The organism is Heliorestis acidaminivorans, from assembly GCF_008933955.1.
Classification (GTDB): domain Bacteria; phylum Bacillota; class Desulfitobacteriia; order Heliobacteriales; family Heliobacteriaceae; genus Heliorestis; species Heliorestis acidaminivorans.
In genome coordinates this window covers 461,373-519,043 of record NZ_WBXO01000001.1, presented here as the reverse complement: position 1 = coordinate 519,043, position 57,671 = coordinate 461,373, and the positions used below count along the sequence as shown (strand labels likewise).

Annotated in this window: 56 protein-coding genes and 1 riboswitch (2 of these 57 cut by a window edge); of the genes, 45 read left to right on the top strand and 11 right to left on the bottom strand. The window is 41.6% G+C overall.

Annotated elements, in window-relative coordinates; all coding sequences use genetic code 11:
- The 13 genes from F9B85_RS02515 to F9B85_RS02455 form a co-directional block, all read left to right on the top strand.
- Positions 1-971 carry the 3' portion of a CoB--CoM heterodisulfide reductase iron-sulfur subunit A family protein gene (locus F9B85_RS02515; RefSeq protein ID WP_151618133.1) on the top strand. Its footprint begins 1,012 nt before the window's first position, so the window shows 971 of its 1,983 coding nt (coding positions 1,013-1,983); its start codon lies beyond the left edge, outside the window; its stop codon occupies positions 969-971.
- The gene (locus F9B85_RS02510; RefSeq protein ID WP_151618131.1) at positions 959-1,408 is read left to right on the top strand and encodes a hydrogenase iron-sulfur subunit; all 450 of its coding nucleotides are present in this window, start codon (positions 959-961) and stop codon (positions 1,406-1,408) included. Before F9B85_RS02515 ends, F9B85_RS02510 begins: the two co-directional genes overlap by 13 nt.
- The gene (locus F9B85_RS02505; RefSeq protein ID WP_151618129.1) at positions 1,405-2,349 is read left to right on the top strand and encodes a 4Fe-4S dicluster domain-containing protein; all 945 of its coding nucleotides are present in this window, start codon (positions 1,405-1,407) and stop codon (positions 2,347-2,349) included. Before F9B85_RS02510 ends, F9B85_RS02505 begins: the two co-directional genes overlap by 4 nt.
- Positions 2,350-2,406: 57 nt before the next feature.
- On the top strand, positions 2,407-3,417 hold the full coding sequence (locus F9B85_RS02500; protein ID WP_151618127.1) for a 4Fe-4S dicluster domain-containing protein: 1,011 nt from the start codon (positions 2,407-2,409) through the stop codon (positions 3,415-3,417).
- On the top strand, positions 3,410-4,294 hold the full coding sequence (locus F9B85_RS02495) for an FAD/NAD(P)-binding protein (RefSeq protein WP_151618125.1): 885 nt from the start codon (positions 3,410-3,412) through the stop codon (positions 4,292-4,294). The genes F9B85_RS02500 and F9B85_RS02495 overlap by 8 nt, the downstream gene beginning before the upstream one ends.
- Positions 4,295-4,456: 162 nt before the next feature.
- On the top strand, positions 4,457-4,822 hold the full coding sequence (locus F9B85_RS02490) for a response regulator transcription factor (RefSeq protein ID WP_151618123.1): 366 nt from the start codon (positions 4,457-4,459) through the stop codon (positions 4,820-4,822).
- A 4-nt stretch (positions 4,823-4,826) separates the two neighbouring features.
- Positions 4,827-5,462: a chemotaxis protein CheC gene (locus F9B85_RS02485; RefSeq protein WP_151618121.1), complete on the top strand. Its 636-nt coding sequence runs from the start codon at positions 4,827-4,829 to the stop codon at positions 5,460-5,462.
- Complete coding sequence (locus F9B85_RS02480; protein ID WP_151618119.1) at positions 5,455-7,059, top strand: ATP-binding protein; 1,605 nt, start codon at positions 5,455-5,457, stop codon at positions 7,057-7,059. The genes F9B85_RS02485 and F9B85_RS02480 overlap by 8 nt, the downstream gene beginning before the upstream one ends.
- A 6-nt stretch (positions 7,060-7,065) precedes the next feature.
- Positions 7,066-8,424 carry a CheR family methyltransferase gene (locus F9B85_RS02475; protein WP_151618117.1) on the top strand — a complete coding sequence of 453 codons (1,359 nt, stop codon included), beginning with the start codon at positions 7,066-7,068 and terminating at the stop codon, positions 8,422-8,424.
- A 3-nt stretch (positions 8,425-8,427) separates the two neighbouring features.
- Positions 8,428-9,432 (top strand): chemotaxis protein CheW, encoded by a 1,005-nt coding sequence (locus tag F9B85_RS02470; RefSeq protein ID WP_151618116.1) that lies wholly within the window; start codon positions 8,428-8,430, stop codon positions 9,430-9,432.
- 166 nt (positions 9,433-9,598) lie between these two features.
- Positions 9,599-10,918, top strand: a complete 1,320-nt coding sequence (locus tag F9B85_RS02465) for a methyl-accepting chemotaxis protein (RefSeq protein ID WP_170270110.1) — start codon at positions 9,599-9,601, stop codon at positions 10,916-10,918.
- Between the two features lie 16 nt (positions 10,919-10,934).
- Entirely contained in the window at positions 10,935-13,049 is a 2,115-nt protein-coding gene (locus F9B85_RS02460) for a hybrid sensor histidine kinase/response regulator (protein ID WP_151618112.1), read from the top strand.
- Positions 13,050-13,075: 26 nt separating this feature from the next.
- Positions 13,076-13,663, top strand: a complete 588-nt coding sequence (locus F9B85_RS02455) for a CheB methylesterase domain-containing protein (RefSeq protein WP_170270108.1) — start codon at positions 13,076-13,078, stop codon at positions 13,661-13,663.
- Positions 13,664-13,690: 27 nt separating this feature from the next.
- Here F9B85_RS02455 and thiH read toward each other — a convergent pair whose 3' ends face one another.
- From thiH to F9B85_RS02435, 4 genes are all read right to left on the bottom strand, one after another.
- Complete coding sequence (gene thiH, locus F9B85_RS02450) at positions 13,691-14,797, bottom strand: 2-iminoacetate synthase ThiH (RefSeq protein ID WP_151618108.1); 1,107 nt, start codon at positions 14,795-14,797, stop codon at positions 13,691-13,693.
- A 24-nt stretch (positions 14,798-14,821) separates the two neighbouring features.
- Positions 14,822-15,589: a thiazole synthase gene (locus tag F9B85_RS02445; RefSeq protein WP_151618106.1), complete on the bottom strand. Its 768-nt coding sequence runs from the start codon at positions 15,587-15,589 to the stop codon at positions 14,822-14,824.
- A 2-nt stretch (positions 15,590-15,591) separates the two neighbouring features.
- Positions 15,592-15,792, bottom strand: a complete 201-nt coding sequence (thiS, locus tag F9B85_RS02440) for a sulfur carrier protein ThiS (RefSeq protein WP_151618104.1) — start codon at positions 15,790-15,792, stop codon at positions 15,592-15,594.
- Between the two features lie 65 nt (positions 15,793-15,857).
- A riboswitch (TPP riboswitch) is annotated at positions 15,858-15,966 on the bottom strand.
- A 93-nt stretch (positions 15,967-16,059) separates the two neighbouring features.
- Positions 16,060-16,365 carry a hypothetical protein gene (locus F9B85_RS02435; RefSeq protein ID WP_151618102.1) on the bottom strand — a complete coding sequence of 102 codons (306 nt, stop codon included), beginning with the start codon at positions 16,363-16,365 and terminating at the stop codon, positions 16,060-16,062.
- Positions 16,366-16,492: 127 nt separating this feature from the next.
- On the opposite strand from F9B85_RS02435, the gene F9B85_RS02430 reads away from it, so the two are divergent.
- Together F9B85_RS02430 and F9B85_RS02425 are read left to right on the top strand one after the other, a co-directional pair.
- Positions 16,493-17,473 carry an ATP-binding cassette domain-containing protein gene (locus F9B85_RS02430; protein WP_151618100.1) on the top strand — a complete coding sequence of 327 codons (981 nt, stop codon included), beginning with the start codon at positions 16,493-16,495 and terminating at the stop codon, positions 17,471-17,473.
- Between the two features lie 85 nt (positions 17,474-17,558).
- Positions 17,559-18,356, top strand: coding sequence for an ABC transporter permease (locus F9B85_RS02425; RefSeq protein ID WP_243138040.1), 798 nt, complete (start codon positions 17,559-17,561; stop codon positions 18,354-18,356).
- Between the two features lie 224 nt (positions 18,357-18,580).
- Here the strand turns inward: F9B85_RS02425 and F9B85_RS02420 are convergent, their stop codons facing one another.
- The 4 genes from F9B85_RS02420 to F9B85_RS02405 all read right to left on the bottom strand — a co-directional run bounded on the left by F9B85_RS02420 (position 18,581) and on the right by F9B85_RS02405 (position 23,618).
- Positions 18,581-19,963, bottom strand: a complete 1,383-nt coding sequence (locus F9B85_RS02420; RefSeq protein ID WP_151618098.1) for a Ger(x)C family spore germination protein — start codon at positions 19,961-19,963, stop codon at positions 18,581-18,583.
- Positions 19,960-21,087 carry a GerAB/ArcD/ProY family transporter gene (locus tag F9B85_RS02415; RefSeq protein ID WP_151618096.1) on the bottom strand — a complete coding sequence of 376 codons (1,128 nt, stop codon included), beginning with the start codon at positions 21,085-21,087 and terminating at the stop codon, positions 19,960-19,962. The genes F9B85_RS02420 and F9B85_RS02415 overlap by 4 nt, the downstream gene beginning before the upstream one ends.
- A gap of 16 nt (positions 21,088-21,103) precedes the next feature.
- Positions 21,104-22,828 carry a spore germination protein gene (locus tag F9B85_RS02410; protein ID WP_170270106.1) on the bottom strand — a complete coding sequence of 575 codons (1,725 nt, stop codon included), beginning with the start codon at positions 22,826-22,828 and terminating at the stop codon, positions 21,104-21,106.
- Positions 22,829-22,973: 145 nt separating this feature from the next.
- Positions 22,974-23,618: a superoxide dismutase gene (locus tag F9B85_RS02405; RefSeq protein ID WP_151618093.1), complete on the bottom strand. Its 645-nt coding sequence runs from the start codon at positions 23,616-23,618 to the stop codon at positions 22,974-22,976.
- A 184-nt stretch (positions 23,619-23,802) separates the two neighbouring features.
- Between F9B85_RS02405 and F9B85_RS02400 the strand changes: the two genes are divergently transcribed.
- Complete coding sequence (locus tag F9B85_RS02400; protein WP_151618092.1) at positions 23,803-24,267, top strand: HAD family hydrolase; 465 nt, start codon at positions 23,803-23,805, stop codon at positions 24,265-24,267.
- A 43-nt stretch (positions 24,268-24,310) separates the two neighbouring features.
- On the opposite strand, the gene serC is transcribed toward F9B85_RS02400, so the two are convergent.
- The 3 genes from serC to F9B85_RS02385 form a co-directional block, all read right to left on the bottom strand.
- The gene (gene serC, locus F9B85_RS02395) at positions 24,311-25,399 is read right to left on the bottom strand and encodes a 3-phosphoserine/phosphohydroxythreonine transaminase (RefSeq protein WP_151618090.1); all 1,089 of its coding nucleotides are present in this window, start codon (positions 25,397-25,399) and stop codon (positions 24,311-24,313) included.
- 307 nt (positions 25,400-25,706) lie between these two features.
- A complete protein-coding gene (locus tag F9B85_RS02390; protein WP_151618089.1) occupies positions 25,707-26,444 on the bottom strand; it encodes a hypothetical protein in 738 nt (245 codons plus the stop codon).
- Positions 26,445-26,551: 107 nt separating this feature from the next.
- Positions 26,552-27,169, bottom strand: a complete 618-nt coding sequence (locus F9B85_RS02385; protein ID WP_151618087.1) for a nitroreductase family protein — start codon at positions 27,167-27,169, stop codon at positions 26,552-26,554.
- Between the two features lie 207 nt (positions 27,170-27,376).
- On the opposite strand from F9B85_RS02385, the gene F9B85_RS02380 reads away from it, so the two are divergent.
- The 29 genes from F9B85_RS02380 to F9B85_RS02240 all read left to right on the top strand — a co-directional run.
- Positions 27,377-28,138: a histidinol-phosphatase HisJ family protein gene (locus F9B85_RS02380; protein ID WP_151618085.1), complete on the top strand. Its 762-nt coding sequence runs from the start codon at positions 27,377-27,379 to the stop codon at positions 28,136-28,138.
- A gap of 54 nt (positions 28,139-28,192) precedes the next feature.
- Positions 28,193-29,011 carry a M55 family metallopeptidase gene (locus F9B85_RS02375; protein ID WP_170270104.1) on the top strand — a complete coding sequence of 273 codons (819 nt, stop codon included), beginning with the start codon at positions 28,193-28,195 and terminating at the stop codon, positions 29,009-29,011.
- Between the two features lie 36 nt (positions 29,012-29,047).
- Positions 29,048-29,839, top strand: a complete 792-nt coding sequence (gene bshB1 / locus F9B85_RS02370) for a bacillithiol biosynthesis deacetylase BshB1 (RefSeq protein WP_170270103.1) — start codon at positions 29,048-29,050, stop codon at positions 29,837-29,839.
- A gap of 7 nt (positions 29,840-29,846) precedes the next feature.
- On the top strand, positions 29,847-30,974 hold the full coding sequence (gene bshA, locus F9B85_RS02365; protein WP_151618080.1) for an N-acetyl-alpha-D-glucosaminyl L-malate synthase BshA: 1,128 nt from the start codon (positions 29,847-29,849) through the stop codon (positions 30,972-30,974).
- 71 nt (positions 30,975-31,045) lie between these two features.
- Entirely contained in the window at positions 31,046-31,153 is a 108-nt protein-coding gene (locus F9B85_RS02360) for an RCKP-type rubredoxin-like domain-containing protein (RefSeq protein ID WP_151618078.1), read from the top strand.
- Between the two features lie 117 nt (positions 31,154-31,270).
- Positions 31,271-32,392, top strand: a complete 1,122-nt coding sequence (locus tag F9B85_RS02355; protein WP_151618076.1) for a DUF362 domain-containing protein — start codon at positions 31,271-31,273, stop codon at positions 32,390-32,392.
- 81 nt (positions 32,393-32,473) lie between these two features.
- A complete protein-coding gene (locus F9B85_RS02350; protein WP_151618074.1) occupies positions 32,474-32,875 on the top strand; it encodes a Fur family transcriptional regulator in 402 nt (133 codons plus the stop codon).
- A gap of 136 nt (positions 32,876-33,011) precedes the next feature.
- On the top strand, positions 33,012-33,530 hold the full coding sequence (locus F9B85_RS02345) for a DUF4912 domain-containing protein (RefSeq protein WP_170270100.1): 519 nt from the start codon (positions 33,012-33,014) through the stop codon (positions 33,528-33,530).
- On the top strand, positions 33,520-35,154 hold the full coding sequence (locus tag F9B85_RS02340) for a glycoside hydrolase family 57 protein (protein WP_151618071.1): 1,635 nt from the start codon (positions 33,520-33,522) through the stop codon (positions 35,152-35,154). Before F9B85_RS02345 ends, F9B85_RS02340 begins: the two co-directional genes overlap by 11 nt.
- 13 nt (positions 35,155-35,167) lie before the next feature.
- Positions 35,168-36,394 (top strand): glycosyltransferase family 4 protein, encoded by a 1,227-nt coding sequence (locus F9B85_RS02335; protein ID WP_151618069.1) that lies wholly within the window; start codon positions 35,168-35,170, stop codon positions 36,392-36,394.
- Positions 36,395-36,533: 139 nt separating this feature from the next.
- Positions 36,534-37,676, top strand: coding sequence for a M28 family metallopeptidase (locus tag F9B85_RS02330; protein ID WP_151618067.1), 1,143 nt, complete (start codon positions 36,534-36,536; stop codon positions 37,674-37,676).
- 5 nt (positions 37,677-37,681) lie between these two features.
- Positions 37,682-38,701 carry a ThiF family adenylyltransferase gene (locus F9B85_RS02325; protein ID WP_151618065.1) on the top strand — a complete coding sequence of 340 codons (1,020 nt, stop codon included), beginning with the start codon at positions 37,682-37,684 and terminating at the stop codon, positions 38,699-38,701.
- A gap of 20 nt (positions 38,702-38,721) precedes the next feature.
- Entirely contained in the window at positions 38,722-39,273 is a 552-nt protein-coding gene (locus F9B85_RS02320) for a UbiX family flavin prenyltransferase (RefSeq protein ID WP_207707017.1), read from the top strand.
- Between the two features lie 163 nt (positions 39,274-39,436).
- Entirely contained in the window at positions 39,437-39,868 is a 432-nt protein-coding gene (mraZ, locus tag F9B85_RS02315; RefSeq protein ID WP_151618063.1) for a division/cell wall cluster transcriptional repressor MraZ, read from the top strand.
- A 62-nt stretch (positions 39,869-39,930) separates the two neighbouring features.
- A complete protein-coding gene (rsmH, locus tag F9B85_RS02310) occupies positions 39,931-40,869 on the top strand; it encodes a 16S rRNA (cytosine(1402)-N(4))-methyltransferase RsmH (RefSeq protein ID WP_151618061.1) in 939 nt (312 codons plus the stop codon).
- 47 nt (positions 40,870-40,916) lie between these two features.
- Positions 40,917-41,456, top strand: coding sequence for an FtsB/FtsL family cell division protein (locus tag F9B85_RS02305; protein WP_151618059.1), 540 nt, complete (start codon positions 40,917-40,919; stop codon positions 41,454-41,456).
- Between the two features lie 107 nt (positions 41,457-41,563).
- Positions 41,564-43,732 (top strand): stage V sporulation protein D, encoded by a 2,169-nt coding sequence (locus tag F9B85_RS02300; protein WP_243138039.1) that lies wholly within the window; start codon positions 41,564-41,566, stop codon positions 43,730-43,732.
- Between the two features lie 57 nt (positions 43,733-43,789).
- A complete protein-coding gene (locus F9B85_RS02295) occupies positions 43,790-45,334 on the top strand; it encodes a UDP-N-acetylmuramoyl-L-alanyl-D-glutamate--2,6-diaminopimelate ligase (RefSeq protein ID WP_243138038.1) in 1,545 nt (514 codons plus the stop codon).
- Complete coding sequence (locus tag F9B85_RS02290) at positions 45,321-46,805, top strand: UDP-N-acetylmuramoyl-tripeptide--D-alanyl-D-alanine ligase (RefSeq protein ID WP_151618055.1); 1,485 nt, start codon at positions 45,321-45,323, stop codon at positions 46,803-46,805. Before F9B85_RS02295 ends, F9B85_RS02290 begins: the two co-directional genes overlap by 14 nt.
- A gap of 21 nt (positions 46,806-46,826) precedes the next feature.
- Positions 46,827-47,792 (top strand): phospho-N-acetylmuramoyl-pentapeptide-transferase, encoded by a 966-nt coding sequence (gene mraY / locus F9B85_RS02285; RefSeq protein WP_151618053.1) that lies wholly within the window; start codon positions 46,827-46,829, stop codon positions 47,790-47,792.
- A 26-nt stretch (positions 47,793-47,818) separates the two neighbouring features.
- Positions 47,819-49,201 (top strand): UDP-N-acetylmuramoyl-L-alanine--D-glutamate ligase, encoded by a 1,383-nt coding sequence (murD, locus tag F9B85_RS02280; protein WP_243138037.1) that lies wholly within the window; start codon positions 47,819-47,821, stop codon positions 49,199-49,201.
- Positions 49,202-49,283: 82 nt separating this feature from the next.
- Entirely contained in the window at positions 49,284-50,384 is a 1,101-nt protein-coding gene (gene ftsW / locus F9B85_RS02275) for a putative lipid II flippase FtsW (RefSeq protein WP_151618051.1), read from the top strand.
- Between the two features lie 41 nt (positions 50,385-50,425).
- A complete protein-coding gene (gene murG, locus F9B85_RS02270) occupies positions 50,426-51,547 on the top strand; it encodes an undecaprenyldiphospho-muramoylpentapeptide beta-N-acetylglucosaminyltransferase (protein ID WP_151618049.1) in 1,122 nt (373 codons plus the stop codon).
- A 169-nt stretch (positions 51,548-51,716) separates the two neighbouring features.
- A complete protein-coding gene (gene murC, locus F9B85_RS02265) occupies positions 51,717-53,111 on the top strand; it encodes a UDP-N-acetylmuramate--L-alanine ligase (protein ID WP_243138036.1) in 1,395 nt (464 codons plus the stop codon).
- A 10-nt stretch (positions 53,112-53,121) separates the two neighbouring features.
- Positions 53,122-54,054 carry a UDP-N-acetylmuramate dehydrogenase gene (gene murB, locus F9B85_RS02260; protein WP_151618047.1) on the top strand — a complete coding sequence of 311 codons (933 nt, stop codon included), beginning with the start codon at positions 53,122-53,124 and terminating at the stop codon, positions 54,052-54,054.
- Positions 54,055-55,341 (top strand): UDP-N-acetylglucosamine 1-carboxyvinyltransferase, encoded by a 1,287-nt coding sequence (gene murA, locus F9B85_RS02255; RefSeq protein WP_151618045.1) that lies wholly within the window; start codon positions 54,055-54,057, stop codon positions 55,339-55,341.
- 142 nt (positions 55,342-55,483) lie between these two features.
- Positions 55,484-56,269: a cell division protein FtsQ/DivIB gene (locus F9B85_RS02250; protein WP_151618043.1), complete on the top strand. Its 786-nt coding sequence runs from the start codon at positions 55,484-55,486 to the stop codon at positions 56,267-56,269.
- 94 nt (positions 56,270-56,363) lie between these two features.
- Entirely contained in the window at positions 56,364-57,524 is a 1,161-nt protein-coding gene (gene ftsZ / locus F9B85_RS02245) for a cell division protein FtsZ (RefSeq protein WP_151618041.1), read from the top strand.
- 138 nt (positions 57,525-57,662) lie between these two features.
- Positions 57,663-57,671: the 5' end (the start) of a sigma-E processing peptidase SpoIIGA gene (locus F9B85_RS02240; RefSeq protein ID WP_151618039.1), read on the top strand. 846 nt of this gene lie beyond the right edge of the window; 9 of the gene's 855 nt are visible here — the first part of the coding sequence; it begins with the start codon at positions 57,663-57,665; the stop codon falls past the right edge of the window.

Below are 57,671 nucleotides of genomic sequence, written 5' to 3'. Positions count from 1 at the left end.
CTAAATACGAAGAATACGGCGCTGGTCGTTATCCTGATGTAATCACAGGCCTTCATTTAGAGCGCCTGATGAACGCCTCAGGCCCCACAGCCGGTAAGATAAAAAGACCTTCTGACGGTAAAGTTCCAGAAAAGATTGTTTTCATCAAATGTGTAGGCTCTCGAGATGAAGCAAAAGGTCGTCCTTACTGCTCTAAAGCATGTTGTATGTATGTAGCCAAGCATGCCACGTTGATAAAAGAGAAAATGCCTCAATCAAAATCTTATATTTTCTATATGGACGTGAGAACAGGTGGTAAGAGCTACGAAGAATTCTATAAGCGGACACAGGAGCAATATGATGGCCAGTATATTCGCGGTCGCGTATCGAAGATATTCCAAGTAGGCGACAAGCTTATTGTTCGAGGAGAAGACTCCTTAATCGGACGGCCTGTAGAGATAGAAGCTGATCTAGTTGTTTTAGCCGCTGGCATGGAACCTCGTGCTGACGCCGTTGCCTTAGCGCGTACTCTTGGTATTTCCTACGATCAACATGGTTGGTATACGGAAGCACATCCTAAGCTACAACCTATTGAAACCCATACTGCCGGTATCTATTTAGCTGGTGTTTGCCAGGGGCCGAAAGACATTCCCGAATCAGTAGCGCAGGCTTCTGCCGCCGCAGTAAAAGCTACAGGTCTTTTATCCAAAGGAGAATTAACTTCCGAAGCGATGATAGCGGAATGTAACGAAGCAGTATGTGCAGGGTGCGGACTTTGCATATCTGTCTGTCCTTATAAAGCTATTGAGAAGAAAAAAGTTAGTGAACGTGTTCATGGGCAAATGAAGGAGCGCGTCGTAGCAGTAGTCAATCCTGGTCTTTGTCAGGGCTGTGGTGCTTGTACAGTTAACTGTCCCTCTAGCGCAATGAATATCAACGGCTTTACGAACGAACAAATCTTGGCGGAGGTGGATGCGCTGTGTCAACGGTAGAAGATAAGAAGCAAACCGCTCAGGATTGGGAGCCTAACATTGTAGGTTTTGCCTGCAACTGGTGTACCTATGCAGGTGCCGACCTTGCCGGTCTGTCACGAATGCAATATCCACCTAATGTCAAACTAATTCGCGTTCCCTGCTCTGGTCGTACTAATCCTCAATTCGTATTAAGAGCTTTTCAAAAAGGTGCCGATGCTGTACTAGTAGCTGGTTGTCACCCTGGTGATTGTCACTACTCAACAGGTAATTATTTTACCCGTCGTCGTTACTTGCTTATGCAGAGGCTTCTTGAATATATGGGTATCGATCCAAGACGTTTTCAAGCTCGTTGGATCTCAGGCTCTGAAGCACCTAAATTCCGTGATGTAGTGACCCAAATGTCAGAAGAAGTAAAAGCTCTTGGACCGAACAAAAAGTTGAGGGAGGAGCTATGAACAGTTTAATCAAAGAAATGCAAGCACTGGCTCAAGAACTCCTAGCTTCAGGTGAAGTAAAGGGTGTTTTTGGTTGGACCAAAGGCAGTCGCTGGTACCTTACACCCCCTCTCTTTATACAAAAAGCAGAAGATGCTATTAAGCTTCATTACGATGAATTTGCTATCAACAATCTCACCAGTTTGCTTTTGGACTATCGCAACAGTGATGACAAGATTGCCATCTTCGTCAAAGGTTGTGATAGCCGAGGAATCTTACGTCTGATACAAGATAAACAAGTCAATCCAGAAAAAGTACTTGTTATTGGTTTACCTTGTCCTGGGATGGTTGACAAAGAAGCTGTAAAAGATCAACGCCATGTCCACGATCTTCCGTTGCTTCGCAAATGCCAAGAATGTCGCTACCCTAATCCTGTACTAGCAGACCGGACGCTTGGTGATGTGCAAGTGACGAAAGAGCCAGGTGTACCGATAGGCATAACAGCAGAAAGAGCGATCCAAAAAGGCGTAGGAAGCAAAGGCAAAGAACGTTACCAAGAAGTAAAAGAAATAGAAGCGCTCAGTGCTGATGAGAAGTATGCTTTTTGGCAAAAGCAACATGAGAAGTGCCTCCGTTGCTATGCCTGTCGAAATATATGCCCAGCCTGTAACTGTCGCGAATGTATTTTTGAATCAGACAAAAAAGGTTGGGTCAACAAAGCGGCAACAACAACAGATAATGCATTTTTTGGAATCACAAGAGCTATGCATGTAGCCGGACGTTGTGTTGACTGTGGCGAATGTGAACGGGTTTGCCCTGCCGGTATTCCCATCATGAAAATTAATCGTAAGATTATGCAAGATATTGATGAACTTTTTGGCACTTACGATGCTGGTACAGACCTTGAAGAGGCCGGCCCTCTAAATCACTTCAAACTAGACGATCCAGAAGAATTTCTGTAGGAATGGGAGACAGGCCAAAGCGTTCATATTCGAAAAAGTAAGGCAGGTGATTCCGTCTTGAAAGCCTTTCCCAAAGCAAAACTACAAGAAGTACTGAAGACTTTAGCAAGCAAAGGGACTCTCTATGTACCGGCTCTTGTCGATGAAACTCATCGCTATTACCCTTATAGAGCTGATATCCAAGTGTCTTTAGAGCAAAACAGCGCTATCAGCCCCAAAGAAATTTTCTTTCCTTCTACGGAAAAAATATACAACTTTACCGCCTACGGAATCGATGGTGATTATGAAGAAATATTACCAGACCGTACAGCTTGCGTTCTTTTTGGCGTACGTTCTTGTGATATGCAAGCCATACTTTGCATGGACGATGTCTTTTTGACCAGAGGATATATAGACGAATACTATGCAACTCGACGAGAAGGTGCAACCATCGTTGCACTCGGTTGTAGCAAGGCTGGTGCTGATTGCTTTTGCTCTTCTATGGGACTTAACCCTGTAGAACATGAAGGTGCTGATGCCCAACTTTATGATCTTGGTGACTACTACGGTATCCAAGGGCGGACTGAAAAAGGTGAAAAAGTAGTTGAAGCCCTTGCCGTAGCTGGCTTGTTGAGTGAATCTTCCGCTGAAGTCTTAGTACCAGAAGAATTTGTACTGCAAGTTGACAGTGAAGGTATTGCCGAGAAATTGCAAGCTATGTTTGAGCATTCCTTGTGGGATCAATTGTGGCGCAAATGTATCAACTGTGGCACTTGCACCTATCTCTGCCCCACATGTCACTGTTTTGACATTTCAGAGAAAAAGAAAAACCAACACTGTGGTGTTAAGATTAAGTGTTGGGATTCCTGTATGTTTAACGAATACGCTATGATGGCTGGAGGACACAACCCTCGCCCTAGCAAGAAAGAAAAAGTTCGTCAACGTTTTATGCATAAACTACGCTATTTCCCAGAACGATATGGAAAATATCAATGTACGGGTTGCGGGCGCTGTATCGCCAAGTGTCCCGTGAACCTGGAGATCACTGATGTGATCAATCAGGTGAGGGAGGCGAAAGTTAATGGTTAAGGATAACGCAACTCCGGAGAACTTGGCCAAAGCAACAACAGAAGAAATCAAAAGAATCAATCCTCTCATACCAATGAAAGCTAAAGTTACCAAAATTATCGAAGAAACACCAGACGTAAAAACTTTCTATATATCCAAAGAAGAAAACGGTCAAATGGTAGTACCTTTTCATACAGCTCCAGGACAACTAGCCATGTTATCTCTGCCTGGCGTAGGTGAAGCCATGTTTTCCGCCACCGATGCTCCTGATCACTTACAATTATCGATCAAAAAAGTAGGAACTCTTACTGATGAACTACACGAAATTGTACCAGGACAGACGGTAGGAATTCGTGGCCCCTATGGTAACGGTTTTCCTATGGACCAGATTAAAGGCAAAAATGTGCTTTTTATCGCCGGTGGCATCGGGTTGGCGCCAGTTCGTACAGCAGTACGTTACTGTGTTGATCATCGCGATGATTTTGCAAAGCTTCACCTTGTCTATGGATCACGTTCACCAGCGGACCTAGTTTTCCAATACGATCTTTTCGAAACTTGGCCTGCTGTTCGAGATTTTCAAGTATCTGTGACGGTCGATCGAGGTGATGATAATTGGAAGGGTAATGTAGGCTTTGTCCCAGCTTTTTTGGAAGAGCTAAAGCCTAACCCAGATAATACAGTCTGTATTATCTGTGGTCCTCCTATTATGATTAAGTTCACGTTAGGCATTCTCGACAAGCTAGGCTTTACAGCAGAGAACGTAATTACAACGTTAGAGATGCGCATGAAATGTGGTATAGGCAAATGTGGACGCTGTAACATCGGTAGTTGTTATATTTGTCTCGACGGACCTGTCTTTACCTTGGCAGAGATGAAAAAAATGCCTAATGAATATTAACGAATAGAGTACCTTATCTAGAAGCCCCTCAACGAGAGGGGCCTTTTTTATTTAAACAAACAAAAAAATAACAACATAAATAGACAAGAGAAGGAACTAGGCTATTAAAAGAAGAATCATTAATATATTAATAAAGATAGGTCCATAAGCGAGGTAAGAGCTATGAAGATATTAATTGTTGATGACTCTCAAGTATATAGAACGCAACTTGTTCGATTTCTGAAAGAGTTATTGCCAGAAGCTGAATATATAACAGCTGGTGATGGTGTGGAAGGCTATTATACTTATTTGCGAGAAAGTCCTGATTTTGTTTTACTGGATTTGCTTATGCCAGGGATGACAGGTCAAGAAGTATTGAAAAAGATCAAAGAAGAAGACCCTTATCAACCAGTTATTATTTTAACAGCCGATGTTCAGAAGTTTGTAAAAGATGAAGTCATGGCCCTCGGTGCTCTTACCTTTTTACAAAAACCGATTACAAGAGAAAAAATTGCTGAGGTAGTGAAGATTATAAAGGGAGTTGCGTGAACCTATGCTTAACCCTCTTCAACAAGATGCGCTTAAAGAGTATATGAATGTTGTTATTGGGCAGGCAGGTCAAGTTCTTTCAGAGATGGTGAATCAGAAGGTTTACCTCGAAGTACCTGATGTGCAATTGTTACAAACACGCGATAGATTTATCTTACAAGAGCTAGTGGCCTCTATCTTAAAAGGTCATGTCGTCTCCTCATCCTTACGCTTTGGTGTAGAATGTAGTGGTCGTGCCAGACTGCTTTTTCCTGTAGAAAAAGGCAAAAAGCTCGTCAACCTTATGATTGGTGATGAAGAATTTTCCGATCATAGCACTAACGAAGCTGGTTTTTCTGATACTGACACAGATGCCATGAAAGAAATAGGCAACGTATTACTAAATGTGATAATCGGTAGCCTTGGCAATTTGTTAAGTACAAGAATAGAATATTCATTGCCAGAGATTGAATTTTTATTTGTTGAGGGTGTACGTCAAGATCCTTTTTTTCATCCAGGACACTATACACTCGTGCTTCGCAATACCTTTGTAGTCGGTGAAGAACGTATCGAAGGCGCTATCTTTGTAATGTTACAAATGGATTCTGCTACAAGGCTAATTGAGAAGATTGACGAAATGCTGGTGGACATCTATGAATGAATTACTGCTGCAAATCGTAAGCCAGGTTAATGTAGGAGTTCTTATTCTAGATAAAAGCTATAGAATTGCTATCTGGAATCAATGGCTTACCAATCTAACAGGCCGTAGAGAAGAAGAAGTACTTGGAGAAAAACTTATCGATCTCTATCCACGCTTTCAAAAGCCTATCTTCAGTTCTATCTTTGAAAATGCTTTTGAAGCTGGCCAGAATCGCTTTTTCTCTGGTGCTTTTCATCGTTACTTTATCGACCCCGTTGATGATCTAGCCAAAAAGTATGTTCGTCAAAATATGCTAGTACAGCCTTTACAGATAAACTCAGAAAAGTTTATTATGATTCAAATATTTGATATTACGCGACAACAATATCGTGTTGATGAGTTAAAAGTTTTGATTAGAGAGCTAAAAATTGCCAAAGAAGAATTGGAAGTTTCTAGAGAGATGGCTATCGTAGCTAATAAAGCCAAGTCTGAATTTTTAGCTAATATGTCTCATGAGATTCGTACTCCCATGAATGCAATCATGGGCTTTATTGATCTTACCTTAGAGACTGATCTCGATGCTGAGCAGAAAAACTATCAGATTATGGTAAGAGAAGCGGCGCACTCTTTAATGAATTTACTTGAAGAGATTCTTGATATCTCCAAGATAGAGTCCGGTCAGTTTTCCTTAGAACAAAAGCCTTTCGAGCTTACGTCTATAATAAAATCAGCTTTCGATCTCTTGTCTCTCAAAGCAAAAGATAAAGGATTGTCACAACGATTAACTATAGCACCACCTATAAGAGATCAGCTTATAGGTGACAGCAAAAGACTTAAGCAAATACTTATAAATATACTTAGCAACTCTATAAAATTTACCCCCAAAGGTGAAATTTCTTTGCTTGTAGAACAAGTAGAGGAAACAGAAGAATCGGTACAGTTACTTTTCAAGATTAGTGACACAGGCATAGGAATTGCTCCTAAAGATCAACCATGGGTCTTTGAGAAATTCTATCAAGTAGATGGTGCTTTAAATCGTTCTTATAGTGGCAGTGGTTTAGGATTAGCTATTGTAAAGCAACTGATTGAAACAATGGGTGGAAGAATCTGGTTACATTCCACAGTCGGCCAAGGGACCTCCTTCTTCTGCCAGTTACCCTTTAAGAAAGATAAAACGACAACATGTCATTCAATACAAGAAGTAATAAAACAAGAACACGTCAAAGACCATACTTTTCAAGCAAAAATATTACTTGTTGATGATGATCCCTTTAATCGCAAAATTGTAGGGGCTTGGTTGAAGAAATGGAATTATGATTATCAGGAATGTGAAAATGGATCAGAAGCTCTGGTTAAGATTCAAGAAGGCTATTATGATTTGATTTTGTTAGATCAACAAATGCCAGGCTTGCTCGGTACTGATGTGGTTCGTCAAATAAGGAAAGATCAGCAATATTCAACAGTTCCAGTAGTAGTCATGACTGCCAATGCTATGAAAGGTGATCGTGAACGCTTTCTTTCTAATGGCATGGACGATTACATATCCAAACCTTTTGGTGCTTCCGAGTTACAGGCAATCTTAAAGAAATGGATTCCTGATGAAAGAACAGGAGAATAAGTGATCATGGCAACGATAGAGGACCTTCAAAACCTGATTGCCATCAAATCAGGCCTTACTTTTTCACCATCTCAACTGAATACGATTCAAAATGCATTGAAGGAACGTATGAAGATTATAAAAATCTCATCATTAGAGACTTACTATGCCTTGCTTGCTTCGAATCATATAGATGGGGAAAAAGAGTGGAGCCAACTCTATCCTTTGATTACTACAGGTGAGAGTTATTTTTTTCGTGATAAAGGCCACTTTCAATTGCTTAGCAAACATGTCTTGCCACAGATAATTGAAAACAATAAAAATCAAAAAAAAATATCTCTCTGGAGCGCTGGTTGTTCAACAGGAGAAGAGCCTTATTCTTTAGCCATACTTGTTCGAGAAATTTTAGGCCCTAATCATGACTGGAAGGTTAAGATTATAGGCACAGACATTAATGAAGAAGCCTTGCAAAAAGCTCGAAGTGGCATTTACTCGGAATGGTCTTTTCGAAGCATTGATGAAAAGTATCTAAAAAAATTTTTCAAGCAAAAAGAACAGTGGCATCTTGATGAATCAATTCGTGACTCCCTGCGATTTGAGAAAGTCAATCTAATTGAAGATCTCTATCCCAACCCCTCGTTGGGCATTTACGATATAGATCTGATTGTCTGCCGCAATGTTTTTATTTATTTTCATGGGCAGGCTATTCAAAAGGTGTTAGATAAGTTTCACCAGACTCTTTCGCCTCAGGGGTACTTGTTGACAGGTCATGCTGAGATTCTTAGTGCCAATACTGAAGCCTTTCAAGTTGAGTTGTTTCCAGAAAGTCATATATGGAAGCGAAAAAATATTCTTCATCAAGGGACTAATAAGAAGAAAAAAAAGAAAGTGCCAGTCACAACAAGCCTACTTACCATGAAAGAGTTTAAGTTTCAACATACATTAAATGTTAACAATAAAAAAGAAGAAAAAAAGCCTCTTGCTACCTCGAAAGAGAGAGAGCAAGGGCTTTTAGATAAAGCTCGAGAAAAAGCGAATCATAAAAAACATGAAGAAGCTATTCAATATTCTCAAGAGCATCTGCAAAATAATCCTTTTGACGCCTCAGCTTACTACCTGCTTGGTCTAATCTACTTAGAACAAAATCAACAGTCAAAAGCGATGGAAGCTTTTCGAAAAGTCCTTTACTTATCACCTCATTATATTAATGCTTATATAGAAATAGGTTATATCTATGTAGAACAAGGGGAATTGAGAAAAGCTAGGAAGACTTGGGAACAAGCAATAGAGATGCTTACCAAAGCACCAGCTAATATAAAGTATGAAGGTGAAGCTTCTTTAGAAGACTTATTGCAAAGCTTAAAGACTCTGCTAGGAGATAGATAGGAGATGAAAAAGATCGAAAAAGATAATGCCTTTCTAATCATCTATATCAAGGAGCAACATTATGCCCTACCAGCAGATCAAGTCGGACAGATCGCGCCCTTGCCTATGTTCAGTCCTGCAGAAGAATATCCAGCTCACGTATTAGGATTGATCGATTGGCGTGGAAAGGTAATTCCCTTAATCGATCTCTCCCAATGTCTTGGACGAGATCCTCATCAGATTAGCAGTAGAGACAAAATTGTAATCTTACAGTGGCAGAACAACTGCTTAGCAATAGTAGCAGAAGCTGTGGAAGATATGTGTTACTATGAGGAAGAGATAAAAGAATTGCCTCTTCTACAAGAGCAATCTATGTTGCCTCCCATAGTAAAAGCTTTAATTCGTCACAAAGGCGAACTTATCTTTCTTCTAGAACTGAACTTACTAATGGACAAGTTAGTAGAAAATATCACAAATCAAGTGAAGAATAAGCCTCAGAATTGGACGATAGAAGAGCAAAAGGTTCTTACAGAGCGAGCTTTTTTATTATCACAAGATTTTACATATAAAGAGAATCAAGATCATGAGCATGTTGGTGTTGTTGTTCGTATAAGTAAAGAACTGTTTTGGTTTAACCTTAATCACGTGCAGGAATTTCTTAGCCAAGCAGAAATAGTCCCTATTCCATGTACACCAGAGCATGTAATGGGAGTAACTAATTTGCGTGGTCAGATTATAACAGTATTTGACTTACGTCCCTTTCTGGGACTAGAACGAAAAAAAAATCATCAAAACAAACTAGTACTTATTGCTTCAACTGAATTTCTCGGGGCTTTACATATTGATGCTATAATGGATTTAGTAACAATCAAAAAAGAAGAACTTTTACCTGTACCTACCGCATTGAGTACTGTTGCAAGTGAGTATGCCCGTGGTCATATTCCTTTTCGCAATAAATTTATGGCTACCGTATTAGATATAGAAGGAATCTTTCAAAGAGAAGAACTTGTTGTTTATGAGGAGATCTGATTAAGGAGGTAGGACCATGGCGAGTGTTTGGAAGTTTAGTTTGCGGAATAAAATTTTTATTAGCTTTTCCATACTTTTTCTCTTTCTGCTAGTTCTATTAAGTATAAATTTCATATACACAAATAAAAACATTGAGATGAGAAAAGTAGCATTAGAGGGAACTGCCATGTCGTCTTTTATGGCCGACTTAGAAAAAGCTCACTTGTACTGGGTAATTGAAGCGAAGAATTCACTCATTGACGGGAGAAGCTTTGAAGAGCAACTAGATCATCGAGTATGTCTATTAGGAGAATGGTATTACCATTTTATTACGACTGATGAATTTAAGAATAAGTCAGAAGAAGATAAAGCACTCTACCTGGCAATAGAAGAACCTCATCGCATGCTTCATCACTACGGTGCTGAATTTGCAGAGATTATCGCTAAAGGACCTTCGGCTAGAAATGAAGCCAACGTCTTCTTCTATGAAAAACTAAATCCTGAACTTGAAAAGACTTATCAATTGATCAACCAGATTAATCAAAAGTACACAGAAGAAGCTAAGACATTACAAGCTGAAGCAGAAGCCCATCATGAATTTAGTCAAATGATGGCTGTTGCTATAACGGCAGTAGCCTTAATTTTAGGTGTCTTGGTAGCCTTTACTTTATCCAATAGCATTGCTAGACCTGTTAGAGAAACTATTCAAACGATTGCCGTTACATCGGCCCAGGTAGCGGCATCTATGGAGCAAAACGAAAGAACTGCATTAGGTCAGGCTACATCAGTTGCAGAAATAACTTCAACAATGGAAGAGTTAAAAGCTTCTTCTGAACAAACATTTCAACAAGTCATCAAAATTGCTAAAAATGCTCGACAATCTTCGGAAGCGGCAGAAGAAGGGCTACTATCTGTAGAAGCCATGATTGAAGACATGGAAAGCTTGCGTTCAAAAGTAGACTCAATTGCTCATCAGATCTTAAACTTAAGTGAACAAATTAGCCAGATTGGCAACATTAGCTCAACAGTTAAAGAGCTAGCCGATCAAACGAACATGCTAGCTCTCAATGCGGCTGTAGAAGCTGTTCGCGCTGGAGAGCACGGCAAAGGTTTTTCTGTTGTATCAGCAGAGATTCGTAAACTTGCGGACCAAAGCAAAAAGGCCTCTCAACAGATCACAACAATAGTAGTGGAACTGCAAAAAGCCACTAACCAGACTGTTATGGTTACAGAAGAGGGAACAAAACAGATGGTTGCAACAGAATTTTTAACAAGCCAGAACGGTGAATCTTTCCGCTCTTTGCAAAAAAGTATGGAAGAAATATCGCAGTATATTGAACAAGTTTCTCTTAATCTAGAACAACAAAGCAATGCCGTATCTGGTGTTTCTTCAGCTATGGAAGATATTTCCCAGGGCACTAAAGAAACAGCCTCCTCAATTAGTGAAACCAAAGAAGGAATGGAAAATCTTCGTAAAGCAGGGATAACGCTCAAAGACACAGTATAGTGAGAAGGTGAGGTCCATGCAAATCATCGATGAGGAACTTCTACAAGTTTTTCAGGCCGAAGCGACAGAACGACTTGATCGTATGGAAAGAGCCCTTTTGAGCCTTGAGCAGAACCATAATGATAAAGGACTGATAGATGAGTTTTTTAGGGATGCCCACTCCTTAAAAGGGGTGGCTCGTCTTATCGAACAGAAAGAACTAGAAGACTTATCTCATCAACTTGAAGATGAATTTGATAAGATTAAATCAGGAAAAGTCCAGATAACAGAAGAAAAAGTAACGAGCTTAACAGAAATCCTTGATCAATTACGTTTTTTCGCTCAACAAGTTATAGAAGATCAGAAAAGAGAGCAAGAGCATCGTTCAGAAGAAGTTGATAGTCTATTCTCACAGGAGAGACTATCAACTTATAGTCAGTCCAATGAATTTCGATTTGAAACAGTTCGTGTAGAAACGGCCAAACTTGATAGCCTACTGCAACAAGCAGGTGAATTGGCCGTAGCTCAAGTAAGATTAAAAGAAAGGATTACTCATCTAGAGCATATTAAGTTGCAGTTTGAAGAATTTGCCAATAAAAAGTTGACTTATGGTTCAGAAAAAGAAGAAAAGGCAATGGCAAATAAGAAATTAGCACTTTGGAGTCAAGAGCTGAACGAAACCTATAAGCATTTAGACAATGACTGCGAACGTCTGAACTGGATCTCTCAGCAAATTGGCGATGAAGTTAGTCGTATGAGGCTCATGCCCCTCTCCTTTTTATTCGAACAATATCATAGAATGGTTCGTGATTTAGGGAAAAGTCAAAACAAGAAGATTAAATTGCGTACTGAAGGCGAAGATATTCTAGTTGACAAATTCATCATCGAACAATTGAAAGATCCTCTAATTCACCTTGTTCGTAATGCTATTGATCATGGCATAGAAAGTCCGGAAAAACGTTTAGAACAAGGTAAAGAAGCAGAAGCTACGTTACTTCTAAAAGCTAAGCAGACATCTACTCACGTCTTAATACAAGTTATAGATGATGGCAATGGTGTTAACGAAGAATGTGTTAGCTCTAAAGCTTTAGCTCTATCGCTTTACACCAAAGAAGAAATGGCCACTATGTCTAAACAGCAAATTCAAATGCTTATCTTTGAGACAGGCTTTAGTACCCGCGCTGATGTATCAAACCTATCGGGTCGTGGTATTGGATTAGATGTAGTAAAAAGTCGAATAGAGAGCTTAAAAGGCTCAATAAGCTTACAATCTGAAAGAGGCAAAGGATCGCTTTTTCAACTTCGCTTACCAGTCTCCTTAATGACAACATCGATTATAGTTGTCAGAGTAGGACCATACTACTATGGCATCCCTTCGGAAGATGTTACAGCATTACACTTTTTTCATGTTAACGATGTTTTTCATACAGAAGGACGGGAAGCTATTACTTATCAAGGAAAGCCCTTATCTATTAAAGCAATGCTTGATTTGTTAGAACTACCAGAAGAAAATCCTATAGAAACGAAGCAAATTGAACGTTATAGTGCCATTATTGTATCTAATGGTGAAGAAAAAGTAGCACTTGCAGTAGATGAATTTGTTACAGAGAGTCAAGTTATTGTAAAGCCTTTTTCTTCGCTCTTAAAAAGAATACGCAATGTTATGGGTGTAACTATTTTAGGAACAGGTATAACCTGTATAGTCCTCAATCCCTACGATATTGTTAAGTCTGTACAAAAAGAAAAAATCAAATCTTTCAACGTAAAAAAACCTAGTTCCGAAAAGAAAAGGAATCACATATTGCTAGTTGAAGACTCGATCACAACGAGAGTACAAGTTAAAAGAATATTAGAAAGTCAAGATTTTGTAGTAACAACAGCAGTAGATGGAGCTGAAGCTTGGCACTTATTACAAGAAAACTCTTTTCACGCCCTAGTTACAGATGTTGAAATGCCTAATATGGATGGATTTACGCTTACTGAAAAAATTAGAAAAAACAGCAAGCTAAATCAGATGCCCGTAGTTTTATTAACATCTCTAATAAAAGAAAGTGAGAAAAAGAAGGGCGTAACGGTTGGTGCCGATGCTTATCTGACTAAATCAACTTTTGATCAAGATGTATTGATAGGTACGCTCCATCGTTTGTTATAGTACCAACGAAAGGAGCACTTAATAAAGTGCAATTAAGCAGTCCCTCTATAATCGCTATCGGTGCATCTACAGGTGGACCTGTTGTTTTCTTAAATATTCTGCGTGCTTTACCGAAAAGATTTCCCGTACCAATTCTTGCTGTTCAGCATGTAGCCGATGGTTTTATAACTTCTTTTGTAGAATGGCTACAACCTAACTGCAAGATCAGAATAAAAATAGCCCAAGAAGGAGAAAAAATCCAGGCAGGCACAGTCTACTTTGCACCGGAAGACAAGCACTTACATGTTACTGCTAAAGGTATAATTCGAATTTCAACAGCACCTCCAATAGCAGGTCATCGACCTTCTATTGATGAGACTTTTAATTCTTTGCAAAAAAACTTTAGCCCTCATTGCTGGGCTTTTCTATTAACGGGTATGGGCAAAGATGGTGCAAAGGGTTTGAAAGCGCTTCGTGAAGAAGGTTGCTATACAGCTGTACAAGATCCTGCCTCATCAGTTATCTACGGTATGCCCGGAGAAGCTTTACGACTAAATGGCGCCGTGGAGATACTTCATCCAACAATAATGGTGGAAAGACTACTGGCACTTGCAGAAAAAAAGCCTACCTTTTGATAAAAAGGCAGGCTTTTTTTATATCTTTTATAAGTTGTGCCAATCTTGGAAAACGGGCTGGTAGCCTTGTTGAATCAACATCTGGCTAATTTCCTCTGTCGAACGTTCGTCAGATATGGTGAATTGCCCATCTTGAGCATCTTCATCAATGTGACCGCCTACAGCCGTATTAACTCCTGAGGAGAGCTTAGTGACACCTAAGGGAATAAGATTATCTCGTAAAGAAGCTGATTCTCTAGTGGAAAGAGTAATACCTAGTCGAGGCATGAAAAGTCGGAAAGCAAGGATGATCTGAACAAGATCACGATCTGACACTGGCGCTTGTGGTTGATAGCCCTCAGGTCCTGCTTTGATACGGGGTATAGAGATAGAAATCTCTGTGTCTAAGTAGCGATCTTGCAAATATTGAGCATGTAGGCCCGTGAAAAAGACTTCTGTTGGCCAGTGGTGCAATCCTAGCAATGTTCCAATGTTGACTCTTCTCATACCAGCTTGACAGCCACGCTCGGGAGCATCAAGTCGCCAGAGATAGTCTCGCTTTGGCCCTTTGGGATGAAGCTCTTCATAAGTACTTTCATCATAGACTTCTTGGTAAATGGTGAGTCCATCAACGCCATGATTAACTAATAGAGCATAATCATCGGTACTTAAGGCGTTGATCTCAATAGAGATAGAAGTGAAATGCTTATTGACGATATCTAATGCTTTAACAAGATACTGCAAAGGCTCCTGACCAGGGACATCGCCTGTTAAGAGTAAGACTTGCTTTAATCCTGTATGAGCAATAGCTTTTGCTTCGGCTTCAATCTCTTCAGGAGAAAGTCGCCGCCTATTTATACTTTCGTTCAGATGATTAAAGTTACAATATAGACATCGATTTACACAGAGGTTAGATAAATAGAGAGGTGTGTAGAGCTGAACAGTTCGTCCAAAATGTTGTATGGTAAGACGATTTGCTTTTTGAGCCATCTCTTCTAAAAAGCTTGACGCTGTAGGAGACAAAAGAGCCAAAAAGTCCTGAGCTTGCAGTCGATCTTTGCGTAAAATAGCCGCTACCTGTTGAGGTGTAACTTTCTGCAAAGACTCTATTAGAGCAAAATCTTTGTACTTTTGTAAGAGGGGATAAAAAGACATTTTAGTTCAATCCTCTACTACGTTTCAGTCTTGTAGGAAGCCTGTTAAAGGTGAGCTAGCACGAGCATAATCTACAGTCTGGCCTGGTTGGGCTAGAAAAGCTTGACGACCAGCTTGTACAGCCTGGCTGAAGGCTTTGGCCATTAGCAAAGGATCGCCTGCTGTAGCAATAGCTGTATTGACTAATACGGCCGCAGCGCCCATCTCCATAGCTTCCAAAGCTTCTGAAGGCTTACCTATGCCAGCGTCAACTATAATAGGTAAAGTGCATTCCTCGATTAGGATGCGAATTATTTCTTTTGTTTTTAGACCTCGATTAGTGCCAATAGGAGCACCGAGAGGCATGATTGCGGCGGCACCAGCTTTTTCAAGCGCTTTAGCGGCATAAAGATCGGGATGCATATAAGGTAGGACGACAAAACCTTCAGCAGACAGAATTTCCGTTGCTTTGATAGTTTCATTATTGTCAGGTAAAAGGTATTTGTTATCAGATATGACTTCAATCTTTATCCAGTTACCACAGCCACTAGCACGAGCTAAGCGTGCAATGCGAACGGCTTCCTCTGCTGTTCTAGCTCCAGAAGTATTAGGCATAAGGATAGTTTCTTTGGGGATATGGTTTAATACATTGTTTTGGCTATTTTTCAAGTCAACACGGCGTAAAGCTACCGTTACAACTTCTACACCAGTTTCTGCCATGATGTCTTTAATAATCGCTTCATTTGCAAATTTGCCACTACCAATAAAGAGACGATTTCTAATCTCCAAGTCACCAATGATCAACTTGTCCATGCTTAGCCACCTCCTACAAAGGTCAGTATTTCGATTTTGTCGCCTTCAATAAACTCAATTTTCTCCCAATCATCTTGATAAATAATAGTACCATTATACTCAATAATTAAGCCTTCCATAGGAAGTTCCTTTTCCTTAAGATAAGAGATCAAGGTAGTCCCTGTGGCTACTTCCACTTGCTCTCCATTAATAGTAACCGTCATAGTAGAAACTCCTTTCTGTAAAAAAAAGACTACGCCCGCAGGGTAGCCTTTTTATCGTGACCGTCTAATCACTCAAAATGCTTCCCTACGCTGGTACAACCCAGGTCAGGTTCAAAGAGTTGAGAAGGCTTCTTCTCTCTCAGCCGATCAAATACGGCACCCCTAGCAATCAATTATTATTAAATTCTGATCACCAGTTAAGCATAGACCAAGATAATAACATATCAAGAGTTTACTACTATCATAGCAAAACTGTAAAGGCTTAATTCAACTTTTTTTGTTATCTCGTATTGATTTAATAATGCCGTAGGATACACCAGTTATGAAAGCGACATAAATGCCCAGTTCTACGCCCTTTTTGAATCCTGGCCAACATAGACAATCAGCTTGCCAGAGCCCATAGATGCCGCCCCATAATACACCAGCGGCAATTAAGACAAAGCCTTTAAAGGTTTTATAGACCCGGGGTCGACCACAAAAAGCGTATTTAAAAGTTTCAACCGTTGTAAGAATAAGTACCGATAAGATGGTGAGAAGAAACTCACCATTTGTTGGTGTCATAGCCCAATCCATTTATTTCCACCCCTACTACAGCATATGAGGTAGTTAGGGAACGGTGAGGGCTGTGCTTTTTTTTCTACTTTGAAGATGTTATATTAAAAGGGTAATTATTAGCAATAAGAAGGGATCGTATAAAGCGATGACGATACTACATGTGGAAGATATAGTTAAGAAGTACGGTGACTTCCAAGCTGTCAAGGGAATTTCTTTTGCAGTAGAAAAAGGGGAGATCTTCGGTTTTCTAGGCCCTAATGGGGCAGGTAAGTCTACGACAATAAAGATTCTCTGCACACTTCTTTCTTTGACGTCAGGAAAAGCAGTACTCAATGGCTTTGACGTATCGAAGGAAACTTTGAAAGTCCGCCAATCTATTGGATTGGTCTTTCAAGATTACTCTCTTGATGATCGTCTTACAGCAGAAGAGAACTTATATTTTCATGGCATGCTCTACAATGTGCCGCGGGAACTATTGCGAGAGCGTATGGAGCAAGTTCTTAAGATGGTGGACTTAATAGAGCGTAAAGACGATCAGGTTCGTAAGTTTTCTGGTGGTATGAAACGGCGCTTAGAAATTGCTCGCGGGCTTTTGCATCATCCTAAGGTACTTTTCTTAGATGAGCCTACTATCGGTCTAGATCCACAGACGCGCCGCGCTATTTGGAATCATGTGATTAATCTACGCGATGAGTTTGGCTTAACAGTCTTCATGACCACCCATTATATGGAAGAAGCTGAGCATTGTGATCGCATTGCGATTATCGATCATGGCGAGATTGTAGCTCTAGATTCGCCAGTGAGCCTTAAGGCTCAAGTAGGTGGAGATATAATTACAGTGAAAACAAATCAGAATGAGGAGATAGCCAAGCTCATTCAAGAACGTTATAATCTGGAAAGTAAGCTAGAAGGAGAATTTCTGCGCCTTGAAGTCCAAGATGGATCTTCTTTTGTTCCCCAGATAGTAGCAGATTTTCCTGGTGCTATCTTAAGCATTCATGTTCATGAACCTACCTTAGATGATGTCTTTTTGAAGCTCACTGGTCGAGCTATTCGTGATGAACTGATCAGTGAAGCAGATCGAGCTAAGCAAAAGGTAAGAAGCTTTCGTAAAGGGAAGAGGTAGGTCTCGCTAAGGACAGTAAATAGTAATAGCTATAGGCTTGTACTGTAGTAGGGCTAGTAACTGTGATAGAGAAGAGGTTTTTTTGTTGAACTTGTTTGAATCGATTATGAAGACGATATATGTGATCTGGTATCGAGAGCTGATTCGCTTTCGCCGAGAAAAAAGCCAGTGGGCTGGCATGGTTATGCAACCAACCTTGTATCTGGTCTTTGTAGGTACAGGTATTGCTTCGGCTATGGCTTTTCGTGGTCTGCCTGATGGTGTGGAGATTGATTACCTTACCTTTGTCTATCCTGGTATTATTGGCATGTCCGTTCTCTTTACGTCCATGTTCTCAGGAATCTCCATTATCTGGGATCGAGAGTTTGGCTTTTTGAAAGAGATTCTAGTAGCTCCTGTACCACGGTGGGCTATTTCTGTTGGTAAAGCATTAGGTATTGCCACCATAGTATCTTTTCAAGCTATTGTCTTACTAGCTCTTTCTCCTTTAGCTGGCGTGCCTCTGACTTGGAAAGCGGCCCTTGGTATTTTACCTATCTGTGCCCTTATCGGTTTTTCTATTGGTTGTCTCGGCATAGCTATTGCTGGTAGGATGGAATCTCTACATGGTTTTCAGTTGATTTCTAACTTTTTGACGATGCCCATGTTTTTCTTAAGTGGTGCTATCTTTCCTTTGCATACAGCACCTGACTGGTTACAGTGGTTGATGAAAATTAATCCACTTACTTATGGTGTCGATGCTTTACGCAACGTCATTTATGATGGCATACCCACAGCTTTGTTGATGGTTCAGCACTCCTTAGCCTACAATGTGACTGTACTAACTCTTTTTGGCGTAGTCACAGCAACAGCGGCGGCGACAGCTTTTAATAAGACGGAGTGACAGTAGATTAGATGGTTTCTTTGGCTCTATCCTCCTCGGATAGAGCCATTTTTAATTTTAAAAAAAGAAGAGCACATAGACAGTAAGGAGAACCGTATAGAAGGCGATGAACAAGGTAGACCAGGCTGGCACTTGCTTATGCCGGCCTAGAAACCATCGTCCTACGTTAAACGTATATATGGCAATAGCAAGAGCTACTAACAGGTTAAAAATATCAAGAAAGGTTACTCCCATTCTTCTTCACCCGGTAGCTCTTCTTCTGTAGGCTCTTCCAGAACTTTTTCTTCTACCTTAAGATTAGGACGAGATGGATTAACTTGAAAGCCAAAAAACTCTACTTCAGGCTGAAAGTCTACGACTACTTCAGCATTTTGAAACCATTCGTGCCAAGGAATAGCGACATACTCTTTCGTCGTTAAAGTACGCCAGCGCAGAGGGCGAATAAAGTGAAAGGGGTCAGCAGGTATCGATTGCATCCGTGCGATGACGTCCAAAGCTTTTTTGTTTAATGCTTCTGCGATTTTTTTTTCTACCAAGCGGAAAGCTTCTGGTGTGCCAATGTCTTGACCTTGCACTTCCATGAGTTTACCCTTCATCCGTATTGTTACGGTAATGCGAATCGGTTCTGTAGAAGTGTCCACAGCAATGAGAGGCGGTCTTTGATGGTCTAAGATAACGGAGGCATAGTTCATCTCTTCCTGCGCCAAGGGGATACTCCAGATACCTGTCTTATAGCGACCACGCAGAAGCTCCGTTATGCGTACTTCATCTGCATTCATAAAGCCAACCAGCTTACCCCCGACGAGAACACCAGCACCAACATAAGAGACAGGATTGCCACCAGAACGATGGAGTTTGCCTGGAATGGTCTTTAGTTCTTCGTGAGCTGGTTCATCATCTTGCCAATATTCTTCTGTCGGCCTAGGTTTTACATCTTCGCCTTCTTTTTCTTCTGCTACTTCCTCATTAATGGCCATAATCGGTATTAAGCCATCAAAATGATACATTTCCATGGTATTATTCAGATCGTGAAGACGTACAAAAGGTGAGAAGCCAAATTGTCGTTGAATGTCTACAATGTCTTCCACGTAGCGGGCGATGTTTTCTTCCAATACAGGCACAGCATGTTGAAAAATTTCACGAGCTGGTGAGCCTTTGGCCATAAAAAAGATAAGGGAACGCCGAAATTCACGATGACGGTTAAAAAAATCAATCGTTCGATGGAGTCCTTCTTCTACTAATTTTTCGTCAATTACAACAATACGGCATTGCATAAAGGAGATACGTCTTTCCACCGTTGCTTCCAATAGAGCGACACCTTCAGGTAATGTCCGCGCCGTAACTGTTAATACTTTCGTAATTTGGCCTGGCGCTGTAGGCCCAGCACCACCACCAATTTGACCGGCCCCTACGATCGCTTCTGGGACGGCGATACGTGCTGTGAGATCAAGGAGACCTGCTGGGCTTCTGTCAATGCCCATAGAAAGTACAAAAGCCATTTGATCTAACTCCTGCTTGTCCCAACAAGAAGTAAGCAAGGTTACGGAAAGAAAAACCATAGCAATAGCAAGTATTTTTTTTACTTTATTTACATTTTTATCACTCATAAAGCAGTTGGCTCTCTTTTTAGGGAACGCTTCTTTCTAGGTCTTTTTTTCTTGCGCCAAGCGGCGACAGCCAATAAGAAGCTAGCTAGGATAAAAAGGCTGATAAAACCGTAAGGTCGCAAAAACTCGTATTCCCATTTTACAGCTGTTAGATAATCTGTTGGCATAAAAGTATAGAGGTAGGTTATGAAAGCAAATGGAAAGACGTAAGGTTGATAAAAGGGAGACTCTATGGTCTTGGCAAAAGTAATGACGGCAATATAAAGGGAAAGAGAGATCTTGATGATCATCATCAAGACAGTAGTAAAAACAAAGAGAGATTCTAAGTTCTGGAGAAAACGTCCCCAGTTAATGTTGCGAACAAGTTGAAAAAGAGGTGAGCCGATCAGCTGTGTGTTAGCAAAGGGGAAGTTTAGACCATAAGCGAGTAAGACAAGAGCCATGAAGAAAGCACTGAAAGCCATGCCGTAGAAAGCTACGAAGCGGAGGGCTTTACCTGAGCGGATGTTAGGATATAGGGCCATCAAGATAGCGACTTCAATAAAGACAGAGAGTCGTAAAAAAGCACTGATCAACAACTCATCAAGACCAGGGCCAAGAATCGGTGCAAGAAAATATAGTTCTGCTTGTGTAAAAGAGCTGAAGAGTAAAAAGATAAAAGCGCCCAGCGTCAGAGGAAGTAGAATTACATTGGCACGACTGATCGCTTCAGGTCCTTTGTAAGCGCCATAAGCACTAGCGATAAGAAAGGGGAGCAATAAGGCCCATGAAGGTGTTTCTGGTAAAATAATATAGTTTACAACATCTGTAAATTCCCTCAAGGCCATGGCTGTGACAAAAAGGATATAAAAGGCAAGAGGCCAACCGACAAGATAACCGGCCCAACGACCGAAAAGGATAACTGGAATTTCTACCAGGATTTTGTCGGGGAAATAATCTCTTAGTTTGATGATTACCCAGATAAAGGGGAGGAGATAAAGGTAGCTGATGATAGGAAGAAGCCACAGAGCACTTTGACCATCCTGAGCATAGATGCGAGGTAAGGCCAACAAAATAGTGGAGGTAGAATAAAGCCAGAGAAGTAAGAACAATTCGAAAGTCCCAAGCATGCCTGGTTTCTTCATAATTAGAGTGCCTCACTTAGAGCGTTCTGCGCAGTTTCTGTTTCTTCATCCTAGAGCGAGGAGGACGAGAGGGATTCTGGCGAATTGTATCGAGGGGTCGTATATAGAGGGGTCTTTTTTTTTGTCTGAGAATTGGTCCACGGAAAATTAAATCGTCAGCAACAGTTCGACTTGGTGTAAGAGGAGAAAGCAAAGGCACGCCTAGCGACTTGACGCCAGCGAGATGAAAAGCCACAATCAATGTTACAATGGCGAGACCATATAGACCGAGCGCCGCAGCGCTTGCGAGGAAAAGAAGGCGCAAGATGCGAATGCTGTAGAAAAAAGTGTAAGCCGGAATACTAAAGCTAGCAAGTGCTGTAATGGCCATCACGACGACAAGGATGGGCGAGACGATACCTGCTTCTACAGCAGCCGATCCAATAATAATGGCACCTACGATACCGATGGTAGGACCAATTTGCTGAGGCACTCGCAAGCTTGCTTCGCGAATGAGCTCTAAAGAAAATTCTAGAAAAAGTACTTCTATAAAAACGGGGAAGGGAACTTGTTCCCGCGCTCCCGCTGTAGCCAACATCAATTCGGTCGGTAACATCTCCGGGTGATAGGAAGTAACGGCAATATATAAGGCAGGTGCAAAAAGTGTAAGAATCAGTGACATAATTCGCAAGAAACGAGCAAAAGAGCCAAAAGGATTGCGAAGATACATATCTTCTGGTGAGTGAATAAAGGTCCATATGCTTATTGGTGCTACAAGTCCAAAGGGACTGCGGTCAAGGAAAACAGCCATAGATCCATCGGCTAAGGCAGAAGAAACTCTGTCCGGTCGTTCTGTAATCAGATGTTGTGGAAAAAGAGAATTGCTCTGATCTTCTATATATTGCTCGAACAAGCCCATATCGTGAACCGTGTCTACATCAATCGATTGAATCCGTTTGCGCATCTCTTCGACCATTGCAGGGTTGGTCAGTCCCGCCACGTAAAGAAGGCAATAACGTGTCCGAGCCATACGCCCTACGACCCGAATCTCACAGACTAGCCGTGATGTCCGCAAGCGCGCCCTAACGAGGCCGATGTTGGTGTCTAGGTCTTCCACAAAACCTTCCTGCGGCCCTCGCGCTGTTGACTCAATAATAGGTGTAGAAACAGAACGTCCTGGCACTTCGATGCCCTCGATGACAATAGCTTCACTTTGCCCTTCTACAAACAGAACAATATGGCCATTGATCAGCCGTTCCACAATCGTTTTTTTGTCTTGGAGAATCACATATTCACCAGGCGCCGATGTTACTTTTTTTGCCAAAAGCTCCAGCAACGTTGGCGCTTCAGGGATGGGAGCCGGTGGCGTCAATTCCATAGTCATAGGGTGTATGACCATGGCACTTAGATGTTCATTATTCACCTGGCTTTGAAAATAGACGAGTAAGGCCGGTAAAGTCTTAGGTAGGCCGATCGATAAAGGGCGAAGAATGATATCGTCGTTGAGCGAGAGAAGAAATTCCTTGTCTAGCCATTGCTCCACTTCTGACAGATTGGTAGGAATATAATCTTCAGGAGTTTCTGCTTGATTTTTTGTATCAGGATAGGGCGTAGGTTGTTGCTTGGGTTCATAGAGCGATAATAAATCGACTTCTTCTTCTAAAGTGCTTTTGCCTTTTTTCGGTGGCGGTGGCAGGGAAAAGGATTTGTCTATATAAGGTTTTTTTACAGATAAAAGCTTCTTCCACTTAACCCAGGACAAATCCAGATCCCTCCTTGCTAAGACTTGACTGCTTTTCCTTTGTAGGTTAGCTTTTGTCGATCCCTTCCTCCCTTATTCTTAAAAAAAAGATCAAAGCAAAGAGCTTTGATCTTTTTTTATACTGTGGCAATATACCTTTAGAGTCTTATTCAAAATAATAATCCTCTGTACTTTGGTCAGAGCTGTTTAACTTATCAACCCAACCAATGAGACTCTGGTAGCGGCGGTTAACTACGTCCCAATCGATATTTTTCATAAAGGCATCGATATAACGTTCTCTTTCTGTACCATAATCAAGAAAGTAAGCATGTTCGTACATATCGATAATTAAGAGGGTAGTGGCACAGTCAACAATGCCTTTATCGTGGGCATCAGCTAAGTAGTTATGCAGTTTATTATCGCGAAAATCAAGACTAAGTAGAACCCAACCACGAGAAGCTCCTGCCGCCGCTTTGAAGTCTGCCTCCCAGGCTTCATAAGAGCCAAAATTTTTCTTCAATGCATCCACAATAGGTCCATGGGGGCGACCTGTTCCACCAAGATTTTCAAAATAGAGCTCGTGAAGAACTACCCCGTTGATATTAAAAGGTTCTTCCACTTTCAAGCCCCGATAAGGTGTATAACGAGGATTCTGGTCTCTACGATCTACTTGTTGTAAACGACTGCGAATCTCGTTGATTGTTTTGACATAACCTTCGTAAAGCTTGTAATGCTCTTTAATTTGCTTAGGTGAGATTCCTCGCAAGCGTAACAAGGCTGGATCGAGAGGGTGGGTATCGATACGACTCATTGGGACAGAACACTCCTTTCCTTGTCCATAGAGGTGCTTATACCTCTCCTCTATGGTACGAGGCAAGGGAGGAGAATAGGTCTCGTAAAATTAACCAAAAAGATTTTTGCAGAGATAGTACTCTTTTCTCTTTGTTACTGCTACGTCTCTATATCTTAATATTAAAGTGAAAGGTGCATTAATAATGAAGCTTAACATCCCAGGCCAAGAGCCTTTAGAGCTAGCTCATCTTGTCTTAGATTATAACGGGACCATTGCCGAAGATGGCAAGTTACTGCCTGCTTTGCCACCTATTCTAGAGGATCTAGCTACTAGGTTACAGATATATGTGATTACGGCAGATACTTTTGGTTCCGTTGCTGAGGAGTGTGAGCACCTTCCTGTCTCTCTTCAGATCCTTAAAAGTAATGATCATAGCCGTGAGAAAGAACTATTTGTGCGCTCTTTATCTGGTGGCGTCATTGCTATTGGTAATGGCGCTAATGACTGCGCCATGGTTGGCTCTGCTGATCTAGGCATTGCAGTAATAGGGCCAGAAGGTTGTGCTCTAGAGACTTTATTAAGAGCTAAAGTTGTGGTGACTTCCATAGAAAAAGGTCTGGCTCTTTTGCAAAAGCCAGACCGTCTTGTTGCTACCCTGCGGCGTTAAGTTTTTCCCATCTGTTGTCAAGATTATTAAAGTTACAGAACCTTTAGCCGTTCTTCTTTTGGAACTCTTTCATAAAGTCAGCTAGAGCCTGGCAACCTTCCCGAGGCATGGCATTATAAATAGAAGCTCTCATGCCGCCAACGGAACGATGACCTTTGAGACCACTGAGGCCTGCTTTAGTTGCTTCACTGTTAAAGGCTTTTTCCAAGTCTTCGTTAGGTAAACGGAAAGTGAGGTTCATCAGAGAGCGGCTATCTTTTTCAGCATGACCTGTGTAGTAACCACCGCTGTTATCAATTGTGTCATAGATGAGAGCCGCTTTTTCTTCATTATGCTTAGCGATTGCTGTAAGGCCGCCTTGTTTTTTGATCCACTGTGCTACTAGGCCAACCATGTAGACAGAAAAAGAGGGAGGCGTGTTGTATAGAGAATCATTCTTACTATGGGTATCATAACGAAGCATAGTAGGAATGTTTTTGTTACCTTGTTCAATCAGATCTTTACGAATAATCACAACAGTTACACCAGAAGGACCTAAGTTCTTCTGAGCTCCCGCATAGATTAAAGCAAATTTGCTGGCATCAAAAGGTTTGGAAAGTATATCACTAGACATATCGGCTATGAGAGGAATATCCCCATAGTCAGGGAATTGCTTCCATTGTGTGCCAAAAATGGTGTTGTTAGAGGTAATGTGAACATAAGCAGGCTTTTCGCTTAACTTAATTTCATCAAGTTGAGGAATTCGAGCATAGTTACCTTCTTTGGTAGTAGCGGCAATATGAGTTTGTCCAAACTTAGTCGCTTCTTTTTGAGCTTTTTCAGCCCAAGCCCCAGTAAGGATATAATCGGCAATTTGACCTTCGCCTAAGAAGTTCATTGGAATCATAGCAAACTGTGAACTAGCGCCACCTTGAACAAAAAGCACGCGATAGTCGTCACCTAAACCGAGCAACTCTTTGATTACAGCTTCTGCTCCGGCATTAATAGCTTCATATTCCTTGGAACGATGACTCATCTCGATAACAGACATGCCCGAACCTTTGTAGTTAAGAAACTCTTGTTGAGCCTCTTCCAATACAGACAAAGGAAGAGTCGCCGGTCCCGCGCTGAAGTTAAAAATTCTTTCTGTCATTACGGAGGTCCTCCTACTCAAAAAGTATCAAAAATGATTACAAGTATAGATAGTTAGTAAGTCTATATTACATTACATTTTATTATAACTTCCATGACTGGGAAGATACAAGGATTTTTAATATAGAACCACAGAGACAGAGAGGACTCAGATAGATTAATAAAGAAAATGCTTCATTAGGTCCTTGCCAGAGAGGAACTCTGGAAATAAAGTAGGCCTGCCTTGCTTATCATTCTTAGCTAAAGATAAGAGCAGGGCAGGCCTTGTTTTAGAAATATCTGTACGGTGAACTTAACTTTCTTGGAGCTTACTTTTTCTCTATAAAGCGCAATTGCTTATCGTCCCATAGGTAAGTTACCACGCTGTCTTCAGTGCTTGCTACAGTAAATTCGGCAAGGTCTGGTAGTAGATGGGGATCGCCGGCTGAGCGAAGGCGCTTTACTTTTTTAGCTATCTCGATAGTTCCTGGTGATGGGTAGGTTAGTTTATTTTCTTCATGAACACCGTGCCAATAGAGACCTTTGGGGTCATCCCAGCTTTCATGCCAGTAATACTCGCTTTCTTGAACATGAGCAAATATTTGGTGGAAAACATTTTGATCGTCAATGCGGTAGATGCGATTCCAAGTGGTTTCCTCAAAACCACCGAGGCGGTTATCGGCTTTTTCTTCAACGAAAATACCGCTTATTTCTAGACCGGGAAGGTCAAAGCTTGTAGCTTTTGAGATCATTGATGTATCTTTCGATAGGGCAATTAAACGATTGCTTTCTTCTTCGAAAGCGGCCAAAAAAGCCTGGTGTTTGCTCATATTGACGACAAGGATATTTTCTTGGCCTTCAATAGGTGAGAAATCACCTTTAACTATCAATGTATCGGCTGGTTCTCTATCAGCAATTCCTTTGGCTTGGAGGGCCCGCTGAATCAGTAAAACCTCTTGATCTTTTTCACTTTCTGCAAAAGTCGCTACACTGTCCCAACGGACGAGGAACAGAGTTAGAGAAAAAATCAGAAAAGCAGAAAGCAAAAGTGCACCTTTGCGAAACAAAGGACTTCACCCCCTCAAGTCTTGTATATTATGCGGGATGAATGTCCAATGTTCCTTTTTTGTAATTTTTTTATTTTTACCAAAATGCTTATCAGGGGAAGATTGCTTTAGAACCCAATCCAAGAGAGGCGACCTTCTTTGCGAGGTGGAACTACTGCTGTACCATCGGCATAGCCCATGGTAATTAAGGCAACAAGTTCATGGTCTTTGATGCCTACTGTTTTGTTAATATCGTCAGCCACATGCAGAGGAGCGGTCATCCAACAAGTTCCAAGGCCGACACTATGAGCGGAAAGCATAATGTTTTGTATAGCGGCGGCAACGCTTTGGATTTTTCCTAGACGATCGATGTTGCAAGTACGTAGGTAGGTAGGAGTAGAGTCTGGTTGAGCAGTAATCGGTGCTGATTGACTGTAGCAACAGATCAGAATAGGAGCACCACCGAGGGTATCAAAAAATTCTAAGGTCGCTTGAATTACTTTGGGTTTGTCTTTGAAAGCTCTTTCCAATTTTGGTAAAATAACTTTGCCAGCAGGAGCGATTATCTGACTTAACTTGCCTTTTTCTTCACCACGGACGACAAAGAAATGCCAGGGTTGTTGGTTTGTGCTTGAGGGGGCCCAGAGACCGTCTTCGACAACCTTCTCAATAAGATCTCGAGGTGGCTCTTCAGTTTTGTACTTGCGAATACTTCGGCGTTCTCTAATGGCTTGCGTTAGTTCCATAGTTTTGGCCTCCTTATGATCCCTAATAGTACTATTATTTCTATATAGTTATTGTTCAGTACAAGCGCTTAAAAAACCTTCTTTTTTTACAGCAGGTATTTTGTCGTTCTCTGTTGAAAAAAGCTTATAGTAATTGCATTTTTGAGAATTTATGCTTAGATTTTTTATATTGTGAGAGCTTGACTTGGAGAAGGGGACGTAATCAATATGCTTGTAGATTATCACGTACATGCCATGGGACATGCTACTTCTAGTCATACTGTTGAGGAATTTACAGCTTATTTAGAGACAGCTCGCTTAAGAGGTGTTTCTCAGATAGGGATTGCTGATCATGATCGTTATTTAGATCAATATAATCTAGGTGCTCTTGCTGAAAGTGCCAAGAATTTTCCAGATATTCAAGTCCGTTTTGGTGTAGAAATTGATTATATTCGCCATGCTGATGAAAAACTCAAAGCCATGGTTTATCGATATCCTTTTGATTTTGTCATTGGTTCTGTTCATAAAATTCATGATTGGGATTTCGATCATAATGGCTACTTAAAAAATTACGGTTTGTGGGAAGAAGATGCTCTTTATCTGGAGTACTTTAAGCGCATTGCAGAAGTTGCACGTTCAGGTTTATTTAGTTTTATCGGTCATCTTGATCTGATCAAGATTTTTAAGGTTCGCTCCAAAAGGCCAGTATTAGAACTAGCAGAAGAAGCCTTACAAGCTATTCGAAAAAGCGGTTTACCTTGTGAGATAAATACAAATGGTTTCAACAAACCTATTGGTGAGTTCTATCCTTCTAGAGAATTGTTGGAACGATGCTTTGAACTATCCATTCCCATTACTTTGAGCTCAGATGCTCATTTTAGTCATGAAGTAGGACGAGACTTAGAAAAGGCAAGGGAATTGGCTTGGTCTGTAGGCTATCGTCAGGTAGCTACTTTCTATCAAAGAAAATGCATTATGGAACACCTCTAGCATAAGGTTATACCGTACTATCCTCAGAATGGACGGATAGGGTGGTGGGCTTTAGTGCGGTTATATATTTCTGCAGATTTAGAAGGTGTGGCCGCTGTTGTATCATCGTCTCAGCTTACAGAACCATTGGAGTACGAACGGGCGAGACGGTGGATGACTGAGGAAGTATCAGCGGCCATTAGAGGTGCTTCATCTGCTGGCGTGGATCAAATTGTCGTCAACGATGCTCATCTGACTATGACTAATTTATTAGTCGATGATTTGCCAGGATATGTAGAAGTGATTTCAGGTAAACCTAAAGAGCTGGGCATGATGGCGGCTATTGATGACAACTTTGATCTTGCTTTCTTTATTGGCTATCATGCTCGCCATGGTTCGCCAGGTGTTTTGTCACACTCATATAGTGATGCCATAGTAGGCATGGAATTAAACGGCTTGGAAATAGGGGAATTAGGTTTTAATGCGGCTTTGGCAGGTGTTTTTGGTGTTCCTGTGGCCCTAGTCAGTGGTGATGAAGAAGTAGCCCTAGAAGGCAGTCAGCTTGTAGGAACTTCTTTTGTCATCGTCAAAAGTTCTGTGAGTCAGCAAAGTGCTCGCACTTTATTACCTAAACAAAGCCAAGCTATGATAGAGCAAAAAAGTTATGAGATTATACAAGCATGGAAGACGGGAAATGTTCACTTAGAAGCTTATTACCTTGAAGGGCCCTACTGTCTCAGGGTAATATTTCGCAGTCCTCTTATGGCCAAGATCGTCTCTTTTATGCCTGGCTTAAAGCAAAGAGATCCATGCTGTGTAGAGTTCTATCACTCTGACTTCCCTACAGTTTATAGAGCTTTTCAAGCTATGTTGATCTTGGCAGGTCGTCCCTGAATAAGAGCTAGAATGAATACCAAAGGAGAAAACTCTATGGTAGTGTATAATCAGACAAGTTCTATAGAAGCTCTTTCTAGGGCAAGTAACTCCTGTCATATCCTCGCTTTTGGTGCTCATCCCGACGATATAGAATTGTCTGTTGGTGGCATCATTGCTTTGGCTAGCCAACAAGGCTATGGCGTTGTAATCGTAGATCTAACAAGAGGAGAAATGGCCACTAAGGGCACAGCAGAGATTCGAGAAGAGGAAGCAAAGCTTGCCGCTGACTTGCTCGGTGTTAGAGAACGAAGAAACTGTAGTTGGCCCGATGGTTCTTTAAGCAACCCTCTTTTTTGGTCTGAACGAATTGAAGAATTAGTCATGCTTATGCGTCGCTATCGACCTCAAATAGTTTTAGCTCCAGGAGGGCGAGATCGCCATCCCGATCATGAAGGTGCTTCTGAATTAGTGCGGCAAGCTTTATTCTATGCAGGAATAGAAAAATACGTAGGACCATGTGATGAAAAAGAAGAACTAGGCGAACCTTGGAGACCTCGACAGCTTTATCATTATCGCTTAAATGCTAGTCTTCTCGACGGACCACAACCACTTCTAGTAGATGTTTCTTCCGTCTATGAGCTGAAGAAAAAAGCGATTGTTGCCTATGCTAGTCAATTTGGCCAACTTTGGGAAGAAGAGTGTCAGCGACTAGGCATTCCTCATCTTTTGCATTGGTTGGTAGGTAGAGATAAATATCTCGGTGGTCTTGCCAATGTTGCTTATGCCGAGCCGCTTTACGGTGAAAAGCCTTTTGTGTTAAAAGATCTTTCTGCTTTATGGGAGTGATCATTTTTTGAAAGTTGGCATTCTTTGTTATCCTTCCTATGGAGGCAGTGGGGTTATTGCTTCTGACTTGGCTCGTCACTTAGCTCGACGTGGTCATGAAGTGCATGTCTTTTCCTATGAGACACCTTTTCGACTGCAACAGTTTGAAGCTAACTTGTTTTTCCATCAAGTGGAAGTACTAGATTATCCACTTTTTCGATTTCCTCCTTACTTAATTGCATTAACTTCCAAAATAGTTGATGTGGCTCGAACAGCACAGTTAGATCTTTTGCATGTCCATTATGCTATTCCTCATACACCTGCCGCTTATCTAGCTAGAGAAATGCTAGCACGGGAGCGAAAATTGCCCATAATCACGACAACCCATGGTACTGACATTACTTTGGTAGGGAAAGATCCTCAGTTTTTCGAAGTAATTCGCTTTTCTTTAGAAAGCAGTGATGGTGTAACGGCTGTTTCTCACAATCTTGCTATAGAGTCCAAAGAAGTTTTTGGCCTAGAAAAAACACCTCGTGTCATTCCTAACTTTGTTGACGTAGAGGCCTACATACCACAGCAAAATCCTGCTTTGCGAAGTCGCTTTGCTTTGCCGGAGGAGAAATTGCTTTTGCATATCTCTAACTTTCGACCTATAAAACGTCTTGAAGATGTAGTAAAAATTTTTGCTGGTGTCAATCAAGTCCTGCCATCACGGCTTTTGCTCGTAGGAGATGGCCCTGAAAAAGTAACGGCTCTACAGATGGCTCAACAGTTAGCTGTAGAAGAGAGGGTGCACTTCTTAGGGAGACAAGAAAATGTAGCCGAGATATTTGCCTTATCTGATCTTTTTCTGCTACCATCAGAGAAAGAATCTTTTGGTCTTGTTGCTTTGGAAGCTATGGCCTGTGAAGTACCTGTTGTTGCTAGTAAGACTGGTGGTCTTCCTGAAGTAGTAGAACATGGACTAACAGGTTACTTGGCACCAGTTGGTCATACTGATGCGATGATTGAAGGCTCTCTCAAGATTCTCTCGAACCCCTTGTTGCATCGACAAATGGCAGAAAGAGGACGTAAAGTTGCTTTAAGTCGCTTTCGAGCCGAACCAATTGTCGATGCATATGAGCAATACTACAAAGAAATACTAAATGAATCTTGACAGAAAGATAAAAATCATTTACCATATTACCAAACATAGTAACTATTACTAACAAAAAGGGAGAGATTTCCATGGCAGTCTATAAGTGTGAAAAATGTGGCGAAGTGATTGAAAAGCGTTGTAAGCCTGGCAAATGTCCTAAATGTGGTGCTACAAAAGACGAACTAATCAAGCAATAAGATAAATAAATAAATAAATAAAGCCTCTGTATTAACTAGTATAGAGATAAACATACAGAAGCGATCATGAGCAGGGGTAATACCCTGCTTTTTTTATAAGGAGGACTTATTTAATCAATGTCGGATGTTTATTTTGTTTCACGAAGAGCCAAAGCTGGCAAAGGTCTGGTAGACAAGTTGCGTATTCTGATGGGTAAAGCTGGTCTTATGAAAGTAATCGAACCTAAAGATTTAGTTGCTCTTAAACTTCATTTTGGAGAGAGAGGTAATACGGCTACCATTAGACCACCTTTTATTGGAGCTGTAGTTGAGCAGGTTCGCAAGCAAGGTGGTAAACCTTTTTTAACTGATACTAATACGCTCTATCGTGGTTCTCGTGCCAATTCTGTTGATCATTTAGATACGGCCATGGAAAACGGTTATGCTTATGCTGTCGTCAAAGCTCCTATTGTGATTGCTGACGGTTTAAACGGTAAAGACTACCGCAATATACCTATCGATGGCAAGCATCTAAAAGAAGTAAAAATTGCCTCAGCTGGTTTAGATGCTGATAGTATGATTGTTTTATCGCACTTTAAGGGTCATGAATTGACTGGTTTTGGTGGCTCTATTAAGAATATGGCTATGGGCCTTGCTTCACGTTCAGGAAAATTGATTCAACACTCTGACGTCAAACCTATAGTAGGTGAGAAATGTAAGTCCTGTGCCAAATGCGTTCCCTGGTGTCCTGTTGATGCCATATCTATGGGAGAAAGAGCTGTTATCGCTGGAGAGCGTTGCATTGGTTGTGGTGAATGCACGGTTACTTGTCCTCACAAAGCGATTGCGATTAACTGGGGTCAAGAAGGAGTCTTATTACAAGAAAAGATGGCCGAGTATGCTTATGGTGCTATCAAAGACAAGTTGGAAAAAGGTAAAATCGCTTTTGTTAACTTTGTAACTGATGTAACGCCTGAATGTGATTGTTGTTCTTGGAGTGATACCCCTATAGTAGCAGACATAGGTATATTAGCTTCTTTTGACCCTGTGGCCCTCGATCAGGCTTGTTACGATTTGGTCAACGAAGCGCCAGGTTTGCTGAATAATCGCATAGAAGATCAAAACCCTGCAGGGGCCGGTGCAGGTAAAGATAAGTTTCGAGCCATCCATCCTAATGTGGATGGGACTGTACAACTAGAACATGGCCAAGCTATCGGTTTAGGAAAGAGAACTTACAAGCTCATTCCTTTGCCGGAATAATTGACAACTCCAGCATTTTTACGTATTATGAATATATAGTTATTATTCTCATTACTAATATGCTGGAGGGGGTGTATTGAAGTGAGTGTCGCTGGAACACGTTTGACCAAACAGAAATCATTGATTCTTGATCTTATACTAGGCACCAAATGCCATCCGACAGCAGACTGGGTTTATCAAGAAGCGAGACAGCATATTCCTGACATTAGTTTAGGTACAGTTTATCGCAATTTGAATGCCCTTGCTAATCAGGGGCTGATCCGAGAAATGAATTACGCCGGTTCAAGCTCTCGTTATGATGGTGATGTATCTCAACACTATCACTTCACTTGTCAATCTTGTGGTAATGTTTTTGATTTACCCCTAGAAGCTTTTACAATGATTGATAATCTAGTTGAAGAACAAGAAGGTCACAGCGTAGAAGCCCATCGCTTAGAATTTTATGGAACTTGTAAAACCTGTAAAATAGAAGAAAAGCAATGAAATATTAAGCATACCACCGAAGATTTATCTTTGGTGGTATTTTTATGGGAAAATCTTAATACTACGTTCTTGTCTGGCTTTGTTATAATGGAAGAGAGCAATGTCTTTGGTGATATTTTGGAGGGGGAGAAGAATCATGGGCGGATTACCACGTTCTTACGGTCAAGATTGTCTCGGAGTACTAGTCCAAGATCTTTTTCATATCTATGTCTACTGGGAGTTAACAGAGGAGACTAGACAGAAAGCTTTATCGTTAAGGAACTTGAATGTAGATTCTCCCTGCCAAATCCGGGTTCAGCAATTTGTAGAAGAGAATGACAGCATGGAGTGGCAGAAAGTTTACCAGGCTGAACTTCCTTTTGGCGCCGATCACTGGTATCTTAGTGGACTTGTGCCTGCTATGATTTATCGTATTCAGATTGGTATTCAAGATGGGGAGAGTTTTCAGGAGCTCTTAACATCGGAGCAAGTGCACATGCCACCAGGGATAAGCGGTCATCGTCGAAGCTGGGGTCGAGCACATTCTATTGTTGGTGGAGTAGCACCGATAGAAGTTACAGTACCTGTAGAAGAAAGTACGGAGAGTTATAGCTCATCAGATCTGGTTGCAGAACCAGCAGTGGCAGAAAGGAGCGCCTCTTACTTTGAAGGTTAAAGGATACTGGGCATTAGTTCTCCATGGGCATTTGCCCTACGTTCGTCATCCGGAATTACCAGAGTACCTAGAGGAACGTTGGTTTTTTGAGGCATTAACGGAGTGTTACCTACCCTTTACAGATACTTGGTTGCGTTTGCGTGCAGAAGGTCTATCTTACCGACTTACCTTCTCTGTATCACCACCACTTGCCGCCATGTTGACTGATGCACTATTGCAAGATCGCTATTTACGCTATTTAGATAAAATGATTCTCCTAGGTAAGGAAGAGGAGCAACGGACAGAAGGGGACGATGACTTTGCTCCTCTTGCTAAGATGTACCGTGAAAAACTAGAGAGATTTCGTCAACTATATCAAGACTGGGGTTGTCAGATTACAGAAGCCTGGCGCTCTTTAGCGCAGAGTGGTCATCTCGATCTATGGACTTCTTCTGCTACTCATGCTTTCTTGCCTTATGCTTCTGAAGCTAGCTGGCGTCCACAAATTCGTACAGCTGTAGAGCAACATAAAAAGATTTTTGGTATTGCTCCTCATGGCATATGGTTGCCTGAATGTGCTTACCAGCCTGGCATTGAGCGTCTCTTATCTCAGGAAGGTTTAAAATGTTTTGTTGTTGATCATGGCGCCTTCCAAAGAGCTTATCCAGAAGAAGCTAATCTTTACGAACCCCTTCATCTAGGCGGTGGAGTCTCTGCTTTTGCCAGAGATCCGGAAACATCTAGACAAGTGTGGGATAAGAATTCCGGTTATCCTGGTGATTATGATTATCGTGAGTTTTATCGTGATATTGGTTATGATCTTCCTTACGACTATGTAGCGCCTTTTTTAGCTGGTCCTGATCGAGCTGACACAGGATTTAAGTATTATCGAATTACAGGCTCTGGCGATCACAAAGAACCTTATAAACCTGACTGGGCCACCTCAAAAATTAACAGCCATAGCGATAATTTTCGTTTCAATAGAGAAGTACAAATAGAATTTCTTCAAGAACAACAAAATAAACCACCTCTTGTGCTTTCTCCTTATGACGCGGAACTTTTTGGTCACTGGTGGTATGAAGGACCTGAATTTTTAGAAGCTTTATTGCGACGCTTTGCTGATGGTCAATCTTCTGTCTCTTTGACGACCCCTCGTCGTTACATTGAAGAGCATGGTCAAGGACCTGAAGGAAGGTTGCATTTCTCTACTTGGGGTGAGGAAGGTTTTGGCAAGGTGTGGGTAAACCCTACGAACGACTGGATTTACCGTCATCTTCATCAAGCAGAGAAAGAGATGGTAGCTCTTGCCGAAGCTTATCCCCAAGCTCAAGGTGATGTAAAAAGAGCATTAAACCAGGCGGCTAGGGAGTTAATGCTGGCGCAATCAAGTGACTGGGCTTTTATTATGTACACCGGAACAACTGTTGATTATGCCACAGTGCGGACTAAGGAACATTTAGAACTTTTCTGGAAGATTACAAGGTCGATTCGAGAAGGGTCAATTAATGTTATTGAGCTTTCCAAAGCCGAATGGAAACATCCTATCTTCCCCGATCTGGATTATCGCTACTATAACCGCACTTATAAGGAGAACATAAGTAGTCATAGTGACAAACCAAGACAAGTAGCACTTACCTTGATATAGAAGTAATGTGACGATGCATCAGGGAGCTGTCTGGATGCTCACTTGGGAGTATCCACCACGTGTAATGGGTGGCCTCGGTCGACATGTGGCCGATTTAAGTGAAGCTCTCGTTGCGCAAGGAATTCCTGTCCATGTATTTACTTGCCATGTGCCAGGTAGCCCTGATAAAGAAGTAGTTAATGGTGTAATTGTTCACCGTTTGCATGTACATGGAAGGTCCTTGCAAGAAGATTTTCTTGGATGGGTGTGGCAATTTAACTTTGCTCTCTTAGATGCTATTCTAGATGAAGTAGGCATAGAGATGCCTGCAGTGATTCATGCTCATGATTGGCTAGTGGCTATGGCCGCGAGAGAAAGTCAACGATTACTGCATATTCCATTGGTAACTACTATTCATGCCACAGAACACGGTAGGCAGAGAGGAATTCATAACGATCTTCAGAGCTACATTCATGGTGTAGAGTTAGAACTTGTATCTATTACCGATAAGCTCATTGCTTGTTCTGAATATATGACCAGAGAAATTTCATCTCTTTTTGGCATTTCACCTGCTGAGATTGCTATTATCCCTAATGGTGTCGATTCTAAGAAAGTTTTATCATCCTTAGGAGATAGTCTGTCAATTCAATCTTTTGTAGCTGACGATGATGAAATGATTTTTTACATTGGAAGACTTTTCTCCGAAAAAGGTGTGCAAGTTTTATTACAAGCATTCCCCACAATACTAGCCCGTCGACCCAAGGCGCGCCTAGTTATTGCTGGTAAAGGCCCTATGGAAAAAGAATTGTGTCAATGGGTGCAGTCATCTAATTTAGAACAAAGGGTTACTTTCACAGGCTTCATTGAAGATGAACAACGTAACGCTCTACTTAAGAGAGCTGATGTTGCTGTATTCCCAAGTCTCTATGAACCTTTCGGAATTGTTGCTTTAGAAGCGATGGCGGCAAGCGTTCCTGTTGTGGCCAGCGATACTGGGGGCTTAGGTGAAATTATCCGAAACGGTGAGAATGGTCTAAAAGTAGCACCTAACAATGATGGACAATTGGCAGAAGCAATCGTGCAAGTGTTAGAAAATCCTCAGCTAGCGCAGAGAATGGTCCTGAAAAGTCAGGAAGAGCTACGGAGTATTTACGACTGGAACAAAATTGCCATAGATACTATGGACGTATATGGCAAAGCAATTGAAGAAGCTGAAGAAGTACGAAAGGGCCTTTTAGCCAAAGCGCAAAGAGTTGGATAATGAACAATTGCAATGCCCAAACCTTCCCTGCTCTTGAATAGAAGGATCTGAAGGGGTTCTGTCAAAGTATTGTTAAGAACAATAACCTTGTAGAAAACTTTCTTGATATAGAAAGTCCGAAAGTGAGGCTTTCATAACAGTGACAGGGAAAGGTAATAACCCTTGGGGGGAACGACCTCCTCGGGCTCCCATAGATGACGAAGAGACTTATGAGCAAAAGGTAAGGCCAGCGGAAAAAGCACCCTCGTCGCAGGTAAGCAGACGGCGCTTTCTTGTTACGGGGGTTGCTACGGCGGCCCTTTCCTTAACGGCTTTAGGCTGGCATTTTGGTCGTGATTTTTTTTATGGTCCTACATCAGAAGTTTTGATGCCCTTAGAAGCTATGGCACAGGACCGTCAAGGTCCTTGTGATCTGGCTGTTATGATGGATCATATTGCTACTTTGAGTCAGCCTGCTTTTGAAGGTCGCTTAGCTGGTACAGCTGGTGAAGCGAGAGCAGGGGAGTATATTGCCCGTCTATGGGAAAGATGGGACTTAGAACCACGGGGTGACGCGGCAACGTACTTTCAGACTTTTGCAATCCCACCCTTGACGCTCATTGAAGATGGAGAGCGAGCGAGATTACAGCCTACTGCAGGACCTAGTAATGTGGCTGACAATCTAATTGGATTTTTACCTGGTCGCGATCCTTTTTTACGTCAACAAGTTGTGGTTTTATCAGCCCACTATGATCATTTAGGACAGTGGGGTAATCGCTTCTATGGTGGTGCGAATGATAATGGCAGTGGCGTAGCTCTGTTGTTAGAGCTTGCTCGCCAGATGACACAGCGGCGACCAAGACGTAGTGTTGCTTTTATCGCTTTTTCTGGTGAGGAAGCAGGATTGTTAGGCTCAAGACACTATGTCAACCACGCTAGTATTCCCTTGGAGCACATGGTGGCTTTGATTAATTTGGATACCTTAGCTAACGGCAATGCTGAAGATTTCATCTATTGGTCTGCTAATGCTCTGCCTTGGCAAGATAAAATTCATGCTATTGCTGAGGATTGTGGAATTCGTATTAACCATCAAAGTACTGATCGAAACAGCAGTGACCACCGACCTTTTGAAGAAAAGGGCGTACCAGCTATGACCATATTGTCGAATCAGTGGCTTCATAAAAACCATACTGTAGATGATGACATCAGCTTGATCAATCCCGAAAAATTACAAAAAATTGCCAACTGGACTTGGCAAATGACTTATGCACTAGCTGATGATGGAGATAATGTAGGCGGGTGACAAGCTTGGAACGATATGCAAAACAGATTCGCTTTGCTCCTATAGGTGAAGAAGGGCAAAGAAAGCTTCAACAAGCAAGAGTATTAATTGCTGGTATGGGTGCTCTAGGTACTCATCTTGCTAATAGCCTTGCTCGCGCTGGCGTAGGTTATCTAAAAGTAATTGATCGTGACTTTGTAGAATTATCAAATTTACAAAGGCAAGTTCTATATGATGAAGAAGATGTTGAAGAGATCTTACCAAAAGCTATAGCGGCTCAGCGGAAGTTAGAAAAGATAAATTCTTCTATTGTTGTTGAAGCTGAAGTTGTTGATATTAGTTGGGCTAATGTACAACAACATTTTGAAGGTATCGATCTAGTTGTTGATGGCAGTGATAACTTTGAATTGCGCTTTCTAATCAACGATTGTGCGGTGAAGAAAAAAATACCTTGGATCTATGGTGGTATTACAGGCTCACAAGGTATGGCTATGGTGATTCGCCCTTTTGAAGGACCTTGCTTACGATGCATTATGCCTAAAGCACCAACGCCAGGTTCTATGCCTACCTGTGATACAGCAGGTGTGCTTGGGCCAACGGTCCAGATGGTAACAGCTTTTCAAACTGCTGAAGCTATAAAGGTTCTTACGGGTCAAGATGATAAAGTATGCCAAGGCTTGCTTAACATTGACTTATGGACTTCTCGTTATGAAGTCTTTGATTTGTCTAAGGCTTCACGACCTCAATGCCCCGCTTGTGGACAAGGTGAGTTTCCTTTCTTAGAAGGAAGAGAAGAAATACAAGTAACGCCTATATGTGGTTCTAATGCAGTGCAAATCAATCCTGTTGGCGAGAAAAAGCTTAATTTACAAGATATTGCGCGAAGATTAGCCTCATTAGGTGAAATATCTCAAAATCCTTATCTACTAAAGTTCAATGCTGATGGTCAGGAAATGGTGCTTTTCATGGATGGACGAGCTATGCTTAAGGGAACACAAGATTCGGTTAAAGCTAAGAGTTTCTATAGTCGTTATGTTGGTTTTTGATTAGGAGTGCGGCAATAATCGTGGAATGGATTGTAGGAATTACGGGAGCTAGTGGTGCTATCTATGCCCTTCGATTGCTCGATGTTATGAAGAAATCAGATTATCGTCCTCACCTGATTGTTTCAGCGGCAGGAGAAAGGGTTATCCAAGAAGAGTCGGGATTGACCTTAGATGAAGTGTCAGAAGGATGCCAGCTCTACTCTGTTTATGATGTGGGAGCGTCTATTGCGTCAGGTTCTTTTCCTGCTCGAGGTATGATTGTATTGCCCTGCTCTATGCATGCCCTAGCCGCTATGTCTTTAGGATTAGCTGATAATCTGTTAACCCGCGCCGCTGATGTTACCTTAAAAGAAGGGCGTAAACTTATTGTAGTACCGAGAGAAACGCCCCTTCATGCTATACATCTTGAAAACATGGCGCGCCTAGCCAAAGCAGGAGCTACAATTGTGCCTGCTATGCCTGCTTTTTATCATGAGCCGAAGAGTATAGATGATCTTGTTGATTTTGTTGTGGGCAAAGTTCTAGATCAAGCTGGCATTGAACATGCTTTGTTCCAGCGATGGGGCTATTAATTTGATATAATAAAACCTTGTGAAGGACTTCAGTTTTAAGGACTGAAGTCCTTTTTTATATATTTCTCCCATATTTTTGCTTAACCTAGAAGGAAAAAAGATTCCTGTGTGGAACATAGTGGTGTGAAGTGGTAGTAAAGTGGGTTAAAGTGGTGGACAATCGATGTTCATGGGAGAATATCAACACAGCATTGATGGGAAAGGGCGGCTATTCTTGCCCTCTCGTTTTCGAGAAGCCCTGGGTGAACAATTCGTTGTAACCAAGGGCTTAGACGGCTGTCTTTTTATCTATCCTCCCGAAGAGTGGCGTCGGTTAGAAGAGAAAATTAAGAAGCTGCCTTTCACAAGAGCTGATGCACGTTCTTTCCAACGGTTCTTTTTCTCTGGAGCGGCAGAATGCGAATTAGATAAACAAGGGCGTTTTTTGTTGCCTCAACATTTGCGTCAATATGGTGTTTTAGAGAAAGATGTAATTATTATTGGGGTTGGAACTAGGATTGAGATCTGGAGTCAAGAACGTTGGCAAGAATATAACGAGCAAAGCGATATGGATTTTGAAGAAGTAGCTGAAAAGCTTGTTGATTTTGAGTTATAAGTGGCAAGCTAGTTTTACATTATAAATAACGAAGTTAGATATCACAGGAGGACTTGTAGATTATGAATTTTCACCACGTGCCTGTGCTTCTCCATGAAGTATTAGAATATTTACATCTGCAACCAGAAGGGATCTATCTTGATGGAACTTTAGGTGGAGCAGGACATAGCAAGGTTATTTTACAGAAGTTGCAGGGCCGTGGGCGGTTGATTGGATTAGATCAAGATCGAGAAGCATTAGCGGCAGCCGCACCTAGGCTGAAGGAATTTGCTTCGCAAGTCACCTTGGTGCAATCAAATTTTCGTCATCTAGAAAAAGTTGTCGAAGATTTAGGTCTCACAGGAACTCTAAATGGGATTTTGTTAGATATCGGTGTTTCTTCTCATCAGTTAGATGTAGCTGAACGAGGTTTTTCTTATCGACTTGATGGCCCTTTAGATATGCGGATGAATCAAGATAGTACAATTACAGCGGCTATGATGCTTAATGAATATAGTGAGGAAGATTTAAGTAAGATTTTTTGGAATTATGGGGAAGAGCGGTGGGGCAAGCGAATTGCCCAAAAAATTGTCAATAGAAGAGTGGACAAGCCTTTTGAAAGAACTGAAGAGCTTGTTGAGGTGATACGCCAAGCAATTCCAGCGGCGGCAAGGCAAGAAGGTGGTCATCCAGCGAAGCGAATCTTTCAGGCTCTGCGTATTGCTGTTAATGATGAACTAGGTGCTTTGCAAGAAGCTTTGCAAGGTGCTGTAAAAGCGCTTGCGCCAGGAGGAAGAATTGTTGTAATTACTTTCCACTCTTTGGAAGATCGTATGGTAAAGCAATTTTTTGCCGAACAAGCACATCGTTGTATTTGCCCACCGGCTTTACCTGTATGTGCCTGTGGTAAAGAAGCTCTGCTTAAAGTTTTAACGAAAAAACCAGTAGAAGCTTCATCGGAAGAATTAATTCACAATAAAAGAGCACAAAGTGCCAAGTTAAGAGCGGCACAAAAATTATAATGACAAGGATGTCCACAAGTTCTAATGTACAGGGAGGTTGAATAGTTTTGAAACAAGCCACGGCTCAAGTCCTGAAACCGATTGAGCATTATGATACAGCAGGCTCAAAGCAGGAAGAGCAGACAGTCATTGTGAAAAAGCGTCGGTCACGGAAGAATCAACGTAATTTGGTGGCGGCGACTTTGGTTTTAATGGGTTGCGGGTTGATGGTTGTGGCTCAGTACGCAGCAGTAGCCCATATGGGCAAAGAAGTGCAAGATATTCGACAAGAATTAACAGTAGAGCGAAATGCAGTAGATTATCTACAAGTTGAAATAAACCGCCTACAATCACTCGATAGAATTGAAAATATCGCCATGGTTCAACTCGGAATGCAAGCACCTACAGGAGCACAGATTGTGTCTGTACATAATAGTGGAGTGTCTAGTAAGACCGTAGCTGCTGTTGCAGAGGCTAAAGAGGTTAAAGAGGATGAAGTGGCCTTGACAGCAAAGCAAGAACCGCCCGTAGGGACAAATCCTCTGCTAGCGGCACTTACGCGTTTTTTTAGCAAACTATCTAATATTACTTTGCTTGCCCAATCCTGAGAAAAGCCTATTGCTCCTATGCGTACTTAACCCTATAATGTTTGTTGGACGGTCCGGTGATGCCAACCGACGGGTCCTCTCGGGTTACCCGGGAGGATTTGGTTTTTTTGGGTAAGGGAGAGGATACTGTGTTTGCTACACCTGTGCAGGTGAAAAAGCGTTCGACACAGCTTTTCTTAATTTTTGCAGTGTTAATGATTATTTTGATCGGTCGTTTGTTCTGGATTCAGGTTCTGCAGGGGGATTTTTACTCTGCTAAGGCAGAAGAAGTGCGTTTAAGAGATCTGCCTGTAGAAGCTAAGCGTGGTACAATTTATGATCGGAATATGCGTTCACTAGCTGTGTCCATCAGTGTTGATTCTGTAGTTGCCAATCCAGCTGAAGTTCGTCGGAGAGGGCAAGAACGTGAAACGGCTCAACATTTGAGTAGAATCTTAGAGATGGATGAAGAAGATGTTTACGAAAAAATTACGCGCAAAAATACAGGGTTTGTCTGGGTACTGAGAAAGGTAGATCCTGAAAAAGTAGCGCAGTTAAGACAGTTAAGCTTACCAGGCATTGATTATATACCTGAAAGCAGACGCTATTATGAGAAAGGCAAACTAGCTTCTCATATACTTGGCATTACTGATATTGACTCTCGTGGCTTAGAAGGCTTAGAGTTAATCTTTGATCAACAATTGCGAGGCATCCCTGGTAAGTTGGTAGCTGAATATGATGCGGCCAATCGGGAATTGCCTCAAGCTCAACATGCTTTTATTCGACCTGTTGATGGTCATGGTGTCGTGCTAACTATTGATGAGACTATACAATACATTGTGGAACGGGAGTTAGATAAGCTCGAACGAGAGCGTAATCCCAAAGGCGCAACTGTTATTGTGATGGAAGCCAAAACAGGACGAATTCTAGCTTTGTCGAATCGACCGACTTTCGATCCTAATGAACGACATCTTTATCCTGATGCATCTCGACGTAACAGGGCTATTAACGATATCTATGAACCAGGTTCGACATTCAAAATCGTGACAGCCGCTGCTGCTATGGAGGAAAGAGCTCTCGAAGATACAGAGCATTACCAGTGTCCTGGTTATATCATGGTAGACAAACAGCGTTTGCGCTGTTGGAAGCATGAGGGACATGGGCAACAAGATTTTGCAGAAGTAGTCCAAAACTCTTGTAACCCAGGCTTTGTAACGATCGGTATGAATTTAGGTTTAGATGGTTTTTACCGTTATCTTCACGCTTTTGGCTTTGGCACACCTACAGGAATTCCTATGAACGGTGAAGCAAGCGGGATTCTTGTGCCGCGTAATGCAGCCAAAACTATTGATTTAGCAACCATGTCCATTGGTCAGGCCAACGCTATGACACCGATTCAATTGATTACAGCTATATCTGCCGTAGCTAATGATGGGAAACTGATGAAGCCTCAGCTTGTTGAGAAAGTCATCGATGCCCAGGGCGCTGTTGTTGAGAAGTTTGAGCCTGAAATGGTAAGAAAAGTTGTCTCTAAAGAAACAGCTGAAGAGTTAAATTTAATTCTAGAGTCTGTAGTTACTTATGGTACAGGTCGAAATGCTTACCTAGAAGGTTACCGAGTAGGTGGAAAGACAGGAACAGCTCAAAAGATTAAGCCTGGTGGCGGATATATGGAAAGGGAATATGTAGCCTCTTTCGTTGGATTAGCACCAGCTAATGATCCAGAGATTGTTGCCCTTGTTGTTGTTGATGCTCCAGAAGGCATGCCTTATTACGGCGGTCTTGTGGCGGCGCCTATATTTAGAGCTATAATGGTTGACACTTTAAGACACTTAGGTATTCAACCACAAGTAGTAAATCAACAGGCACCTACAGCCATGATGTCTGAAGCAGTTCAAGAAGTGGTAGTCCCTCAACTTACAGGCTTAGATATTTATGAAGCAGAGCAAATCTTATCTGGTGTTACTCTTGGTGTAGCTTCAGAAGGTTTTGGAACGCGCGTTGTAGGTCAACTACCTAAAGCAGGAGAAGTTGTCTCACCTCGAACGGCTGTTATTTTATACTTAGACGACCATGAAGATGTATTCCAAACAGAAGAAGCAACAGAAACTATCTGTCCTGATGTACGCGGTAAAACTATACGTCAAGCTAGTGAGTTATTAACGAGAGCTGGTTTGTCTCTAGAGATATATGGCACAGGATTGGCTGGTAGTCAAAGTATAGAAGCAGGAACAAAAGTACCTGTAGGTACCGTAGTAAGAGTTGACTTCTTACCCCTCGATGAGCAAGGGCCGTAGTTTGTATAATAATAGAAAAAAAGGATATAATAAGTAGTTATGAGGGAGGGAACTGTCATGGAATTGGGCAAGGTCCTTGATGGAGTTAACATTAAAGAGGTACGTACTTATAAAGTTAATCATCCTAGAATCATGACCAAGCAACAGGATGGTGAGGATACCTCTTTGGCATTATTAAAAGAAGAAATCTCGGGCCTTGCCTATGATTCTAGGCAAGTTAAACCGGGCTTTCTCTTTTTTTGTATACCTGGCTTAAAGTTTGACGGCCATGACTTTGCCGCTCAAGCTGTAGCAAAAGGTGCTACTGTTCTAGTTGTAGAAAGATTTCTTAAATTAGAAGTCCCCCAAATTCTAGTTACTTCTAGTCGTGATAGTCTCAGTCAGGGGGCTTGCAATTTTCATAATAACCCCTCTCAAAAAATGTTAATGATCGGCATTACAGGTACTAATGGTAAGACAACAACGACTCATCTTGTGGAAGCAGTTTTGCGAGCTAAAGGCCTTTCCGTTGCCGTAATTGGAACGATAGGCAATCGACTAGGTGAGCGCTCCTGGCTAGCAACACATACAACACCAGAATCTTTAGATCTTCAAGCTTTATTGGCGAAGATGGAACATGCAGGTGCTCATGCAGTTGTCATGGAAGTATCATCGCATGCTCTAGATCAGGGTCGAGTTGATCATGTGGAATTCGATTACGCTATCTTTACAAACTTAACTCAAGATCATCTTGATTATCATGGAACGATAGAGAACTATCGAGAAGCCAAAAGTATTTTGTTCAAAAAGCTAGAACAAGGTGAAAAGAAGACTCCCAAGCGAGCAATCATCAATAATGATGACTTGCATGGGCCTTTCTTTTGTCAAGAATGTTCTGTACCCATAATTACCTATGGTCTTCATGAAGGGGCCATGATCAGAGGAACAAATTGTCTTGTAACGCCTAAAGGAGCTTCTTGTGACGTAACCTATCCGAGAGGGAAGGTTACAATGAAGTTACAATTAACAGGACTATTTAATTTATCTAATGCTCTTTCTGCTTTTGCAATTGCTTATGCAGAAGGTGTAGAAGAAAAGCAAATTATTGAAGCTCTTAGGGCAGTAAAAGGTGTACCAGGACGCTTTGAGACTGTTGATCAAGGGCAACCATTCAGCGTGATTGTTGATTATGCTCATACGCCTGATGGTTTAGAAAATGTTTTGATGACAGCAAAAAAAGTAGCTCGAAAAAGATTAATCACTGTTGTGGGCTGTGGCGGTGATCGCGATCGGACGAAACGCCCCAAAATGGGTTCCGTTGCAGCTCAATGGAGTGATTGGGTAGTGATCACTTCAGACAACCCCAGAACAGAGAAGCCAGAGCAAATTATTGAAGATATTTTACCGGGCATTCATGGTGTAACAGAGACTAGTTACGAAGTGATTGTAGATCGTAAATCTGCTATTAAGAGAGCTTTAATGCTTGCTGAAGCTGACGATCTCATATTGATTGCTGGAAAAGGTCACGAAACTTATCAAATCATCGGTACTGAAGTATTTCCTTTTGACGATCGTGAAGTAGCCACAGAAATACTGCGGGGGTTAGGCTATGAAAAAGCTTAAAATTATAGATTTAGCTCGCTGGATGAATGGTACTGTTTACGGCAATGAAGAAGCTGTTTTTTCTGGTCTTGCTCATATTGATAGTCGTCAATTGGCGCAGGGTGATTTATTTTTCGCCTTCATGGGTCAAAACACAGATGGCCATAATTTTATTCCGCAAGCTTTAAATAGCGGCGTTGCTGGTGCTGTTGTTCAAAAAATCGATAGCTTTTGGCTAGAACAACTAGGTCCTCAACAAGCCTTAATCGTAGTTAATGATGTATTACAAGCTGTGCAAGCAGCTGCTCGACAATATCGTCAGACTATGGATATTCCTGTGATCGCTGTAACCGGCTCAACAGGCAAAACATCGACTAAAGATCTGCTGGCTAGAGCATTAGAGAGTTCGCTCAAAGTTATGAAAAGTCCAGGGAATTTCAACAATGAGTTAGGCTTACCGCTTACTATTCTTTCGATGCAGCCAGACCATGAAGCGCTTGTGGTGGAAATGGGCATGCGTGGCCAAGGTCAAATTACAGAGCTATGTCAAATTGCCAAACCTACCATTGGTGTCTTGACTAATATTGGTCCTGTTCATTTAGAACTTTTAGGTTCAATGGAGGCTATTGCCAAGGCTAAAGGTGAATTGCTTCAGGCTTTACCTAGTGATGGATTAGCTGTTGTAAACGGTGAAGACAAGTTGGTTGTAGAACAAGCTCAACATGTTGCATGTCATAAGATTTTCTATAGTACTGATTATGACGATTTATTAAAGACCATTGAAGCTAGTAAAGAACCTGAAGAGGCAATTATTGAAGCTATTGTAGCTAAAAATATAGAATCTTTAGGTCTTGATGGTTCGAAAGTATCTTACCAGTGGATATGCTATCATAGAGATGGAAAAAAATGCGAAAAGTCGGAAGTGCAATCTTTTCAACTTTCTTTACCTGGTAAACATCAGGTTGCTAATGCACTATCGGCTATAGTCGTAGCCAGAAGGCTTAATGTTGAATTGACTAGAGCTTCTCAAGCTTTAGCTTCAGCTCGCCTCTCTTCTTTGCGCTGGGAAACTTATCGTCTAAGAGACAAGATTACACTGATTAATGATGCTTATAATGCTAATCCCACAGCTATGGTAGCAGCATTGAAAACTTTGTCCGAAATGGCTAAACAAGGCCGAAAAGTTGCAATACTTGGAGATATGTACGAGTTAGGTGAAGAAGCTGTTCTTTTTCATAATCAGGTGGGGGAGGAAGTTTATCGACAAGGTTACGATCTCCTCGTCACAATTGGTTCTCTAGGTTTACATATTGCCAAAGGTGCTTTACAAGCAGGGATGGAAGAAGAAAAAATTTACACTTATTCATCTCGCCAAGATAGTACTGAATCGACAGCAGAATTGCTTCAGGAAGGAGACTATGTGCTTGTAAAAGCCTCTCGTGGTATGGGCTTAGAGAGTTTAGTTGCTGTCCTGGTTAAAGATCTAAGCTGATGCCTGAAGGGAAGAGATAAGATGGAATCATTGTTCTATGCTTTTATAATTGCATCTGCCATAGGATTGATAACAGGACCATGGTTAATTCCTTTCTTAAGACGGCTTAAGTTTGGTCAGAGTATTCGAGAAGATGGCCCAAAAGGTCATTTAATTAAAGCAGGAACGCCTACGATGGGTGGTATTCTATTTCTCTTTGCCATCCCCTTAGGTGCATTAGTGCCTCATGGTTACTCTACAGAAATGGCCATGTTATTATTAGGAACTCTTGGCTTTGGTCTTATAGGTTTTACAGATGATTTTATTAAAGTTGTTAAAAAGCGTAACTTAGGGTTACGTGCCTACCAGAAAATAACAGGTCAGCTGGTCATCTCAGCGTTGTTGATATATGGTATTGTCCATTTGCTTGATAGGGGTACAGCCCTGTACATTCCTTTCATGAATGCTTGGTGGGATGTAGGCATTTGGTACTATGTCCTCGCTCTTTTCCTTATTGTCGGTACAACTAATGCTGTGAATTTGGCTGATGGTCTTGATGGGCTGGCTGCTGGCATGACTTTCTGGGTTGCTCTTGCTTTCGCAGTAATAGCTTCTGCGGAAAGAGCTACCGACGCCGCTATTTTTGCTTCTGCTTTAGCAGGTGGTTGTATTGGTTTTTTGTTCTTCAATCGCTATCCAGCTCGTATGTTTATGGGAGACACAGGCTCTCTTGCTCTAGGGGGGGCGATAGCAGCTCTAGCTATGATTACACGTACGGAGCTTATTTTGCCACTCTTAGGTGCTGTTTTCGTAGCGGAAGCTCTTTCTGTAATCTTACAAGTAGCTTCATTTAAACTTACGGGAAAGCGTATTTTTCGTATGAGTCCATTGCATCATCACTTTGAACTAGGTGGATGGCGCGAAGAAACGGTAGTGTATACTTTTTGGGCCGCCTCACTTGTTGCTGCATCACTAGGAACAATGTTAGCCTTTAATATTCGATTTTGACGGTTCAGGAAGGGATGAAATAATCTTTGAAGGAATTGCAGTTAAAAAACAATAAAGTTCTTGTTGTGGGCGCTGGAAAAAGTGGCCTCGCTGCCGCCAGAGCTCTTGCTAATAAAGGTGCTCAAGTTACTTTATGTGATACAAAGCCACGTGAAGCTATGAATGTACCTGAAGATTTTGCTGAACGGGGCATTGAGATTTACGGAGGTGGCTATCCTGAACTTCTTGAACATGCTTTTCAAGAAGTTGTTATGAGTCCAGGCGTTCCTCTTACAGTAGCACCAGCACAATCAGCTCTCGAAGAAGGCATTAAAATTACTGGTGAGTTAGAGCTTGCTTTTCAAATATCAAAGGCGCCTTTTATTGCCATTACAGGAACGAATGGAAAGACAACGACTACTTCATTAATGGGCGCTATACTGGAAGAAGCAGGTTGGGACCCTCTGGTAGGTGGAAATATTGGCTCACCTCTTGTGGAAGAAGTAGAAAGTTTATCAGCTCATCAGTGGGTTGTGGCTGAAGTATCGTCTTTTCAATTGGAAACTGTTCAACGTTTTCATCCAAAAGTAGCGATGATTCTAAATATTACACCTGATCATCTTGATCGTCACGGTACGATGGAAGAGTACAGCGCAATTAAACGCCGTATCTATGCCAAACAAGGTGCTGACGATATAACTGTTCTTAATGGAGACGATCCTCTTTTGAAGCCTTTTATCAGTTCTTGCCCTGGGCAAGTCTATACCTTTAGTACTAAAGGTATAGTAGAGAGAGGAGCTTTTTTTGATGGTGAGCAAATTTGCTTTGTCTCTTCAGCAGGAACTTTATCTCTCCTAAAGGTAAAAGATATGCAAATCCGAGGACTTCATAATATTGAAAATGCCATGGCGGCATCTACGGCGGCTTTAGCTTTAGGAATTGCGCCTGCTACTGTTATTGAAGCTTTGAAGAAATTTAGACCTGTAGAGCATCGCATGGAGCCAGCTGGAGTTGTTGCTGATGTTACCTATGTGAATGATTCCAAAGGGACTAATCCTGATGCGGCTATTAAAGCAATAGAGTCTTATGAGCAACCTATAGTGCTTATAGCTGGTGGCAAGAATAAAGGAAGCGACTTTTCTCAATTAGCAGAAGTGATAAGTAAGAAAGTTAAAGCAGTTATTTTAGTGGGAGAAGCGACTTCAGCAATAAAAAAAGCTTTGCTCGCTCAAGGTTACAATGATGACGCTATTGTAGAAGTTCAAGACTTTGCTAAGACGGTACAAAAGTCAGCAGAGTTCGCAGAGCCAGGTGATGTTGTCTTGTTAAGTCCTGCTTGTGCTAGCTGGGATATGTTCCCAAGTTATGAGGTGCGTGGTAGATTGTTCAAAAGTCTAGTCCAAGAATTGAAAGCAGAAAAGAATCTATGAAAGCACAATTAAGTAGACTCTAGGGCAAGAATAGTTTCCTCTATAAAAGCTTTTTGAAAGTAAGGTCGAGAGGAGGGAGGCAATGCGTCTCAAAGCGAGAGCACCTGACTTTATTATATTTTTGTCTGTCATTCTCTTATTGACCTTTGGTATTATCATGGTATTAAGTGCCAGTTCTGTAAAGGCCGCTTATATGTTTAACGATCCTTATTACTTTTTTAAGCGACAAACCATGTGGGCGCTCCTTGGAATTGGTGTTATGCTTCTGATGATGCGTTTGGACTATCGAAAGCTAGCTCCTTATAGCAAGTGGTTTATTATTGGTAGCTTTGCTCTTTTGATTGCTGTCTTGTTGCCAGGTCTAGGTAAGACTGTCTCAGGATCAACAAGGTGGTTGAATTTAGGACCACTAGCTTTTCAACCTTCTGAATTAATCAAACTAGCTGTAGTTATTTTTGTTGCCCACAGGCTATCTAGAGCAGGTTATAAGCTAACTAATTTGTTTGCTGGTCTGGGGCCCTACCTTGTTTTGATGGCCGCTATTGCAGGGCTTATCCTTTTACAACCTGATCTGGGCACGGCTATGGCCATTTGTGGCACTATTTATGTGATGCTTTATGTGGCTGGGGCTAGGAAAAGCCATATGATCTCGCTAGGGGTCATTGGAGTAGTTTTAATTGCCATGGCCGCTATCTTAGAGCCTTATCGAATGCGCCGTATTACAGGCTTTCTTGATCCTTGGGCAGATCCACTAGGTACAGGTTTTCATACTTTGCAATCTCTTTTTGCTTTAGGTTCTGGTGGTCTTTTTGGTTCAGGCTTAGGCCAAAGTAAACAAAAGTATTTCTACTTACCGGAGAATCATACGGACTTTTTATTCGCAATATTGGGTGAAGAGCTGGGTATGTTAGGTGGTACATTTGTTATTCTTTTATTCTTTGTACTTATCTGGCGTGGTTTACGAGTTGCTATTACTTGTCCGGACTCTTTTGGAAGTTTACTAGCTGTAGGACTTACTTGCCAAGTGGGTTTGCAGGCTATTCTCAATATGGGTGTTGTAACAGGTCTTTTGCCTGTCACAGGTATTACCTTACCTTTTCTCTCCTATGGAGGCTCTTCTCTAGTCTTTACTTTAGCCGGCATAGGCTTGTTGTTGAACATATCACGATTTACTCCCCGTTAGGGCTTTTCCTTTCTAAGGAAAAAGAAAGGTAGTTTTTTACGATGAAGATAAGAAAAAAACAAGTTTTTGTCGTAACAGGTGGAGGAACAGGTGGCCATATCTACCCGGCTTTGGCTATTGCCAAAGGTTTACAAAAGCGCTTTGCGGAGGCAGAAGTTCATTATATAGGCAGTCATCGCGGCCTAGAGAAGGATATTGTCCCACGTGAAGGCTTGCCTTTTCTTACTGTCCATTGTCGTGGACTAGAACGAAAAGTAAGCTTACAAGCACTATTGTCTTTGGGAGAAATGACCCTAGGCATAGCGGAATCTTTGAATCACTTGCGCAAAATAAAACCACAAGTTCTTATTGGAACAGGTGGATTTGTGGCTTTGCCAGTAGTCATGGCGGCTACCTTATTAGGTATACCAACAGTAATTCATGAGCAAAATGCTTATCCTGGAATTACTAACCGTATTCTAGCGCCTCGAGTCAACAAAGTATTGTTGACTTTTGCGGAAGCAGAGAAAAGACTTAAAAGCCGACAGTCTCTATTAACAGGTCTACCAGTAAGGCCTCAGATCTTAAGTGCAACAAAAGCAGAAGGTAGAAAGTTTTTTGATTTACCAGAAGATGCTCTTGTCTTATTAGTCGTAGGTGGAAGCAGAGGAGCACAACGTTTAAATGAAGCAATGCCTGCAGTTACTAAAGCTTGGACTAATCATAAACAGTGTCATATTATTCATGTTACAGGGCAAAGCAATTATGAGTTAACTTTGGAAAGATATCGCCAAGCTGGCATAGAACCGGATAAAGCTAGAAACCTTACTGTAGTTAGTTATTTAGATCGTATGGATCTAGCTCTGGTTGTTTCCGACTTATGTGTAGGTCGCGCTGGCGCTGCTTTTATCTCAGAACTTACCGTTTGTGGTTTACCTTCTCTCTTGATACCTTATCCCTATGCGGCAGAAAATCACCAAGAAGCGAATGCTCGCAGTTTGGAGCTTGTAGGAGCGGCAGAGCTAATCTTAGATAAAGATCTTAATGGAGAGGTTTTGAATAGCAAAATCAAAAATCTCTTCGACAATCCTGAGAAAAGGACAGCTATGGCCAAAGCAGCAAAAGAAATTGGTCAGCCCCATGCTTTAGAGAGAATTTTAGATGAAATTGAAAAAATACTATAAAAAATATATGTGAGCTAGAGCCTTTCTGGCATTTTTTTATCTTATTAAATAGACAAGCCTAGGAGCAGTATTAACTCTTCTGCATACTATGTAGCAGTTTCAGCCGGGTAGGTCTATAGAGAAAAAAATATACCAGGGGCTTTCCCGGGAAAGGAGCTGAACCTATAAAGTGATATTGAAGGAAGGAACATGGGTTCATTTTATTGGCATTGGCGGAACAGGTATGAGCGGTTTGGCCAGGGTATTGCTCCAATTAGGATACAAAGTAAGTGGTTCTGACCTAGCCAATACAGCAGTTACACAAAGATTAGTTCAAGAAGGAGCTAAAGTTTTCAAAGGCCATAAGGCGCAGAATCTTGATCAGGCTGTAGAGCTTGTTGTGGTGTCGACGGCTGTAAAAAATGATAACCCTGAGGTTATAGAAGCAAGAGAACGGGAAATCAAAATTATCCACAGAGCTGACTTATTAGCAGAATTAATGACTATGAAAAAAGGGATCGCCATAGCAGGCTCTCATGGGAAGACCACAACAAGTGCCATGTTAGGTCTTGTCTTAGAGCAAGCAAACTTCGATCCTGCTGTCATTGTAGGTGGAGAAATACGAGAATTTCAAGGCAATGCTAAATGGGGTCAAGGTGAATACCTAGCCGCTGAAGCCGATGAAAGCGATGCTTCTTTTCTGAAACTAAAGCCATGGTTGGCCGTGATAACGAATATTGAAGATGATCATCTTGATCATTATCATTCTGTAGATGCGATCATTGAAAGCTTTTACGAATTCGTGAACAATGTCTCATTAGAAGGAGCTGTTATTCTCTGCTTAGATGATCCAACTTTACAAGAGATGGCTAAAAAAATTAGCCATCGCAAAGTTATCACCTATGCTATCCATAATGATTCTGACTATAAAATTGTCAATCCATCAATGACATCTGCAGGTTCACAAGGGGAAGTCTTCTATCAAGGTCAGCGACTTGGCACCATGAAACTTTCCATACCTGGTCTCCATAATCTTAGTAATGCACTTTCTGTATTTGTAGTATGTCATCAAATTGGCATGGATGTCGAAAAAATACTGAAAGGTTTAGCAAACTATAATGGTGTCGGGCGGAGATTCCAACGTATGGGACTTGTTCGTGCCATAGAAGTCGTTGATGATTATGCTCACCATCCTACAGAAGTAAAAGCAACTCTTGCTGCGGCCAAACAAATTAATCCCAAGCGAGTGATTGCTGTTTTTCAACCTCATCGTTATAGTCGTACACAAGCGCAGTATCAAGAGTTCGGCAAAGCTTTTGGTGATGCCGATCTCATTATTATGAATGAAATTTACCCTGCAGGAGAAAAAGCCATACCCGGTGTTTCAGCAGAACTAATAATCAAAGCTATGCCAGAAGAGATGCAGGAAAAAGTTTATTATGCCGCTGATTTAGAAGCAGCACTGCAAGAGCTCTTGAAAATGGCAAAACCGGGAGACTTAATCTTGACGATGGGGGCAGGTAATATTTGGAATGTTGGTTTGGATTTTTTGAACCGATTGACCGGAAAAGCTTCTGTCCGGTAGGAGGAAAACTATGACAACACATGAGGGTCTGGAAAGAGCTTATCAGCAGATTCAAAATTCTTTTCGAGGCCCCTGGAGAGTCAATGAATCCATGGCTCTTCATACTACTTGGCGAATCGGTGGTCCTGCTGATGTTCTAGCCATACCAGAAGATGATGACGATCTAGCATATCTGATTAAGCAATGTCATCACTATGATGTGCCTTGGACAGTTATTGGGGCCGGTTCTAATGTGCTCGTTTCTGATCTGGGTATTGAAGGTATTGTAATCAAGTTAAGTAAGTTTTGTCATAAAGAATGGCAAAATCATCAATTGATTGTCGGTGCAGGCCTTTCCTTGCCTTATTTGTCTCGTTATAGTGCCAAAAAAGGTTTTAAAGGATTAGAGTTTGCTGTTGCTATTCCAGCTTCACTTGGCGGCTCTGTTGTTATGAACGCAGGAGCTCATGGTCAGTCCATGGATCTGGTAGTTGCTTGGATAGATGGTATTGATGAGCAAGGTCATTCCATTCATTATGATAAGGCTGAATTAGATTTTTCTTATCGATACTCACGTCTTCAAAAGGAAAAGGTTCTTGTCACCAGGATTGCTTTAGACTTACAGCCTTATTCTATAGAAGCGCTGACAGCTACAATGGAAGAAGTACTTCAGAAAAGAAAAGCAACACAGCCTTTGCAATGGCCAAATGCAGGAAGTATTTTTCTTAATCCCCCAGGACAATCAGCAGGGCGACTGATTGAATCAGCGGGTATGAAAGGCTTTACTGTAGGTGGCGCACAAGTATCTACTGTTCATGCTAACTTTATTATTAATCAAGGCCATGCCAAAGCTGAAGACGTATTAAAGATCATGGAAGAGATTCGCCAACGTGTGAAGACAACCTGCGGGATAGAACTAGAATCGGAAGTTCGTGTCATCGGGAGAACCGGGGAGGCAGGTTGAATGTCAGGGGAACGGAGAATCAGTATAAAAGGGGGTCATCCTTTAGAAGGAACTGTAAGAATAAGTGGAGCCAAAAATGCTGTACTCCCCATTTTGGCGGCTTCGTTGATGTCTACAGGACCTTGCAGGATCAAAGATGTCCCTAATTTAACAGATGTTCGGGTGATGATTGAGGTCTTATCTAATCTTGGTGTAAAGGTTGGATGGGAAAAGGGAACGCTTATTGTCGATGCCAAAGAAGCGAGAACTGATGAAGTTTCAGCAGACCTTATGCGACGTATGCGTGCCTCTAATCTAGTATTAGGACCTTTATTAAGTCGCTTTCACAGAGTAAGACTTTCTCACCCAGGTGGTTGTTCCATCGGAAGTAGACCTATGGATCTTCATCTCAAAGGATTGCACAAAATGGGTGCCCGATTTGTGGAGCGCTTTGGCTATTTTGAAGTAGAAGCTGAGAGATTAAAAGGTGCCGATATACATCTTGATTTTCCTAGTGTAGGCGCTACAGAAAACTTAATTATGGCAGCGTGTTTAGCGAAAGGGACTACGGTAATCCGCAATTCCGCTAAAGAGCCTGAAATAATTGATCTTCAAAACTTCTTGAATGCTTTAGGAGCTAAAGTTCGCGGTGCTGGTCTTGATGTTATTCGAATTGAAGGAGTTTCTGAGCTTGGAGGCGGTTGTCACCATGTAATACCCGATCGCATAGAGGCAGGTACTTTTATGGTGGCCGCGGCAATTACTGAAGGTGACGTGAAGATTACCAATGTCATTCCGGAACACTTAGAGCCTGTTACAGCCAAACTTAGAGAGACTGGTGTTATAGTACAAGAAGAAAATGATGCTATCCGTGTAATAGGAACGAAGGAGAGAAAGGGTATTGACTTAAAAACGATGCCCTATCCAGGCTTCCCTACAGATATGCAACCTCAAATGATGGCTCTATTAGCAGTAAGTGAAGGAACAAGTGTAATTTCTGAGACAATTTTCGAAAACCGTTTCAAACATGTCGATGAATTACGTAGAATGGGAGCTAATATTAGACTTGAAGGCCGAGTAGCGATCATCAAAGGTGTTGATTCATTAAGCGGTGCCTTTGTAGAAGCAACTGATCTTAGGGCTGGTTCAGCATTGATCTTGGCTGGATTATGCGCCGAAAATGGTACAGTAGTAGAAAAAATTCATCATATTGAGAGAGGCTACGAGAACCTAGTTGACAAACTAGTTGCCTTGGGAGCATCTGTACAACTAGATGATACCTATGTAGATGATGTTTATGGGGAGTAAGTCCCGGTATCTTTTTTTACCGGGGCTTATTTTCTCCTTCTTAGGCCTAGAGACCTCTTGGATAGTGATGAATAGTCTGTTATAATAATTGATACATGGTAGTTTTTGCCACTATGTATAGTGTGGATAAGGAGGCTGTATCATGGTTCGGAGACGTGCCAATGTTCTCGCCTTCTTTTTTCTCTCTCTTCTCGTGCTCTCAATTTATTATTTTATGCATTCTCCTTACTTTGCCGTATCTAAAATTACGGTAACAGGTCTCACTTTACTAGAAGAAGAGGATTTGATTCGTCTCTCTGGGATTCGTAATGGTGAGAATTTGTGGCGTCTCAATAGTAATCGCGTCAGAGAACAACTTACATTTCATCCTCAGGTCAAAGATGTTGAGGTACTGCGTTCTTGGCCATCTGAAGTACAACTAAAAGTTGAGGAACGAAAACCAACTGCTGTGCTTGTAGAAGGTTCTTACTTTATACTTCTGGATCAAGAAGCTACATACTTACGCTCCCTTCAGTCTCTACAAGGTTTTCCATTACCTGTAATTACAGGAGTTGAGGTACCGGCCCAAGTTGGACCAGGACAAACCATTCATAGTAAAGCCTTAAAGCAAGCCTTAGATCTTTGCTATCAATTAGATTCTGCTTTACTTTTGCGAATTGGTGAAGTCCATGTAGGTGTGGAGAGTCGAATTGTGCTATATACATCGGAGGGGATTGAAATACGCTTTGGTGTAGTAGAACGTATCTCTGAAAAAGAAGCATTGCTAAAAGAGATTCTCAATGAACTTGCTATGAGTGGTGAGTTGAAGAAAGTGCGTTACATTGATCTTTCTTCTCCTAAGGCACCGGCAATCAAACCAAAAGATGGTGTTGCCTTACAGGGAATAAAAAGCATGGGTGTGACCATTGGCGAGGGTATTTATGACTAAAAAAAGTTCCAATAAAAGAGGAAATTTCATCTTTTTAGCGAAGAATTAGGGATCATAATGGCTATTCATTGCCAGCCTAAAGGAGGTACTCCCCTTGTTTGAACTGGATGTTGATCTGAATCCACTTGCAGTGATTCGGGTTGTTGGTGTAGGCGGAGGCGGGAACAACGCCGTTAATAGAATGATTACTCATGGCGTTAGAGGTGTGCAGTTTTTATCTTGTAATACTGATGCCCAGGCTTTACAGCTTTCTAGAGCAGAAATAAAAATGCAAGTTGGTACAAAACTTACTAAAGGCTTAGGTGCAGGTGCCAACCCTGAGATCGGCAAAAAAGCGGCTGAAGAAAGTCGCGAAGATTTGTACAATGCTCTTAAAGGAGCTGATATGGTTTTTGTAACAGCTGGTATGGGTGGCGGTACTGGTACAGGAGCGGCACCTGTCGTTGCTGAAGTAGCCAAAGAATTAGGTGCACTAACTGTTGGTGTAGTAACACGTCCCTTTACTTTTGAAGGACGCAAAAGAGCCATGCAAGCTGAAAAGGGAATTCAGGATCTAAGAGCAGCTGTTGATACTTTGATAGTCATTCCTAATGATCGCCTTCTTCAAGTGGTGGACAAGCATACGCCCATGAATGAAGCTTTTCGTCTTGCTGATGATATTCTGCGTCAAGGTGTGCAAGGTATATCGGATCTTATTGCTGTACCAGGATTAATCAACCTTGACTTTGCTGACGTTAAGACGATTATGACCGATACAGGTTCGGCTCTAATGGGTGTGGGAACGTCTACAGGTGAAAACAGGGCTGTAGAAGCTGTTAAGAAAGCTATCTCAAGTCCTTTGCTAGAGACTTCTATCGATGGTGCTAGAGGCGTATTGATGAATATTACTGGTGGCGTTAATCTAGGTATGTTAGAAGTAAATGAAGCGGCTGAAATTGTAACTGAAGTAGCTGATCCAGAAGCAAATATTATTTTTGGTGCTGTTATTGATGAGTCTATGGAAGATGAAGTACGTGTAACAGTGATTGCTACAGGCTTTGATCAAGCCTTAGAGAAGCCTATTGTTCGTCAGACTAGCGCTACTTCTTCTAGAGAAAAAGTACTGATTCAAGGTCATCGTTATGCTTCTCAAGAAACAGCGGCAGTAACGGAAGAAAAAAGTCCTCCTCAGCCATCATATCCACCGATGGAGGCCAAAAAAGTTCTAAAAGACGATATTGATATTCCTGTTTTTTTGCGTAAGTATCGGAGCTAATTAAAGTAGCATAAAAAATAACCTTGCAAGGCCTTTGCAAGGTTATTTTTTATTATATGGCCTTTAACGCAAATTGTGACAGATTTTGTAAAAACTGTCGGGTATAATGTTCTTGTATTGAAATAACGGTGGTGTTCAGTGGGAGTG

Coding starts and splice junctions, on each gene's coding strand:
- serC (WP_151618090.1), bottom strand. CDS start 25,399: ATGACAGAAAGAATTTTTAACTTCAGCGCGGGACCGGCGACTCTTCCT.
- F9B85_RS02465 (WP_170270110.1), top strand. CDS start 9,599: ATGTCGTCTTTTATGGCCGACTTAGAAAAAGCTCACTTGTACTGGGTA.
- F9B85_RS02480 (WP_151618119.1), top strand. CDS start 5,455: ATGAATGAATTACTGCTGCAAATCGTAAGCCAGGTTAATGTAGGAGTT.
- ftsW (WP_151618051.1), top strand. CDS start 49,284: ATGCGTCTCAAAGCGAGAGCACCTGACTTTATTATATTTTTGTCTGTC.
- F9B85_RS02495 (WP_151618125.1), top strand. CDS start 3,410: ATGGTTAAGGATAACGCAACTCCGGAGAACTTGGCCAAAGCAACAACA.
- F9B85_RS02345 (WP_170270100.1), top strand. CDS start 33,012: ATGGGCGGATTACCACGTTCTTACGGTCAAGATTGTCTCGGAGTACTA.
- F9B85_RS02490 (WP_151618123.1), top strand. CDS start 4,457: ATGAAGATATTAATTGTTGATGACTCTCAAGTATATAGAACGCAACTT.
- murB (WP_151618047.1), top strand. CDS start 53,122: ATGACAACACATGAGGGTCTGGAAAGAGCTTATCAGCAGATTCAAAAT.
- F9B85_RS02430 (WP_151618100.1), top strand. CDS start 16,493: ATGACGATACTACATGTGGAAGATATAGTTAAGAAGTACGGTGACTTC.
- F9B85_RS02435 (WP_151618102.1), bottom strand. CDS start 16,365: ATGGATTGGGCTATGACACCAACAAATGGTGAGTTTCTTCTCACCATC.
- F9B85_RS02355 (WP_151618076.1), top strand. CDS start 31,271: ATGTCGGATGTTTATTTTGTTTCACGAAGAGCCAAAGCTGGCAAAGGT.
- mraZ (WP_151618063.1), top strand. CDS start 39,437: ATGTTCATGGGAGAATATCAACACAGCATTGATGGGAAAGGGCGGCTA.
- F9B85_RS02335 (WP_151618069.1), top strand. CDS start 35,168: ATGCATCAGGGAGCTGTCTGGATGCTCACTTGGGAGTATCCACCACGT.
- F9B85_RS02445 (WP_151618106.1), bottom strand. CDS start 15,589: ATGGACAAGTTGATCATTGGTGACTTGGAGATTAGAAATCGTCTCTTT.
- F9B85_RS02475 (WP_151618117.1), top strand. CDS start 7,066: ATGGCAACGATAGAGGACCTTCAAAACCTGATTGCCATCAAATCAGGC.
- F9B85_RS02505 (WP_151618129.1), top strand. CDS start 1,405: ATGAACAGTTTAATCAAAGAAATGCAAGCACTGGCTCAAGAACTCCTA.
- F9B85_RS02470 (WP_151618116.1), top strand. CDS start 8,428: ATGAAAAAGATCGAAAAAGATAATGCCTTTCTAATCATCTATATCAAG.
- murA (WP_151618045.1), top strand. CDS start 54,055: ATGTCAGGGGAACGGAGAATCAGTATAAAAGGGGGTCATCCTTTAGAA.
- F9B85_RS02385 (WP_151618087.1), bottom strand. CDS start 27,169: ATGGAACTAACGCAAGCCATTAGAGAACGCCGAAGTATTCGCAAGTAC.
- F9B85_RS02295 (WP_243138038.1), top strand. CDS start 43,790: ATGGAATTGGGCAAGGTCCTTGATGGAGTTAACATTAAAGAGGTACGT.
- F9B85_RS02360 (WP_151618078.1), top strand. CDS start 31,046: ATGGCAGTCTATAAGTGTGAAAAATGTGGCGAAGTGATTGAAAAGCGT.
- murG (WP_151618049.1), top strand. CDS start 50,426: ATGAAGATAAGAAAAAAACAAGTTTTTGTCGTAACAGGTGGAGGAACA.
- F9B85_RS02485 (WP_151618121.1), top strand. CDS start 4,827: ATGCTTAACCCTCTTCAACAAGATGCGCTTAAAGAGTATATGAATGTT.
- F9B85_RS02420 (WP_151618098.1), bottom strand. CDS start 19,963: ATGAGTGATAAAAATGTAAATAAAGTAAAAAAAATACTTGCTATTGCT.
- F9B85_RS02380 (WP_151618085.1), top strand. CDS start 27,377: ATGCTTGTAGATTATCACGTACATGCCATGGGACATGCTACTTCTAGT.
- F9B85_RS02415 (WP_151618096.1), bottom strand. CDS start 21,087: ATGAAGAAACCAGGCATGCTTGGGACTTTCGAATTGTTCTTACTTCTC.
- F9B85_RS02290 (WP_151618055.1), top strand. CDS start 45,321: ATGAAAAAGCTTAAAATTATAGATTTAGCTCGCTGGATGAATGGTACT.
- F9B85_RS02400 (WP_151618092.1), top strand. CDS start 23,803: ATGAAGCTTAACATCCCAGGCCAAGAGCCTTTAGAGCTAGCTCATCTT.
- bshB1 (WP_170270103.1), top strand. CDS start 29,048: ATGGTAGTGTATAATCAGACAAGTTCTATAGAAGCTCTTTCTAGGGCA.
- F9B85_RS02250 (WP_151618043.1), top strand. CDS start 55,484: ATGGTTCGGAGACGTGCCAATGTTCTCGCCTTCTTTTTTCTCTCTCTT.
- thiH (WP_151618108.1), bottom strand. CDS start 14,797: ATGTCTTTTTATCCCCTCTTACAAAAGTACAAAGATTTTGCTCTAATA.
- rsmH (WP_151618061.1), top strand. CDS start 39,931: ATGAATTTTCACCACGTGCCTGTGCTTCTCCATGAAGTATTAGAATAT.
- mraY (WP_151618053.1), top strand. CDS start 46,827: ATGGAATCATTGTTCTATGCTTTTATAATTGCATCTGCCATAGGATTG.
- F9B85_RS02460 (WP_151618112.1), top strand. CDS start 10,935: ATGCAAATCATCGATGAGGAACTTCTACAAGTTTTTCAGGCCGAAGCG.
- F9B85_RS02405 (WP_151618093.1), bottom strand. CDS start 23,618: ATGAGTCGTATCGATACCCACCCTCTCGATCCAGCCTTGTTACGCTTG.
- thiS (WP_151618104.1), bottom strand. CDS start 15,792: ATGACGGTTACTATTAATGGAGAGCAAGTGGAAGTAGCCACAGGGACT.